The 55706-nt window shown below is 70.7% G+C and carries 54 protein-coding genes and 2 pseudogenes (1 of these 56 running past the window's edge); 29 read left to right on the forward strand and 27 right to left on the reverse strand.

Features of this window, described 5'->3' with window-relative positions; translation table 11 throughout:
• Positions 1-252: 252 nt before the first annotated feature.
• Both STSP_RS30205 and STSP_RS30210 read right to left on the reverse strand, forming a co-directional pair.
• Positions 253-759 (reverse strand): flavin reductase family protein, encoded by a 507-nt coding sequence (locus STSP_RS30205; protein WP_067284189.1) that lies wholly within the window; start codon positions 757-759, stop codon positions 253-255.
• A gap of 197 nt (positions 760-956) precedes the next feature.
• On the reverse strand, positions 957-1313 hold the full coding sequence (locus tag STSP_RS30210) for a TlpA family protein disulfide reductase (protein ID WP_107441438.1): 357 nt from the start codon (positions 1311-1313) through the stop codon (positions 957-959).
• 269 nt (positions 1314-1582) lie between these two features.
• Between STSP_RS30210 and STSP_RS30215 the strand changes: the two genes are divergently transcribed.
• Positions 1583-2311, forward strand: a complete 729-nt coding sequence (locus tag STSP_RS30215) for a lysophospholipid acyltransferase family protein (RefSeq protein ID WP_067284191.1) — start codon at positions 1583-1585, stop codon at positions 2309-2311.
• A gap of 110 nt (positions 2312-2421) precedes the next feature.
• Here the strand turns inward: STSP_RS30215 and STSP_RS30220 are convergent, their stop codons facing one another.
• The 4 genes from STSP_RS30220 to STSP_RS30235 form a co-directional block, all read right to left on the reverse strand.
• Positions 2422-3015, reverse strand: coding sequence for a transglutaminase domain-containing protein (locus STSP_RS30220; protein WP_067284192.1), 594 nt, complete (start codon positions 3013-3015; stop codon positions 2422-2424).
• Positions 3016-3098: 83 nt separating this feature from the next.
• Positions 3099-4169, reverse strand: a complete 1071-nt coding sequence (locus STSP_RS30225) for a threonine aldolase family protein (RefSeq protein WP_067284193.1) — start codon at positions 4167-4169, stop codon at positions 3099-3101.
• Positions 4166-4912, reverse strand: coding sequence for an SDR family NAD(P)-dependent oxidoreductase (locus STSP_RS30230; RefSeq protein WP_067284194.1), 747 nt, complete (start codon positions 4910-4912; stop codon positions 4166-4168). Before STSP_RS30230 ends, STSP_RS30225 begins: the two co-directional genes overlap by 4 nt.
• A gap of 38 nt (positions 4913-4950) precedes the next feature.
• Positions 4951-6348: a DUF6421 family protein gene (locus STSP_RS30235; RefSeq protein WP_067284195.1), complete on the reverse strand. Its 1398-nt coding sequence runs from the start codon at positions 6346-6348 to the stop codon at positions 4951-4953.
• Between the two features lie 338 nt (positions 6349-6686).
• Between STSP_RS30235 and STSP_RS40855 the strand changes: the two genes are divergently transcribed.
• Positions 6687-6812 (forward strand): hypothetical protein, encoded by a 126-nt coding sequence (locus STSP_RS40855; protein ID WP_269801062.1) that lies wholly within the window; start codon positions 6687-6689, stop codon positions 6810-6812.
• 117 nt (positions 6813-6929) lie between these two features.
• Positions 6930-7613 carry a glycerophosphodiester phosphodiesterase gene (locus tag STSP_RS30240; RefSeq protein ID WP_078067622.1) on the forward strand — a complete coding sequence of 228 codons (684 nt, stop codon included), beginning with the start codon at positions 6930-6932 and terminating at the stop codon, positions 7611-7613.
• A gap of 3 nt (positions 7614-7616) precedes the next feature.
• Here STSP_RS30240 and STSP_RS30245 read toward each other — a convergent pair whose 3' ends face one another.
• Positions 7617-8168, reverse strand: coding sequence for a GNAT family N-acetyltransferase (locus tag STSP_RS30245; protein ID WP_067284197.1), 552 nt, complete (start codon positions 8166-8168; stop codon positions 7617-7619).
• Between the two features lie 70 nt (positions 8169-8238).
• Between STSP_RS30245 and STSP_RS30250 the strand changes: the two genes are divergently transcribed.
• Positions 8239-8631, forward strand: coding sequence for a VOC family protein (locus STSP_RS30250; protein WP_067284198.1), 393 nt, complete (start codon positions 8239-8241; stop codon positions 8629-8631).
• 75 nt (positions 8632-8706) lie between these two features.
• On the opposite strand, the gene STSP_RS30255 is transcribed toward STSP_RS30250, so the two are convergent.
• Together STSP_RS30255 and STSP_RS30260 are read right to left on the reverse strand one after the other, a co-directional pair.
• Positions 8707-9237, reverse strand: coding sequence for a MarR family winged helix-turn-helix transcriptional regulator (locus STSP_RS30255; RefSeq protein ID WP_067284199.1), 531 nt, complete (start codon positions 9235-9237; stop codon positions 8707-8709).
• Complete coding sequence (locus STSP_RS30260; RefSeq protein WP_067284200.1) at positions 9234-10901, reverse strand: FUSC family protein; 1668 nt, start codon at positions 10899-10901, stop codon at positions 9234-9236. Before STSP_RS30260 ends, STSP_RS30255 begins: the two co-directional genes overlap by 4 nt.
• A 164-nt stretch (positions 10902-11065) precedes the next feature.
• Here STSP_RS30260 and STSP_RS30265 point away from each other — a divergent pair, with 164 nt between their 5' ends.
• From STSP_RS30265 to STSP_RS30285, 5 genes are all read left to right on the forward strand, one after another.
• Complete coding sequence (locus STSP_RS30265; protein ID WP_067284201.1) at positions 11066-11614, forward strand: DUF5134 domain-containing protein; 549 nt, start codon at positions 11066-11068, stop codon at positions 11612-11614.
• 95 nt (positions 11615-11709) lie between these two features.
• Positions 11710-12645, forward strand: coding sequence for a M56 family metallopeptidase (locus STSP_RS30270; protein ID WP_067284202.1), 936 nt, complete (start codon positions 11710-11712; stop codon positions 12643-12645).
• A 60-nt stretch (positions 12646-12705) separates the two neighbouring features.
• Positions 12706-13485 carry a phosphatase PAP2 family protein gene (locus STSP_RS30275; RefSeq protein ID WP_078067623.1) on the forward strand — a complete coding sequence of 260 codons (780 nt, stop codon included), beginning with the start codon at positions 12706-12708 and terminating at the stop codon, positions 13483-13485.
• Between the two features lie 33 nt (positions 13486-13518).
• On the forward strand, positions 13519-14214 hold the full coding sequence (locus tag STSP_RS30280; RefSeq protein ID WP_067284203.1) for an HAD family hydrolase: 696 nt from the start codon (positions 13519-13521) through the stop codon (positions 14212-14214).
• Between the two features lie 185 nt (positions 14215-14399).
• Positions 14400-15056, forward strand: coding sequence for a TetR/AcrR family transcriptional regulator (locus tag STSP_RS30285; RefSeq protein WP_067284204.1), 657 nt, complete (start codon positions 14400-14402; stop codon positions 15054-15056).
• A gap of 81 nt (positions 15057-15137) precedes the next feature.
• Here STSP_RS30285 and STSP_RS30290 read toward each other — a convergent pair whose 3' ends face one another.
• Positions 15138-16640, reverse strand: a complete 1503-nt coding sequence (locus STSP_RS30290; RefSeq protein WP_067284205.1) for an LVIVD repeat-containing protein — start codon at positions 16638-16640, stop codon at positions 15138-15140.
• A gap of 198 nt (positions 16641-16838) precedes the next feature.
• Here STSP_RS30290 and STSP_RS30295 point away from each other — a divergent pair, with 198 nt between their 5' ends.
• The 8 genes from STSP_RS30295 (at position 16839) to STSP_RS30330 (ending at position 26179) form a co-directional block, all read left to right on the forward strand.
• Positions 16839-17504 (forward strand): DUF305 domain-containing protein, encoded by a 666-nt coding sequence (locus STSP_RS30295; protein WP_078067624.1) that lies wholly within the window; start codon positions 16839-16841, stop codon positions 17502-17504.
• Positions 17505-17622: 118 nt separating this feature from the next.
• Positions 17623-18972 (forward strand): FAD-dependent oxidoreductase, encoded by a 1350-nt coding sequence (locus tag STSP_RS30300; RefSeq protein WP_067284207.1) that lies wholly within the window; start codon positions 17623-17625, stop codon positions 18970-18972.
• Between the two features lie 215 nt (positions 18973-19187).
• Positions 19188-20573 (forward strand): nucleobase:cation symporter-2 family protein, encoded by a 1386-nt coding sequence (locus tag STSP_RS30305; RefSeq protein WP_067284208.1) that lies wholly within the window; start codon positions 19188-19190, stop codon positions 20571-20573.
• Between the two features lie 157 nt (positions 20574-20730).
• On the forward strand, positions 20731-21927 hold the full coding sequence (locus tag STSP_RS30310; RefSeq protein ID WP_067284209.1) for a damage-control phosphatase ARMT1 family protein: 1197 nt from the start codon (positions 20731-20733) through the stop codon (positions 21925-21927).
• A gap of 225 nt (positions 21928-22152) precedes the next feature.
• Positions 22153-23238, forward strand: coding sequence for a WD40/YVTN/BNR-like repeat-containing protein (locus STSP_RS30315; RefSeq protein ID WP_067284210.1), 1086 nt, complete (start codon positions 22153-22155; stop codon positions 23236-23238).
• A 151-nt stretch (positions 23239-23389) separates the two neighbouring features.
• Positions 23390-24067 carry a uracil-DNA glycosylase gene (locus tag STSP_RS30320; RefSeq protein WP_067284211.1) on the forward strand — a complete coding sequence of 226 codons (678 nt, stop codon included), beginning with the start codon at positions 23390-23392 and terminating at the stop codon, positions 24065-24067.
• The gene (locus tag STSP_RS30325) at positions 24064-25095 is read left to right on the forward strand and encodes an N-acetylglucosamine kinase (RefSeq protein ID WP_078067625.1); all 1032 of its coding nucleotides are present in this window, start codon (positions 24064-24066) and stop codon (positions 25093-25095) included. The genes STSP_RS30320 and STSP_RS30325 overlap by 4 nt, the downstream gene beginning before the upstream one ends.
• Positions 25096-25258: 163 nt before the next feature.
• Positions 25259-26179, forward strand: coding sequence for a sirohydrochlorin chelatase (locus tag STSP_RS30330; protein WP_107441439.1), 921 nt, complete (start codon positions 25259-25261; stop codon positions 26177-26179).
• Between the two features lie 113 nt (positions 26180-26292).
• Here the strand turns inward: STSP_RS30330 and STSP_RS30335 are convergent, their stop codons facing one another.
• The 4 genes from STSP_RS30335 to STSP_RS30350 all read right to left on the reverse strand — a co-directional run bounded on the left by STSP_RS30335 (position 26293) and on the right by STSP_RS30350 (position 30108).
• Positions 26293-27336 carry a lactonase family protein gene (locus STSP_RS30335; RefSeq protein ID WP_067284213.1) on the reverse strand — a complete coding sequence of 348 codons (1044 nt, stop codon included), beginning with the start codon at positions 27334-27336 and terminating at the stop codon, positions 26293-26295.
• Positions 27337-27740: 404 nt separating this feature from the next.
• Positions 27741-29252, reverse strand: coding sequence for an FUSC family protein (locus STSP_RS30340; RefSeq protein ID WP_067284214.1), 1512 nt, complete (start codon positions 29250-29252; stop codon positions 27741-27743).
• A gap of 149 nt (positions 29253-29401) precedes the next feature.
• On the reverse strand, positions 29402-29926 hold the full coding sequence (locus STSP_RS30345; RefSeq protein WP_198547461.1) for a hypothetical protein: 525 nt from the start codon (positions 29924-29926) through the stop codon (positions 29402-29404).
• Positions 29926-30108 (reverse strand): hypothetical protein, encoded by a 183-nt coding sequence (locus tag STSP_RS30350; RefSeq protein WP_067284215.1) that lies wholly within the window; start codon positions 30106-30108, stop codon positions 29926-29928. Before STSP_RS30350 ends, STSP_RS30345 begins: the two co-directional genes overlap by 1 nt.
• A gap of 106 nt (positions 30109-30214) precedes the next feature.
• On the opposite strand from STSP_RS30350, the gene STSP_RS30355 reads away from it, so the two are divergent.
• Positions 30215-30427: a hypothetical protein gene (locus tag STSP_RS30355; RefSeq protein WP_067284216.1), complete on the forward strand. Its 213-nt coding sequence runs from the start codon at positions 30215-30217 to the stop codon at positions 30425-30427.
• A 78-nt stretch (positions 30428-30505) separates the two neighbouring features.
• On the opposite strand, the gene STSP_RS30360 is transcribed toward STSP_RS30355, so the two are convergent.
• The 5 genes and pseudogenes from STSP_RS30360 to STSP_RS30380 form a co-directional block, all read right to left on the reverse strand.
• On the reverse strand, positions 30506-31171 hold the full coding sequence (locus tag STSP_RS30360) for a DUF305 domain-containing protein (protein ID WP_067284217.1): 666 nt from the start codon (positions 31169-31171) through the stop codon (positions 30506-30508).
• A gap of 93 nt (positions 31172-31264) precedes the next feature.
• Positions 31265-31759 (reverse strand): DUF6153 family protein, encoded by a 495-nt coding sequence (locus STSP_RS30365; RefSeq protein WP_067284218.1) that lies wholly within the window; start codon positions 31757-31759, stop codon positions 31265-31267.
• 279 nt (positions 31760-32038) lie between these two features.
• Positions 32039-34360 carry a heavy metal translocating P-type ATPase gene (locus STSP_RS30370; protein ID WP_067284219.1) on the reverse strand — a complete coding sequence of 774 codons (2322 nt, stop codon included), beginning with the start codon at positions 34358-34360 and terminating at the stop codon, positions 32039-32041.
• Positions 34361-34472: 112 nt separating this feature from the next.
• The gene (locus STSP_RS30375) at positions 34473-34697 is read right to left on the reverse strand and encodes a heavy-metal-associated domain-containing protein (RefSeq protein WP_067284220.1); all 225 of its coding nucleotides are present in this window, start codon (positions 34695-34697) and stop codon (positions 34473-34475) included.
• Between the two features lie 191 nt (positions 34698-34888).
• A pseudogene (locus tag STSP_RS30380) lies at positions 34889-35919 on the reverse strand (saccharopine dehydrogenase family protein).
• Between the two features lie 90 nt (positions 35920-36009).
• Between STSP_RS30380 and STSP_RS30385 the strand changes: the two are divergent.
• Both STSP_RS30385 and STSP_RS30390 read left to right on the forward strand, forming a co-directional pair.
• Positions 36010-37014 (forward strand): helix-turn-helix domain-containing protein, encoded by a 1005-nt coding sequence (locus tag STSP_RS30385; RefSeq protein ID WP_067284221.1) that lies wholly within the window; start codon positions 36010-36012, stop codon positions 37012-37014.
• A gap of 108 nt (positions 37015-37122) precedes the next feature.
• A complete protein-coding gene (locus STSP_RS30390; RefSeq protein ID WP_067284222.1) occupies positions 37123-37989 on the forward strand; it encodes an alpha/beta fold hydrolase in 867 nt (288 codons plus the stop codon).
• Between the two features lie 173 nt (positions 37990-38162).
• Here STSP_RS30390 and STSP_RS30395 read toward each other — a convergent pair whose 3' ends face one another.
• On the reverse strand, positions 38163-38480 hold the full coding sequence (locus tag STSP_RS30395; RefSeq protein WP_067284223.1) for an ArsR/SmtB family transcription factor: 318 nt from the start codon (positions 38478-38480) through the stop codon (positions 38163-38165).
• A 104-nt stretch (positions 38481-38584) separates the two neighbouring features.
• Between STSP_RS30395 and STSP_RS30400 the strand changes: the two genes are divergently transcribed.
• The 3 genes from STSP_RS30400 to STSP_RS30410 all read left to right on the forward strand — a co-directional run bounded on the left by STSP_RS30400 (position 38585) and on the right by STSP_RS30410 (position 41194).
• Entirely contained in the window at positions 38585-39697 is a 1113-nt protein-coding gene (locus STSP_RS30400) for a Gfo/Idh/MocA family protein (protein WP_067284224.1), read from the forward strand.
• 239 nt (positions 39698-39936) lie between these two features.
• Positions 39937-40419, forward strand: coding sequence for an Lrp/AsnC family transcriptional regulator (locus tag STSP_RS30405; RefSeq protein WP_067284225.1), 483 nt, complete (start codon positions 39937-39939; stop codon positions 40417-40419).
• A gap of 79 nt (positions 40420-40498) precedes the next feature.
• Positions 40499-41194 carry an HAD family hydrolase gene (locus tag STSP_RS30410; protein WP_067284263.1) on the forward strand — a complete coding sequence of 232 codons (696 nt, stop codon included), beginning with the start codon at positions 40499-40501 and terminating at the stop codon, positions 41192-41194.
• Positions 41195-41221: 27 nt separating this feature from the next.
• On the opposite strand, the gene STSP_RS30415 is transcribed toward STSP_RS30410, so the two are convergent.
• The gene (locus STSP_RS30415) at positions 41222-41995 is read right to left on the reverse strand and encodes a LysR substrate-binding domain-containing protein (protein WP_078067627.1); all 774 of its coding nucleotides are present in this window, start codon (positions 41993-41995) and stop codon (positions 41222-41224) included.
• Between the two features lie 72 nt (positions 41996-42067).
• Here STSP_RS30415 and STSP_RS30420 point away from each other — a divergent pair, with 72 nt between their 5' ends.
• Positions 42068-42472: a DUF5997 family protein gene (locus STSP_RS30420; protein ID WP_067284227.1), complete on the forward strand. Its 405-nt coding sequence runs from the start codon at positions 42068-42070 to the stop codon at positions 42470-42472.
• Between the two features lie 645 nt (positions 42473-43117).
• Here the strand turns inward: STSP_RS30420 and STSP_RS30425 are convergent.
• Positions 43118-43669, reverse strand: a pseudogene (locus STSP_RS30425) (zinc-binding dehydrogenase); the annotation flags it as partial.
• 22 nt (positions 43670-43691) lie between these two features.
• Here STSP_RS30425 and STSP_RS30430 point away from each other — a divergent pair.
• Positions 43692-44276 (forward strand): TetR/AcrR family transcriptional regulator, encoded by a 585-nt coding sequence (locus tag STSP_RS30430; protein WP_067284228.1) that lies wholly within the window; start codon positions 43692-43694, stop codon positions 44274-44276.
• Between the two features lie 132 nt (positions 44277-44408).
• On the opposite strand, the gene STSP_RS30435 is transcribed toward STSP_RS30430, so the two are convergent.
• Positions 44409-44831 carry a secondary thiamine-phosphate synthase enzyme YjbQ gene (locus STSP_RS30435; RefSeq protein ID WP_067284229.1) on the reverse strand — a complete coding sequence of 141 codons (423 nt, stop codon included), beginning with the start codon at positions 44829-44831 and terminating at the stop codon, positions 44409-44411.
• 96 nt (positions 44832-44927) lie between these two features.
• Between STSP_RS30435 and STSP_RS30440 the strand changes: the two genes are divergently transcribed.
• On the forward strand, positions 44928-46052 hold the full coding sequence (locus STSP_RS30440; protein WP_232789851.1) for an NAD(P)-binding domain-containing protein: 1125 nt from the start codon (positions 44928-44930) through the stop codon (positions 46050-46052).
• Positions 46053-46182: 130 nt separating this feature from the next.
• Here STSP_RS30440 and mltG read toward each other — a convergent pair whose 3' ends face one another.
• Together mltG and STSP_RS30450 are read right to left on the reverse strand one after the other, a co-directional pair.
• Positions 46183-47025 carry an endolytic transglycosylase MltG gene (gene mltG, locus STSP_RS30445; protein WP_067284230.1) on the reverse strand — a complete coding sequence of 281 codons (843 nt, stop codon included), beginning with the start codon at positions 47023-47025 and terminating at the stop codon, positions 46183-46185.
• A 43-nt stretch (positions 47026-47068) separates the two neighbouring features.
• On the reverse strand, positions 47069-48868 hold the full coding sequence (locus STSP_RS30450; protein WP_067284231.1) for an ABC transporter ATP-binding protein: 1800 nt from the start codon (positions 48866-48868) through the stop codon (positions 47069-47071).
• A 156-nt stretch (positions 48869-49024) separates the two neighbouring features.
• Here STSP_RS30450 and STSP_RS30455 point away from each other — a divergent pair, with 156 nt between their 5' ends.
• Positions 49025-49483: a MarR family winged helix-turn-helix transcriptional regulator gene (locus STSP_RS30455; protein ID WP_067284232.1), complete on the forward strand. Its 459-nt coding sequence runs from the start codon at positions 49025-49027 to the stop codon at positions 49481-49483.
• Between the two features lie 209 nt (positions 49484-49692).
• On the opposite strand, the gene STSP_RS30460 is transcribed toward STSP_RS30455, so the two are convergent.
• Together STSP_RS30460 and STSP_RS30465 are read right to left on the reverse strand one after the other, a co-directional pair.
• Positions 49693-51156: a cation:dicarboxylate symporter family transporter gene (locus STSP_RS30460; protein WP_067284233.1), complete on the reverse strand. Its 1464-nt coding sequence runs from the start codon at positions 51154-51156 to the stop codon at positions 49693-49695.
• Between the two features lie 227 nt (positions 51157-51383).
• On the reverse strand, positions 51384-52139 hold the full coding sequence (locus tag STSP_RS30465; RefSeq protein ID WP_067284234.1) for a hypothetical protein: 756 nt from the start codon (positions 52137-52139) through the stop codon (positions 51384-51386).
• Between the two features lie 206 nt (positions 52140-52345).
• On the opposite strand from STSP_RS30465, the gene STSP_RS30470 reads away from it, so the two are divergent.
• Together STSP_RS30470 and STSP_RS30475 are read left to right on the forward strand one after the other, a co-directional pair.
• On the forward strand, positions 52346-54223 hold the full coding sequence (locus STSP_RS30470; protein WP_067284235.1) for an ABC transporter transmembrane domain-containing protein: 1878 nt from the start codon (positions 52346-52348) through the stop codon (positions 54221-54223).
• Positions 54220-55706 carry the 5' portion of an ABC transporter ATP-binding protein gene (locus STSP_RS30475; RefSeq protein ID WP_067284236.1) on the forward strand. The gene runs 295 nt beyond the window's last position, so the window shows 1487 of its 1782 coding nt (coding positions 1-1487); its start codon is at positions 54220-54222; its stop codon lies beyond the right edge, outside the window. The genes STSP_RS30470 and STSP_RS30475 overlap by 4 nt, the downstream gene beginning before the upstream one ends.

A 55706-nucleotide genomic window follows, 5' to 3' on the forward strand; every position in this document is an offset into this window, starting at 1 on the left:
AAGTGCCGGTCGCCGGTGGCGTCGGGCACGTACTTCACACAGACAACGATCCTCAAGCTCACGCCGGCTCTCCTACTGCATCGACATAACTGGGCTGCCTTGTTGCAGGCAGCATAGGCGCCTGAAGCGGCAGATTCCGCTCGTGGCGGCCCGCGCTCCGAACGAAATATTACTCGTCAGTACACTCGGTACCTGCCCACTAAGCAAGCGCTTTGAACTGTGACCTTCGCAACGCTGTGTAACCGCGATCTCTCAGTCGCGCAGCGCGTTGAAGCGCCCCTGGTGGTACAGGAGCGGGCGTCCCGCGCCCGAGGGGTCGCCGACCACCGCCTCGGCCAGGACAATGCGGTGATCACCGGCCGGCACCCGGGCGACGACCCGGCAGACGAGCCAGGCGAGGACGCCCTCGAGTACGGGCACGCCATGTGGTCCCTCGTACCAGCGGGTGGGCGCGCCGAAGCGCTCGGCGCCGCTGCGGGCGAAGGTGGCGGCCAACTCCTGCTGATGCTCGCCGAGTATGTGCACGCCGACGTGCTCGGACTCGGCGAGCACCGGCCAGCTGGAGGAACCGAGGCCGACGCCGAACGAGATGACCGGGGGCTCCGCGGAGACGGAGGTGAGCGAGGTGGCGGTGAAGCCGACGGGGCGGCAGCCCTGCGCGGTGATCACCGCCACTCCGGCGGCATGCTGCCGGAAGACGGAGCGCAGCAGGTCCGGGGATGCGAGCTGGGGATTGCCGAGGCCGGGAGTGGCCGTCATGGAGCGGTCCTTCTGTCGGTGGTGCGAGCGGGTCGGCGACTGTTCAGCGGCCGGGACAGCGGGCGCTCGCATTGCGGGCGAGATCCACATCGACGCGCTCGTGAAGAAGGAGTTCCGGGGGCATGAGAGTCAGGCTGATGATAGATGGCCGTTGCAGTCAAGCCTGTTCCGGTATCTGGGAGCCTGCTCACCATGCGTCAGACGGCCTCCCCGAGCGCTGCGATCACGTCGGCCTTGCGCGGCTGACCGGTCGCCCGGCGCACGATGTGCCCCTCCGCGTCGAGGACCAGCACCGTGGGCGTTCGGACGATGTCCAACTCCCGTACGAGGTCCAGATGGTCCTCGGCGTCGATGTCGAGGTGCCGGACGCCGGGGACGAGTCCGGCGACGTCGGAAAGCACGCGGCGCGTGGCCCGGCAGGGCTGGCAGAAGGCGCTGGAGAACTGAACGAGCGTCGCCCGCTCGCCCAACTCGCCGCCCAGCTCCGCCGTCCCGAGCCGGCGGCCTCCGTCCCGTCCGCGCACTCTCGTCCTCCTGCTCCGCTCGTCGGTCATGCCCTGTGCACGTCGTCGGTGCAGCAACGCCCTGTTCGTCTTCCCGTTGTCAGCGTCCGCCGGGTGTCAAAGATTCCCGGTTCAGCGGCCTTTGCGTATCCGTTCGTTTACTCCAACGTGACGAGGATCTCGCGCTTCAGGGGAGCCAGGACTGGCTACTCGTTCGTTCTTGGGGCACGATCGGCGCAAAGCCGAAAACCTACGGCTGCGTAACTTAATCGCCGGGAGCAGCCCCCTCCCCAGGCAGAGACGAAGGGTCCTCCCCACGCATGGCAGAGCTTGTCTACCGTCCGGTCATCGGTGCCGCACTCACGCTGTTCAAGGCCCTGGACCTGAAGATCGACTGCCAGGGGTCGGAGAACATTCCGCGCTCGGGCGGTGCGGTGCTGGTCAGCAACCACATCGGGTACCTGGACTTCGTCTTCAACGGCCTGGCGGCGCGGCCGCAGCAGCGTCTGGTGCGCTTCATGGCGAAGGAGTCGGTGTTCCGGCACAAGGTGTCCGGACCGCTGATGCGCGCGATGAAGCACATCCCCGTGGACCGCAAGCAGGGTGAGCACGCGTACGCACACGCGCTCGACTCGCTGCGGTCGGGCGAGATCATCGGGGTGTTCCCCGAGGCGACCATCTCGCAGTCGTTCACGCTGAAGAGCTTCAAGTCCGGTGCCGCACGCCTGGCCCAGGAGGCCGGGGTGCCGATCATCCCGATGGCCGTGTGGGGTACGCAGCGCCTGTGGACCAAGGGCCGCCCGCGCAACTTCAAGCGCGACCACATCCCGATCACTATCCGGGTCGGCGAGGCGGTGGAGGCCCCCCGCGACCAGTACGCGGGCGCGATCACGCGGCGGCTGCGCGACCGGGTCCAGGAGCTCCTCGAGGCCGCGCAGCGCGCCTACCCCGTGCGCCCGAAGGGCCCGGACGACACCTGGTGGCTGCCGGCCCACCTCGGCGGTACGGCTCCGACGCCCGCCGAGGTGAAGGCCGCCGAGGCGCACTGACCGGCGCCTGAGAATGCCGGGGCGTGGAGAGTGAGCCGCGCTCCGGGGCTGAACTTCTCGAGCAGCTCGGCCGGTTCAGCCCCCGCCGCGACATCGCCTGCCGTGCCCCCTCAAAGTGCGGTGGGGAGGGTCTTCCACAGGTGCTCACGGTCGGAGGCGCCCTGGAGGGCGCGCAGCACGGCTGGGTGAGGTTCGGCGTACAGCACGGGATAGTCCGTCTCATGGGACTTCGGGTCGGGAGCGAAAGCGAGGCGCTCACCGTCGAGTGAGAACTGGGCGTCGACCCCCGGCTTGTTGCCGCGTGGATCCTGACGGTGCCATGCACCGCGGAACCGCACGGCGACCAGTCCGTGCACACAGTGCGCACTGCCGTCGTCGTGCAGCAACCGCTGGTAGCAGAGTGCGGTGGGGATGTCCTCGGCCCGCAGGAGCGCGGCCAGCGCGTGGGCCTTGGCGTAGCAGATTCCGGTGCGCTGCCCCAGGACGTCCGAGGCACGCCAGGTGACGCGGATGTCGCCACTGTCGGCGGAGTGCGGGATCGCGTCGCGCACGAACTCGAACGCAGCTTGCGCATAGGCATACGAGTCTGCCGCGCCCTCGGCGATGCGCGCGGCCGTCTCGCGCACCAGCGCATGATGGTGGTCGATAGCGTCATCAGCGGCCAAATAGGCCGATAGGTCGGGGTTCTCCTGGATCAGCTCCATGCCCGTAGAGCATAGGAATACGGTCGACCGAGAGTCAATTACTTTTCGGTCGACCGCATATCTATGCACAACGTGGGCGCCGTCTAACGCGCCATCTCCTCCTTCAGCGCCGCCACGAACCCGTCGACGTCGTCCTCGGTCGTGTCGAAGGAGCACATCCAGCGGACGTCGCCCGCGGCCTCGTCCCAGAAGTAGAAGCGGTAGCGCTTCTGCAGCCGCGCGCTGACGTCGTGCGGAAGCCGTGCGAAGACCGCGTTCGCCTGCACCGGATAGAGGATCTCCACGCCGTGCACGGCACGGACGCCCTCGGCGAGGCGCTGCGCCATCTCGTTGGCGTGGCGGGCGTTGCGCAGCCACAGGTCCTTGGCGAGCAGTGCCTCCAACTGCACCGACACGAAACGCATCTTCGAGGCGAGCTGCATCGACAGCTTGCGCAGATGCTTCATGTGGCTGACCGCGTCCTGGTTGATGACGACGACCGCCTCGCCGAACAGCGCGCCGTTCTTGGTGCCGCCGAGGGACAGGATGTCGACGCCGACCGCGTTCGTGAACGCCCTCATGGGGACGTTCAGCGACGCGGCGGCGTTGGCTATCCGCGACCCGTCGAGGTGCACTTTCATGCCGTGGGCGTGCGCGTGCTCGCAGATCGCGCGGATCTCGTCGACCGTGTAGACGGTGCCGAGTTCGGTGTTCTGCGTGATAGAGACGACCTGCGGCATGGCGCGGTGCTCGTCGTCCCAGCCGTACGCCTGCCGGTCGATCAGCTCGGGCGTGAGCTTGCCGTCGGGCGTGGGCACGGTGAGCAGCTTCAGGCCGCCGACACGCTCGGGCGCTCCGCACTCGTCGACGTTGATGTGCGCGCTCTCGGCGCAGATCACCGCGCCCCAGCGGTCGGTAACCGCCTGGAGCGCCACGACGTTCGCGCCGGTGCCGTTGAAGACCGGGAAGGCCTCGGCGGTCGCACCGAAGTGTCCCCGGATGACCTGCTGAAGATGCGCCGTGTAGTCGTCCTCGCCGTAGGAGATCTGGTGACCGCCGTTGGCGAGGGCGATCGCGGCGAGGACCTCGGGGTGGGCGCCCGCGTAGTTGTCGCTGGCGAAACCGCGGATTTCGGGGTCGTGGTGGCGCCGGGCGTCGGTCTTCGGAGGGTTCACGGCTTCTCGGTGAGCCACAGACGCTGTCCGTTCACTTCCTGGGCGGGCCTCTCCCAGAGCCCGGTGATGGCCTCGGCCAGCTCCTTGACGTCTGTGAAGCCCGCGAACTTCGCGTTGGGTTTCTCGGCGCGCATGGCGTCGTGCACCAGCGCCTTCACCACCAGGATCGCAGCCGCCGACGTGGGCCCCTCGGGGCCCCCGGCCTTGCGGAAGAAGTCCGCCATGGCCAGTGTCCACGCCTCGGCGGCGGCCTTGGCCGCGGCGTAGGCGGCGTTGCCCGCGGTGGGCATGCTCGCGCCCGCGGCACTGATCAGGATGTACCGGCCGCGGTCGCTGCGCTGCAGTGCCTCGTGGAAGGCCAGGGACGTGTGCTGCACGGTGCGGATGAGCAGCAACTCGAGGAAATCCCAGTCGTCGAGGCTCGTCCTGGTGAACGTCTCGCTGCCGCGCCAGCCGCCGACGAGGTGCACGAGCCCGTCGACGCGGCCGAAGTCCTTCTCGATGCGGGTGGCCCAGTCGCGGGTGGCGCCCAGGTCGAGCAGGTCGACCGTGTCCCCGACCACGGAGGCGCCGCCGTGCGCGTAGCGTGCCGCGTCCACGGCCTCGGCCAGCCGCTCCGGGTCGTTGTCCGAGCCGACGACGGTGGCCCCCGCCTCGGCGAGCCGCAGCAGCGCCGCACGCCCGGCGGGTCCGCCCGCACCGGCCACCGCGATCACCGCACCGCTGAGAGCGCCGTTCCCCATGATCCTCGCCTCCTGAGCAGTGGTGTGGACGTGATCGCTCACGCGGCGACCCGCTCGGCGCTGTCCGCCGTGATGCCCTTGGTGGAGGCGATCACGTCCTTCAGCTTCTTGGAGAGCGCCTCATAGAACATGCTGAGCGGAAACTCGTCCGGAAGCACCTCATCGACGAGTTTGCGCGGCGGCTGCGTCAGGTCGAGGGCGTCGGGGCCCTTGGCCCAGCGGGATCCCGGGTGCGGGGCGAGGTAGCGGGAGACCAGCTCGTATCCGGCGAACCAGTGGACCAGCTTCGGCCGGTCGATGCCGTCGCGGTAGAGCTTCTCGATCTCCGCGCACAGCTGGTTGGTGACCTGTGGGGCACGGTCCCAGTCGATGCTCAGCTTGTTGTCCGTCCAGCGCACCACATCGTGCTTGTGCAGGTACGCGAAGAGCAGCTGGCCGCCGAGCCCGTCGTAGTTGCGTACGCGCTCACCCGTCACCGGGAAGCGGAACATGCGGTCGAACAGCACCGCGTACTGCACGTCGCGGCCCTGCGGGAAGCCGTCGGCCTCCAGCTTCACGGCCTCCTTGAAGGCGGTGAGGTCGCAGCGCAGCTCCTCCAGGCCGTACATCCAGAACGGCTGGCGCTGCTTGATCATGAACGGGTCGAAGGGCAGATCGCCGTGGCTGTGGGTGCGGTCGTGGACCATGTCCCAGAGGACGAACGCCTGCTGGCAGCGGTCTTGGTCGGCGACCATGTCACGGATATCGCCGGGCAGGTCGAGGCCGAGTATGTCGACGGCGGCGGCGGTGACGCGGCGGAAACGAGCCGCCTCTCGGTCGCAGAAGATGCCGCCCCAGCTGAACCGCTCGGGCGCCTCGCGTACGGCGATGGTCTCCGGGAAGAGCACCGCGGAGTTCGTGTCGTAGCCCGAGGTGAAGTCCTCGAAGGTGATGCCGCAGAACAGCGGGTTGTCGTAGCGCGTGCGCTCCAGCTCGGCGAGCCAGTCCGGCCACACCATGCGCAGCACGACCGCCTCGAGGTTGCGGTCCGGGTTGCCGTTCTGCGTGTACATCGGGAAGACGACTAGATGCTGCAGCCCGTCCTCGCGGTGCGCGGCCGGCTGGAAGGCGAGCAGCGAGTCGAGGAAGTCCGGGACCTGGAAGCCGCCCTCGGCCCAGCGGCGCAGATCCTTCACCAGGGCGTGGTGGTAGGCGGCGTCGTGCGGCAGCAGCGGGGCGAGCTGCTCGATGGCGGACACCACGCGGTCGACGGCGAGTTCGGCGACGCCCTTCGCGGGGGCGCCCTCGGCGCCGAAGTCGATCGAGCCGTCCTTGGCCTGCCACGGACGTATCTCTTCCACGGCATCCTTGAGCACGGGCCACGCCGGGTGCTCCACCACCCTGCCCATAGGAGGATCCTGCTCCTCCACGACCGCCTGCACAAGAATTTCCGTCATAACCCATCCTCCACGGGAGAACCTTGCGTAGGCACACCTTATGTTGAAGCGCTTGGCCCCACAAGGCGAGGGCGCCGGAGATCCTTCGGTATCACTGCCTCAACACCGACGTTTTTTCTGTCACGCCCGTACATGGGAGTCGATTTGTGACATATTCGACGGAACGATCTCTGTGCCGGTCATCGCGGAGGCCCGCCCTCGGGTGCGCAGCGCACCCGGCAGCCGTCAACCCTCGTCGGGGCGCGCCCACCCAGGGGTGAGGGGGCTCGCGGTGGCGGGGCGGCGGCCGGTAGGACAGGCCGCGTCTCTCCCCTCACACCGTTTGGAGCCCGGCAGTCATGAGCACCCGCACCGTCCTCGTCGCCGCCGCCATCACCGCCATCGTCCTGGGGATCGTCGGCACCAGAGCGAACGCTTCCACGGACCCGCGTCGGAGCGGTTCCATCGCGGAGGCGGGCCGTTAGGCTGCGATCTGGCCGCGCGGCGTTCCCCCACTGCGAGCTGCGATTCCGCATTGCGATGGAGCGGGGGCCCGGAGCCGCGCGGGAGCCGAGCCGCCGTCGACGGAAGCGGAGTCCACCTTGAACCTCCTCACCATCGGTCATCGCGGAGTCATGGGTGTCGAGCCCGAGAACACCCTGCGTTCCTTCATCGCCGCGGAACGCGCGGGCCTGGACGTGATCGAACTCGATCTGCATCTCAGCAAGGACGGCGCGCTCGTCGTGATGCACGACGCCGACGTGGACCGTACGACCGACGGCAAGGGCCCGATCGCCGAGAAGACCCTCGGCGAGCTGCGCGCCCTGGACGCGGGCGGCGGCGAGCGCATCCCGGTCTTCGAAGAGGTCCTCGATGCCGTCGAGGCGCCGCTGCAGGCCGAGATCAAGGACATCGCGGCGGCGCGGGCGCTCGCCGAGGTCATGCACCGGCGCGATCTCGTGTCCCGGGTCGAGGTCCTGTCGTTCCACGACGAGGCGATCGCCGAGATCTCCCGTCTCGTCCCGGGCGTACGGACGGCGCTCGTCGCCAGCCGCTACGGCACCGAGGTCGTGGACCGGGCGACGGCGGTCGGCGCCGCCGCCCTCGTACTCAACATCCGCCGCCTCACGCTGGAGATCGTGGAGCGTGCCCGCAAGGCGGACCACAGGATCATCGGCTGGGTCGTGAACACCCAGGAGCACCTGCGGCTGGTGCGCGCGCTCGAGCTGGACGGGGCGACCACCGACTACCCCGAGATCAAGCGCACGGGGCGGTTCACCGCGTGAGGGTCACCCGAGCGGCTTGACCAACAGTTCGAACTGTAGGTCGGAGCGCTGGGGGATGCCGAAGCGCTCGTCGCCGTACGGGAAGGGCGTCATCTCACCCGTACGGCGGTAGCCGCGCCGCTCGTACCAGGCGATGAGGTCCTCGCGCACCGTGATCACCGTCATCTGCATCTCGGTCGCGCCCCACTCCTCGCGCACGGTCCGCTCCGCCTCGGCGATGATCACCTTGCCCAGGCCGCCGCCCTGCAGGTCGGGCCGGACGGCGAACATCCCGAAGTAAGCGCTCGAACCCCGGTGCTCCAGCTGGCAGCAGGCGATGATCGCGCCGTCGCGCTCGACGGTCAGCAGCCGGCTGTCGGGAGACTTGATGACGGCCAGCACGCCTTCGGGATCGGTGCGCTGGCCTTCGAGAATGTCCGCCTCGGTGGTCCAGCCGACCCGGCTGGAGTCCCCGCGGTACGCCGACTCGATGAGCGCGACGAGCGCGTCCACGTCGGCGTCGGTGGCTTCCCTGAAGGCGAGGTCGCCGGTGTCGGGGCGCGGGGCGGTCTCCATGGGGCGGTTCTCCGATCTCTGGTGCGGCTCGGGCCTCGATGAGCCTAACGCGAGGCTAAGGTGCGGCTGCATGGTGCATGTACTGAGCAGCAGGATCCTGCTGCGGCCGACGGATCCCGATCGTTCACGGGTTTTCTACGGCGAGAAGCTGGGCCTGGGGGTCTACCGCGAGTTCGGCACGGGGCCCGAGCGCGGCACGGTCTACTTCCTCGGCGGCGGATTCCTCGAGGTCTCGGGCCGCTCCGAGATCCCGCCGCCGCCGGGTATGGAGTTGTGGCTCCAGGTCGCGGACGCTGCTGGCGCCCACGACGAGCTCAGGCAGCGCGGCGTGGAGGTGCTGCGGCCGCCGCAGAAGGAGCCCTGGGGGCTGATCGAGATGTGGATCGCCGACCCCGACGGCATCCGGATCTGCATCGTCGAAGTGCCCGCGGATCACCCGATCCGCTACCGTCCGGGCATCTGACCGTTCGGGACCGCTCGGCTCCCGGACCAGCGGCTTCACGTCCAGTGGCTTCCGGCGTGGCGCCGGGCCTCAGGCTCAGGGGCGGGGGCCGCCCAGCGTTCCCTCCAGGCGGCGGAGCAGCCCTCCCAGGCGGTTGCTCAGCTCCCGCTGGTCGGCGGGGTCGAGGCCGGAGAGGACGTCCTTCTCGTAGCCGAGCTGCACGGGCAGGACGGAGTCGACCAGGTCGCGACCCGCGTCCGTGAGCGTCACATGGGCGACGCGGCGGTCGCGGGCGTCACCGTGCCGCTCGACGAGACCGCGCTCCTGCAGCTGCTTGAGGCGCTTGGTGACGGCGGCACCGGAGGAGAAGGTCTCGCGGGCGAGCCCGCCCGGCGTCAGATCGCGGCCCGTGCGGCGCAGGGCGCCGAGCAGGTCGAACTCGGGGCGGGTGAGTCCGGCCCGGCGCAGCGGCGCGTCCTCGGCCTGCTGCAGCAGCGCCGCACAGCGGTTGATGCGGCCGATGATCTCCATGGGTCCGGTGTCGGCGCCGGGGTGGACCGCCTGCCACTGCCGCACCACGACGGCGACGGTGTCGTCGGCCTCCGTCCGGCCGTTCGCTGTCGTCATGTCCGTGCACCTTCCGATGCGTGCAGGCCCTGCCGTCGTACCAACGCGGCGAGCGTGCGATGTCCCGCCTGCTCGGCGAGGACCACCTGCTCCATGGGCAGCGCGCGCTGCCACCATTCTCCTGCGGCGGCGTCGGCCGCGTCGCGCAGGGCGACGACGGCGGCGACGAGCCCGCGGCGGGCCGCCTCCAGGGCGCCGGGTGCGGGGTGCGGGTCGGCCAGGGTGCGCTGGGCGTGTTCGCGGGCGCGGTCGGCGGCCACCAGGGCCCGCTCGATACGGTCGCCGGCGCGCCGGTTGGTGACCGCGATGGCGGCGATCATGCCGAACAGGGCCCCGACCAGCGTGTCCACGACGCGGTCGGAGACCAGCTCGCCCGTCTGCTGCACCTGCCCGAACTCCGTGATGAGCAGCGCCATGGGCGTCACAAAGGCGCTGCCCAGCCAGTAGTTGCGGCCCATCAGCCACTCGACGATCCAGCCGACGACCAGGAAGCAGACGACAAGAGCCGCAGGTCCAAGGTGCGCGACCGGCACGATCAGCGCGAACAGCAGCACTCCGACGAGATTGCCGACGACGCGCTGCACGCCTCGCTTCCAGGTCAGCGTGACATTGGCCTGGTACAGCGAGGCGGCGGTGACGATGGCCCAGTAGGGGCGGCCGATGCCGAGCGCCAGGGACACGTATCCGGCGACAGCGCAGCCGATGGCGCAGCGCAGGGCGATGGGCAGCAGCGGCGAGCCGGGGCCGATGCGGTGCCACAGCGAGGGCTTCGCGCCGGCGGCTTCGGCGTCGACGCCGAGCAGTTCGTCCGCGGCGCCGACCATGACGGGCGGGCGGGGTACGGATCCGCTGCCGCGCAGGCTCTTGGCCCAGGCGCGCAGCTGTCCCGCGTCGGTGGCCGTGGGAGCGGCCAGGGCGACCTCGGCGCGGACGACGAGGAGTTCGAGGGCGCGCCGCGCCGCGGTGCGCTCGCCGGTGGCCATGAGGGACTCCCAGGCCGCGTGAACGGCGGCGGCGCCGGCGCTCCGCGCGCGTTCCTGGCCGGGGCCGGTGCCCTTCGTGTCGGCATAGGCGGCCGCGGCGTTCAGCGCGTGGGCGGTGGCGCGGCGCTCGGGACCGTGCGGCCGGACCAGGGCGGGGGCCATGCCGATCAGCCAGGAGACGACACCGGCACCGAGAGCGAGCGCAACGTGACCGGGCACCTGCCCCAGCGTCTGCGGCGCGAACAGCGCCGCGGAGGAGACGAACGTGAAGATCACGTTGCCGGGCGGGCCGAGCCGCGTGGCGTCGCAGAGGATCTTCTGCACGGCGGCGAGCACCGCGCCGACCGTGACCAGCACCACCGCGGAACTCGTGAGCGAGGCGGTGACCAGGGCGACGGCGAGGCCCCCGCCCATGCCGACGACGACCCAGAAGAGGGCACGCGCGCGTACCGCGTAGGGGCGGTCGTGCGCGTAGAGAGCACAGAACGATCCGGCCATCGTGTACATCGCGAGGTCGAGCCGGTCGAGCGCCAGCAGGGTCAGGACCGGTATCGCCGCCGAGATCGCGACGCTCCAGGACCGCTTGAACCAGATGTCGGGCGACGTGCCCAGGCGCAGGACGCCGGTAAGCGGCAGCCGGTGGATGCGCCGTAGCGGGGGGTGGGAGGTTGCGGTGCTCATGGAGACGAGCTTAGCAAGTGTTTTACTAGAAAAATATTTGGAAGTGATCCGAGGGACAATCCGTGTATGTCCGAGTGCTCCCTGGATACACCTGTGCGCTCGCATGCGCCCCCACTGCCTCAGGGCATCTACTCGCCGACATCGCCGAGCGGGGGAGGTACGCCGTGCACGGACCGGCAACGTCCGGCTGGCTGCTCGTCGCGCTGTGTGCGGCGGCCGGGGCGTACTGTCTGCTCCGCATGCGCAGCGGCGTCGAGGATCAGCGCCGCGCGGCCGGCGGCGAGGCGCTCATGGGCTTCGGTATGGCGCTGATGAGCGTGCCCGCCGCCGTACTGACCCCGCCGCCCTGGACGTGGCTCCTCTACGCGGCCGTGTTCGGCGCCGCGGCGCTGCACGCCCTGTGGGAGGCGCGGATGAGCCCGCACCATCTGCATCACCTCGTGGGTGCGTTCGCGATGGCCTACATGGCAGCGGTGATGGCGGCGGCGCCCGAGGGGCACGCCGGTCATGGCGGGGCGGGCGTTCCGCTGCTCACGGGCGCGCTACTGCTCTACTTCGCCGTGTACGTGCTGTGGGCGGGCGCCCGGCTCGTTCCTGCGGCGGCCGCCGGCCACGGAGGTCGTGGTGCCGCGTGGGGCGACCGGCCGGAGCTGGCCCGGGCGTGCCGGCTGTCGATGGGGATCGCCATGGTGGCGATGCTGCTGACGCTCTGAACGAAACCGGTGAGGCCCGTCTCCGCCCGTGGCATACGTCACTTGCGGCGACCGTCCATTACCTCGGGCACCGCCCCCTGCATAGGCTGGCCCCCATGATGGTCCCCGCGGCACTGCTGCTGCTCGGCACCCTGACCGCCGTCATCGCCCCGAGGCTGCTCGCCCGGTCCGACTGGGCGGAGCGCGAACCGGTGGTCGCCCTGTGGGTGTGGCAGTGCGTCGTGGCGGCCGTCCTTCTCTGCTGCGCCCTGTCGATGACGCTCAGTGCCGCTGCCGCCTGGCAGGCGGTGCGCGGCCATGTGTTCGCCCCGGCGCCGAACTCGGTCGTGGCCGCGTACACGCTGGGCGTCTCGGAGCCCTGGGCCGCGGCGACCGCCGTGCTGCTGGCCGGCGGTGGCGTGTGGACCGCGGCCATGCTGACCCGCGAGATCGCCCGCGCCCGGGCCCGGCGCAGGAAGCGGCGGGCCGAACTGCTCGTGCGTGCACCGCTGCTGCCCGGCGAGGAGCCGGGCAGCGACCGGCTCGTGGTGCTGGAGGGTGAGCGCCCCGACGCCTGGTGGCTACCGGGTGCGGCACCCCAGCTGGTCATCACCACGGCGGCGTTGCGCCGGTTGAAGGGGCGCCAGCTGGATGCCGTCCTCGCCCACGAGCAGGGACATGCGCAGGCCCGGCACGACTGGCTGCTGCACTGCTCTGCCGCGCTGGCCAACGGCTTTCCGCAGGTGCCGGTCTTCGCGGCCTTCCGGTACGAGATGCACCGGCTGGTCGAACTGGCGGCCGACGACGTCGCCTCGCGCCGCTTCGGGCGCCTGACCATCGCGCTGGCCCTGGTCGAACTCAACGAGGACCGGGGCGTTTTCGGCCCGTGCCCCACTCCGCAGGCCCATGTACCACAGCGGGTGCACCGGTTGCTCGCTCCCCCGGCACGGCTCACCGCGGGACGTCGGCTGCAGCTGACCGCGGCCGCCGCGCTGGTGCCCGTCGTGCCGCTGCTGGTGGCGTTCGTGCCCGGCCTGCACGCCCTGAGATGACACGGGCCACATGCCGCCCGCGGTTGGCCCTCGGGCCCTGCCGTCGGCGAGTATCACTCCATGCACCCAGCACCGTCTCAGGCCCCGGCCCGCACACACCGCACACCGGACACCCGCTCCGCACGCGCTGCATTGGCCCTTGCCCTTCCCTCCGTGCTGCTCGTCCTGCTCGTCGTGTTCCAGTGGGGGCCCCTCATGGAGCTCGACGGCGACATCTCCCGGACCACGCACCGCTGGGCGGTGTCCGAACCGGAGTTCACGCACGTCAACCGCATCCTGACCGACTGGGTGTGGGACCCCTGGACGATGCGGGTGCTGTGCGCCGCCCTCGCTGTGTGGCTGGTCTGGCGGCACCGCGCGTGGTGGCTCGCCCTATGGGTCGCGGCCACATGTGCCGTCGGCACGGTTGTGCAGCAGTCGCTCAAAGCCGCCGTCGGCCGCGAACGGCCCGTGTGGCCCGACCCCGTGGACTCCGCCCACTACGCAGCCTTCCCCTCGGGCCATGCCATGACGGCGACGGTCGTGTGCGGGCTGCTGCTGTGGCTGCTGCGGCTGTACGGCGCCGGGCGCGCCCTCTGGCACGCGGCGGTCGTGCTCGCCGTGGTGTCGGTCGTCGGGGTCGGGCTGACCCGTGTGTGGCTGGGCGTGCACTGGCCGTCGGACGTGCTGGGCGGCTGGCTGCTCGGGGCCTTCATGGTCACGCTCGCGGTCACGTCCTACCCGAAGTTCATGTCGGGCAGGAGCGGCCAGCCGTATGGGAATGTCCGGGCAGAAGCGGAGGGCGCACCGGAAGCGCCCGATGGCCGTGGTCTGGAGATGCGCGGCTCGGGCCGTCCTTGACCGGATGAGGCAGGGGCGCGAAAGATCGGCCCCATGACGATCAAAGGCGTGCTGTTCGACTTCTCCGGGACCCTCTTCCGTATCGAGTCCAGCGAATCATGGTTGCGTGCCGTGCTCGACGAGGCGGGGATGACGCTCTCGGAGCCGGAGTTGCTCGCCAAGGCCGCGGCTCTGGAGGCCGCGGGCGCCCTGGCCGGAGGGTCGTTTCCGCAGCACGTGCCCGACCACCTCGCCGAGGCATGGGCCACCCGCGACAGGACAGGCGAACTGCACCGGGCCGCCTACACCGGGCTCTCCCGTCAGGTGCCGCTCCCGGACCCGGCCCTGCACGACGCGCTCTACGACCGCCACATGACCCCCGCCGCATGGGCGCCCTATCCCGACGCCGAGGAGGTCCTCGAGGCTCTCCAGGCCCGCGGGATCGCCCTGGGAGTCGTCAGCAACATCGGCTGGGATCTCCGGCCGATCTTCCGGGAACACGGCCTGGACCCGTATGTCGGCGCGTACGTCCTGTCGTACGAGCACGGCATCCAGAAGCCGGATCCGCGGCTGTTCGCGACCGCCTGCGACGCGCTTGGTGTGACCCCGCAGGAGACACTCATGGTGGGCGACGACCGGCGCGCGGACGGTGGCGCTGCCGCTCTCGGCTGCGCGGTGCACTTCGTGGAGCATCTGCCGGCGGCGGAGCGGCCCGACGGGCTGCGGCCTGTGCTGGACCTGGTCGGCTGACACCTCGCACAGGGGATTCCGGTCCGGTCTCGAGCCATACCGACCCGCCCGAAAGCGCCACTGTCCGCATGGACGATCCCCCGCGTCGCCCATGCGGACAGCCACATGCCGAAAGGCCCTGGTGAGGGCTTCTTTCGGACTCTCTGAGTATATTGGCTCGGAGCCAGTCAACGCAGGAGTACAGGATGTCCCCGCGCAGCGCATCGGTCAATGAAGAATTGCGCCGGCGATCCCGGGAGCGGCTGCTGCAGGCGACGGTCGAGCTGGTCAGCGAGCGCGGATACGAGGCGACGACGCTGGGCGACATCGCGGACCGGGCCGGGTCGGCGCGGGGCCTGGTGTCGTACTACTTCCCCGGGAAGCGCCAGCTGCTGCAGTCGGCCGTGCACCGGCTGATGCACCGCACGCTCCAGCAGGCGCTGGAGCGGGAGCCGCGGACCGAGGACGGCCGCGAGCTGCTGGCCCGGGCCATCGATGCGATTCTGGGCCTTGCCGAGGACCGGCCGCGGCTGATGCGGTCCCACATGGCGGGGATTCTGCAGGCGGAGGGCTTCATCCAGTGCCCGGAGCAGCAGCGGCTCGCCGAGCTGCTGCGCGACACCGTCCAGCGGTACGGCACGACCGACGTGGATCACGACTATCCGGTGCTGCGCGCCCTGCTGATGGGTGCGGTCTTCGCGGAGTTGCTGCCCGGCGCGCCGATGCCCACGGCGACCCTGCGGGCGGAACTGTTCACGCGGTACGGGCTGGACTGGGAACTGGGTGTCCCGCCGGACGAGGAGCCGCCCGGCGGGACGCGTGCCCTGGGGTTGGCCGATCAACCCGTGACCGATACGCCGTGACCGGTCGGACCGATCAGTCGGACTCAGTCGGTCCGGCCGATCAGCCGGACTCCGTCGGTCCGATCGGTCAGTCGGCTTGGATCAGTCGAAGTAGTCGGGTTGTGTCTGGACGTTGAGTTCGCCGAGACGGACCTTCTTCGCCGGGTCGGTCCTCCTGTCGCTGATCTTCAGGACGTCGAGGCCCTTGGCGATGTCGTTCGAGTAGATGTAGCCGTTGTAGTAGTACGCCGACCAGGATCCGCCGGTGGTGATCGCGTCCGTGGTGAGCGGGCCGCGCTCGAAGTAGGCGATCTCCTTCGGCTTCGCGGAGTCGGTGAAGTCCCAGACCGAGACGCCGCCCTGGTACCACGCCTGGACCATCAGGTCCTTGCCCTTGACCGGGATGATCGAGCCGTTGTGGGCCACGCAGTTCTCGGTGTCGGCCTGGTGGCGCGGGATCTTGAAGTAGCTGCGGAAGACCAGCTTGCTGTCGTCGCCCTTGCCGACGATGTCGTAGATGCCGTCGGCGCCCCGGTTCGGGCCGATGGCCTCGCTGCAGGTGGCCCCGCTGCCGCCGCCCAGCTCGTCGGTGAAGACGACCTTGTCGGCGGTCTGGTTGAAGGTCGCCGAGTGCCAGAACGCGAAGTTGACGTTGTCCTGGACCTGGTCGATGACCTTCGGGTGTTCCGGGTCCTCGATGGAGAACAGGATGCCGTCACCCATGCACGCACCGGCCGCGAGGTCCTTCGAGGGCAGGACGGTGATGTCGTGGCAGCCCGTGGTCTTGGAGACGCCGGGGTTGGTGGGCCCGCCCGGATTGCCGCCGCCGTCGGGGCCCTCGCCCGGGAAGAGCACGGGGAAGTTCACGACCGCGGCCTTCTCGGGCGCGCTCCGCGGCACCTTGATGACGGAGATGCCGTCGTGCGGCGGCTGGCAGTCGGGGAACGTCGCGCTCGGCGAGTACGAGGAGACGTAGACGTAGACGTTCTTGCGCTCGGGCACCAGCGTGTGGGTGTGCGAGCCGCATGCGGTCTCGACGGCGGCGACGTACTTCGGGTTGGCCTTGTCGCTGATGTCGAAGACCTTCATGCCCTCCCAGGACGACTTCTCGGTCGCGGGCTGCGTGGTGCTGCTGCAGGAGTTGTCGCTGCGCGAGGAGTCGGTGGACAGGAAGAGCAGGTTCCCGGACACGGAGATGTCGTTCTGCGAGCCGGGGCACAGCACCTGGGAGACCGTCTTCGGGGCCTTCGGGTTGCTGATGTCGAAGATGCGGAAGCCGTCGTAGTTGCCGGCGAACGCGTACTTGCCCTGGAAGGCCAGGTCCGAGTTCGTGCCCGGCAGGGCGTCCTTGGGGATGTTGACGAGGTGTTCGATGTTGTCGGAGTGGACGATCTCGTCCTGCCCGGGTATCTCGCCGCTCGCGATGGCCGCCTTGGTGTCGGCGGCCTCGCTCTTCGACACCCTTTCAGGCGCGGCCGGGGCATCGCCGGGGTCGGGCGTCGCAGCCGCGGGTCCGGCCGTGAGCAGCGCGCCGAGGAGACCTGCCGCGGCTGCGGCAACTCCCAGGCGTCTGCGTCGGGTTCGGGGGTCGTTCAACAGGGTCACTGCTTCCTCCCTAGTTGCCGTTCACGGGTGAACGGTTCAGGCACCCCCGCAGTATCGTCTTCATCATGCACAGATCAACAGAGTGCAATGCACTCGTAACGAAATTTCTTGATCGCCAGTGCTCGGAAGCGTGCTAGGACGGACTTCGGTTTGCCAACTCACCGTGCGCCACAGGAGGTTGCCGTGTTTTTTCGCCGTATGTCGTCCTTGCGCACTGCCGTTGTCGCGGTCTCTCTGACGATGGCCGTCGTCGCGCTCGGCGGCTGCGACTCCGGCTCGTCCGACGAGGGCTCGGCGAAGGGCGCCGGGAAGCCCTCGGCCGGCCCCTCGGTCATCGCCCCCGGGAAGCCGGGCGAGGCCGCCGAGACGCTGTCCGCCGCGGACGCCGCGAAGAAGAACGGATCCGACGACGCCCCGAACTCGGCCGACTTCACCTACGTCCAGATGATGATCACGCACCACGAACAGGCCCTCGAGATGACCGCCCTCGCGCCCACACGCGCCGCATCGTCGCAGGTGAAAGGCCTCGCGAGCCGGATTGCCGCGGGCCAGGCGCCGGAGATCAACGCCATGAAGGGCTGGCTCAAGACCAACGGCGGCTCGGACCAGCCACAGGATCAGGGTCATGACCATGCCGCCATGCCGGGCATGGCCACCCAAGCGCAGATGAAGGAGTTGCGCGCGGCGAAGGGCAAGGAGTTCGACGAGCTCTTCCTCAAGCTGATGATCACGCACCACGACGGCGCGGTGGCGATGGCCACGGACCTGCTCGCGCAGGGCAACAACATCCAGATCGAAGAGATGGCAAATGATGTGATCGCACAGCAGACCAGCGAGATCAACCGGATGCGTGAACTGATCTGATCCGCACTCGCCGGAGTGCGGCGCACCTCCCCTCGGGCGTGCCGCGGTGCAATGCTGGAGGTACGCGCAGTCACCTCACCGATGAGGTGCCCCCTGCCCCTCGTGGAAGGAGCTCCGCGTGCTCCAGGTCGCTGTGGTCGGCTCGGGCCCGAGCGGGGTCTACACCGCGCAGAGCCTCATCCAGCAGAGCCAGGTGCCCGACGTCCGGGTGGACGTGCTGGACCGCCTGCCGTGTCCGTACGGCCTCGTGCGCTATGGCGTCGCCCCCGACCACGAGAAGATCAAGTCCCTGCAGAACAACCTGCGGACCGTTCTCGAGGACGACCGCGTGCGGTTCCTCGGCGGGCTCGAGGTGGGCCCGGCCGGGGTGACCCCCGCGCGGCTGCGGGAGCTCTATCACGCGGTGGTCTACTGCGTGGGCGCCGCGACGGACCGCAGGCTGGGCGTGCCGGGCGAGGAGCTGCCCGGGAGCTGGTCGGCTACGGAGTTCGTCTCCTGGTACAGCGCGCACCCGGACACCACGACCGACGGTTTCGTGGCGGGCGCGCAGTCTGCTGTCGTCATCGGTGTCGGGAACGTCGCCGTGGACGTCACCCGCATCCTGGCCCGCGGCGCCGACGAACTGCGGCCGACCGACATGCCCGAGGCCGCGCTGCGGGCACTGGGCGCCAGCCGCGTACGCGACATCGCGATGGTGGGACGGCGCGGCCCGTCCCAGGCCAAGTTCACGACCAAGGAGCTGCGCGAGCTCGGGGCCCTCCCGGACGCCAACGTCGTCGTGGACCCCGAGGAACTCGCGCTCGACCCGGCGTACACCGATCCCTCCGGGCTGCCCGCCGCGAACCGGCGCAACATCGAGGTGCTGCGCGGCTGGGCCGAACGGCCTCCGCAGGGGCGCGCCCGCCGGATCCACCTGCGCTTCTTCCTGCGCCCCGTGGAGCTCCTCGAGTCAGCGGGACGGGTCGGTGCGGTGCGTTTCGAGCGCACGCTGCCGGACGGGCTGGGCGGTGTGCGGGGCACGGGCCGGTACGAGGACATCGAGGCGCAGCTGGTTCTGCGCTCCGTCGGCTACCGCGGAGTGCCGTTGGACGGGCTGCCGTTCGACTCCGCGCGAGGCACCGTGCCGCATACGGCCGGACGTGTCCTGCGCGACGGCCAGGTGTCGCCCGGTGAGTACGTCGCCGGCTGGATCAAGCGTGGCCCGACCGGCGTCATCGGCACGAACCGCCCCTGCGCCAAGGAGACGGTGACCTCGTTGCTCGAGGACGCGCCCGCCCTTGCCGGACGGGGCGAGCTGCCCGATCCGCTGGACGCTCTGCGGGCCGGTGGCCTGCAGCCGGTCGAGTGGTCCGGATGGCGGGCCATCGAACGGGCGGAGGCCGAGCTCGGCGCCTCACTGGGACGCGGGCCCGTGAAGATTCCTGACTGGGAGTCACTGCTGGAGGCCGCGCGGGCGGTTGTGCGGTAGCGCGGGAGCCTCCCCGGCCGCTACCTGCTCGGGTCGTTCGCGGCATCGTTCACGCCTGTTTTCCTCTCCCGCCCGCCTGAAGGCCCTATCAGGTCGGGCGGCGCCTGGCTGTCCCGATACAGCTCGGCAACATGCGCGTAATCAACAAACTGTTGAAGCGGTCTAGGGTCACGTGCTATTCAATTCCCCCGCATCCTCCTGCCTTTGGAGTGCCCATGGCGTCCACAGCACCCGTGCATCCCGTCGACGAGGTCCCACCCGTCCGCCAACTCGCCGCCTTCGGGCTCCAGCACGTCCTCGCGATGTATGCGGGCGCAGTCGCCGTGCCGCTGATCGTGGGCGGTGCGATGAAACTGCCGCCTGCGGATCTGGCGTATCTGATCACCGCGGATCTGCTGCTGTGCGGCATAGCCACGCTCATCCAGTGCGTGGGCTTCTGGCGCTTCGGTGTGCGTCTGCCGATCATGCAGGGATGCACGTTCGCGGCCGTGTCGCCGATGGTGCTCATCGGCACCACGGGCGGCGGGCTGCCCGCGATCTACGGGTCCGTGATCGTCTGCGGCCTCGCGATCATCCTGCTCGCGCCCGTCTTCGGAAGGCTCCTGCGGTTCTTCCCGCCGCTGGTCACCGGCACGGTGATCCTGATCATCGGCGTCTCGCTGCTGCCCGTGGCGGGCAACTGGGCCGCGGGCGGCGTGGGCGCGAAGGACTTCGGCGAGCCGAAGAACCTGGCGCTCGCGGCCTTCGTGCTGGTCGTGGTCCTCGGTGTGCAGCGGTTCGCGCCCGCCTTCCTGAGCCGGATCGCGGTCCTGATCGGCATCGCCGTCGGTCTGGCGGTCGCGGTGCCCTTCGGCTTCACGGACTTCGGCGGGGTCGGGGACGCCGACTGGGTCGGGATCAGCACACCGTTCCACTTCGGCGCCCCCACTTTCGAGGCGTCGGCGATCGTCTCGATGCTGGTCGTCGGGCTCGTGACGATGACCGAGACCACCGGTGACTTCATCGCGGTCGGCGAGATGACCGACCGGAAGGTCCAGCCGCGCACGCTCGCCGACGGGCTGCGCGCCGACGGACTGTCGACGGTCCTCGGCGGTGTCTTCAACACCTTCCCGTACACGGCGTTCGCACAGAACGTGGGCCTCGTCGGCATGACGCGGGTACGCAGCCGCTGGGTGGTCGCCGCCGCGGGCGGCATCCTCGTCCTGCTCGGGCTGCTGCCCAAGCTGGGCGCGGTGGTCGCGGCGATTCCGGCGCCGGTGCTGGGCGGCGCGGGTCTGGTGATGTTCGGGACGGTCGCGGCGAGCGGTCTGCGCACGCTGGCCCAGGTGGACTTCAAGGGCAACCACAATCTGACCGTCGTGGCGGTGTCGGTCGCGGTGGGCATGCTGCCGGTCGGCGTCCCGGACATCTACGCGCAGTTCCCCCACTGGTTCCAGACGGTGATGGACAGCGGTATCAGCGCCGGGTGCGTCACGGCGATCGTGCTGAACCTGCTGTTCAACCACGTCGGCGGGAGTGTGCCGGAGAAGGCGTCTGCAGACGCGGGTAGCGGGTCGGGGACAGGTTCCGGGGGCGCCGGGCGAGAGCCGGTGGAGGCGTAGGTCCGCGCGGCCCTGGTCGTTCCGGCCCCATGGCCGGTCCCGCGGCCGGTCCCGCTCGCCGGAGTGGCGAGCGGCCGCGGGACGGGATTGCGGGCGGCGGATGGCAGAGACTGCTGTCAGCCGTTCCCACCCGTCCCGCAGAGGGAGTTCACGGAGCATGATCCAGCCCGCCCCCGTCCCCGACTCCTCTCCCGAGGCCCCGGTCATCGTCGGCGATGTCGCCGGTTCCTTCCCGTGGGGTGTTCTCCACGAACGGCACCCGGCGCTCATCGAACGCGTCCGGCGGGCCACGCCCTATCCGCCCGAGCTCCACAAGGCCCTCGACGACCTCCTGCGGGAGACCGGCGAGGGCGGGGTGATCAAGCCGCTGGACGACTCCGAACCCGGCGCCGCGCAGTGGAAGCTGTGGGGCGAGGGCCATGTCGGCCGCCGCTGGGCGGATGTGCCGTTCCTGTGGGCCGAGAGCTTCTTCTACCGCAAGCTGCTGGCCGCGCTGGGCTACTTCGTACCGGGTCCCTGGCAGGGGATCGATCCCTTCGCGCCGTTCAAGAACGCCGAGCTCACCAGCGCCGAGGTGGACGAGGAACTGTCCGCCCTCGACCGGATCCCACAGCTCACTGCCGACGAGCGGGACGTCACGCTGCTGCATGCTGCGCTGTGGGGCAACCGCGCCGATCTCGGATTCCGGATCTCGGCGGGCGAGAGCGGGCTCGGCGACCGTGTGACCGGACTCGTCGTGGACGACACACAGGCGTTCTGGCAGCTGCTGGGGTCCGGCTCGCCCGGCAGGGTCTGCCTGGTGGCCGACAACGCCGGACCCGAGCTGCTGCCGGATCTGGTACTCGCCGACCACCTGATCACCACGGGCCGGGCCTCGTCCGTGGCCCTGCACCTCAAGCCGTATCCCTACTACGTGTCCGACGCGACGACGACCGACGTGCTCGCATGCCTGGCACGCATGACGGCAGCGGCCGGATACGCGTCCGAGATCGGTCACCGGCTGCGGGAGGCGGTCACCGACGGCCGACTCGCCCTCCTCGCGCATCCGTTCTCGTGCGCGCCCCTTCCGTACGCCGAGATGCCCGCGGACCTCCGGCGGGACTTCGCCTTGGCCAAGGTGACGGTGATGAAGGGCGACCTCAACTACCGTCGGCTGGTCGGCGACCGGCACTGGCCGGCCACCACCCCTTTCGCCGACGTCACCGCCCACTTCCCCGGCCCGGTCGCCGCGCTGCGCACGCTGAAGTCGGACGTTGCCACGGGGCTGACGGCGGCCACACTGGCGCAACTCGACGGCAGCGGGGCGCCTTGGCGCACCAGCGGTACGCATGCGCTCGTCCAGGTGCGGGCGTGACCGGCTACGGGTCAGGTGCGGACTTGACCGGCTGCCGGTCAGGTGCGGGCGTGATCGGTGCGGGTACCGGCGTGACCGTCCGGCCGCCGCACCCGCTCCCGCCGGCCCGCCGCACCCGACATCCCGGTCCTGACCTGCGGAAACAGCGCGTGAGGGGATGACTGTCAGTGGTGAGGTGCAGACTGGCCCGTAGCTGAGACAACGACGTCCCGGAGGTGGTCTGGCATGACCGACGTGCTTCTCACCGTAGGCACACGCAAGGGTCTTTTCATCGGGCGGCGGCGCGGCGGCGCCTGGGAGTTCGACGACAGTCCGTACTTCAACGCGCAGGCGGTCTATTCGATCGCGATCGACACGCGTGGGCCGGTGCCGCGCCTGCTGGTCGGCGGGGACAGTTCCCACTGGGGCCCGTCTGTCTTCCACTCCGACGACCTTGGCGCGACCTGGACCGAGCCCACCCGGCCCGCCATCAAGTTCCCACCGGACACGGGGGCTTCACTGGAGCGGGTGTGGCAACTCCATCCGGCGGTCGCCGAGCCGGACGTGGTGTACGCGGGCACGGAACCGGCAGCGCTGTACCGCTCGGAGGACCGGGGCGAGACATTCGAGCTGGTCCGGCCGCTGTGGGAGCACCCCACGCGGTCGAAGTGGGCGCCGGGAGGAGGCGGCGAGGGGCTGCACACCGTGGTCACCGATCCGCGAGACGCGCGCGCCGTGACGGTCGCGGTCTCCGCGGCCGGCGTCTTCCGCACGCAGGACGGAGGCGAGAGCTGGGCGCCGTCCAACTCCGGTGTGTCCGCCGTGTTCCTTCCGGACCCCAACCCCGAGTTCGGCCAGTGCGTGCACAAGATCGCGCAGGACGCGGCCGACCCGGACCGGCTGTATCTGCAGAACCACTGGGGGGTGTACCGCAGCGACGACGCGGGCGCGCACTGGTCCGACATCGGCGAGGGCCTCCCGTCCACCTTCGGCTTCGCAGCGGTGGCCCACCCGCACCGCGCGGACACGGCGTACGTCTTCCCGATCAACGCCGACGTGGATCGCGTGCCCGCCGACCGTCGCTGTCGGGTCTACCGCACGGCCGACGCCGGCAAGAACTGGGAGCCGCTCTCCGCCGGGCTGCCCGAAGGCGACCACTACGGCGTGGTGCTGCGGGACGCCATGTGCACGGACGGCGCGGACCCGGCGGGCATCTACTTCGGCAATCGCAACGGGGAGGTGTACGCATCCGCCGACGACGGCGACAGCTGGCGGCAGTTGGCCTCACATCTGCCGGATGTGCTGTGCGTACGGGCAGCGGTCATCGGGTGATCACTCGTGCGGGTATGACACGGTGAACGGCGGAAGGTCACGCCGTGTACGGCGGGGTCCCGCCCGTGCCGGTGTGACCGGTCCTCGGCGTCGTGCCTGCTCGTAGCCTGCGCGTACGGCCTTGGTCGGGGCGCCAGTAGAGTGACGCCCCGTGGCATCACGACCCTTGCATGAAATCGTCGAGGCGGGCTGGGCGAAGGCGCTGGAACCCGTAGCCGGACGGATCGCCGCGATGGGCGACTTCCTGCGCGCGGAAATCGCCGCGGGGCGCACCTATCTGCCGGCCGGAGCGAACGTGCTGCGCGCCTTCCAGCAGCCCTTCGACGACGTACGCGTCCTGATCGTCGGGCAGGATCCCTACCCGACGCCGGGACACGCCGTGGGGCTGTCGTTCTCCGTTGCGGCGGAGGTGCGGCCGCTGCCGGGCAGCCTGATCAACATCTTCCGGGAGCTGGGGACCGATCTCGGGGTGCCGCAGCCGTCGAGCGGCGATCTGACGCCGTGGACACGCCAGGGTGTGCTGCTGCTCAACAGGGCGCTGACCACGGCGCCGCGCCGTCCCGGTGCGCACCGGGGCAAGGGATGGGAGGAGGTCACGGAGCAGGCGATCCGGGCGCTGGCGGCGCGCGGTCGGCCGCTGGTGTCGATCCTGTGGGGGCGCGACGCCCGCAATCTGCGGCCGCTGCTCGGGGATCTGCCGTCGGTGGAGTCCGCGCACCCCTCCCCCATGTCGGCGGACCGCGGTTTCTTCGGCTCGCGCCCCTTCAGCCGCGCGAACGAACTGCTGGTGCGGCAGGGCGCACAGCCGGTGGACTGGCGGCTGCCGTGACGGAGACCGGGTCGGCGGGTGTCGTCACGGACGGCGGGGACGGCGGGGCGCCGTCGGCCGTGCTGGGCGTCGACTCGGGCGGCTCGGGACTGCGGGCCGCGCTCGCGGTCCGCAGTGGCACCGGCACGGTCGCCCCTTCGAACGGCGAGTCGACGGCACCGGTACGCACGGGACCCGGCGGCATCGACCCCGGCCATCTGCTGGAGCTGCTGGTCCCCATGGCCAGGAAGCTGATGCGGGAGGCCGGTGTCGACGGCATCGGGGCCGTTGCCATCGGCGCCGCCGGGATGGCGACCCTCGGCGCCCGGCTGCGCGCCGAGCTGCCCTGCGCGCTGGCGAGGGAGCTCGGGGTACGGCGCCTCGCGCTCGCCGCCGACGCCGTTACCGCGTACGCCGGGGCCCTGGGCAGTCGGCCCGGCGCGATCGTCGCGGCCGGCACCGGCATGATCGCGCTCGGCACGGATCTCAAAGGCTGGCTCAGAGCAGACGGTTGGGGGCATCTGCTCGGCGATTGCGGCGGCGGGGCGTGGATCGGACGGGCCGGCCTCGAGGCGGCCATGCGCGCATACGACGGGCGGCGCGGTGGCTCGTCCGCCCTGCTGGCGCGTGCCGAGAAGGTCTTCGGCCCCGCGGCCGGGCTGCCCGGGCAGCTCTATCCCCGCACCGACCGGCCCGCGGTACTCGCGTCGTTCGCTCCGGAAGTCGCCGCGTGTGCGGCGGAGGATCCGGTGGCGGAGGGCATCCTGCGGGATGCGGCGCGCCATATCGCCGAGGCCGCCGCCGCGGTCTGCCCGGCGTCGGGCGAAAGCGAAGTCGCTCTCACGGGAGGCCTGTTCCATATGGGTGAGCCCCTGCTCGCACCCGTGCGCGCACACCTCGCCCGGCTGGTTCCGCAAGCGCGCCAGGTGTCTGCCGAGGCAGACCCGCTGCAGGGAGCCGTACGCATGGCCGTCGACCTCGCCCTGGACCGGCTGGCCCTGCCGCACGACGAGCACCTGCTGTGCGTCGTGCATCTCCCTGCGGCCTGAGGCTCGACGGGTCCTGAGCTCGACGCGTCGTAAGCCTCGCTCGTCCGCGGCGGTGCCCCGGCAACCGATCCTGACGCAACCCATAAGACAAATCAGGACGGATACCGCTCACCTGCACCCTCCCCGAACAGGGGAGCCCGAGAAGCCAGTAGCATGCGGCGCCATGAGCTCCCCCACTGGGCCCGCATCCGGCCTGCCTGTACGAATGCCGCGTCCCCGCCAGCCCGGGCGGCACCGCCGCCCTGAGCCCGTGGCGGCTCCCGAAGGCGCGCCCGCGCTCGTCCTCGCCGTGCCCGGCACTCCCAGTACCGCCACGCGCAGCCTCGCCGAAGAGGTCGTGAGCATCGCCCGCTCCGAGCTCCCCGGCCTGGACGCGCGGATCGGATACGTGGACGGGGACGACGCCGAGTACCCCAGGCTCCAGTCGGTCCTCGCGCACGCGGCCCAGGAGCGCACCGCCCGCTACGAGCAGGCCGTTGCCGCCGGTGCGGACGTGGCCGCGCCGGAGGGCCCGGTGGCGGTCGTCGTGCCGCTGCTCGCAGGACCCGACAGCGCGCTGCTGCGGAGCATCCGCCAGGCGGTGATGGACAGCCGTGCCGCCGCGGAGCTGACCGATGTGCTCGGCCCGCACCCGCTTCTCGCGGAGGCGCTGCACGTGCGCCTGTCCGAAGCCGGTCTGGCCCGTGCCGACCGTGCCCGCCTGTTCACCGTGGCGACCGCGGCGGACGGCATCATTCTCGCGTCCGTGGGCGGTACCGAGGCCGTGCAGGCCGCCGGGATCACCGGCATGCTGCTGGCCGCGCGCCTCGCGGTGCCGGTGATGGCCGCCGCCCTGGACGAGGAGGGCTCGATCGCGGCGACCGCGGAGCAGCTGCGCTCCTCGGGCTCCGCCCAGCTGGCGCTCGCGCCGTATCTGATCGGCCCGGAGATCGAGCCGGAGCTGCTCGAGGCGGCCGCCAAGGAGGCGGGCTGCCCGGCCGCGGAGGCGCTGGGTGCGTACCCCGCGATCGGCAAGCTCGTGCTCTCCAAGTACACGACGGCGCTGGGCATCGCCCCGCAGCCGACGAGCGCGCCGGTTCGCTGACCGTACGCGCGGAAGGCCCGCTCCCCATCGGGGGCGGGCCTTCGCCGTACCGCGTGTGCTGCGTGTACTGCGTGTACTGCGTGTGCTGCCGGTAGTTTCGGTCAGCGTCCCGGTCAGCCGAACACCACGCAGGAAGCGGCGGGCGCCTCGATCGAACCGGCCCGTCGCGGCAGGCCCGTCTCGGGGTCGAGGCGGAACCAGGTCACGTCGCCGGAGCGTTCGTTCGCGGCATACAGGTACCGCCCCGACGGGTCGAGGGCCAGGTCGCGGGGCCAGTGTCCGCCGCACGGCACGGTGGTCAGCAGCCGCGGGCGTTCGCCCGTACCGTCGAGCGCGAACACGGAGATGACGTCTTCGCCGCGGGTGGCCGTCCAGGCGAACCGGCCGTCGGCTGCGACGACGATCTCCGAAGGATAGGCATCGCCGTCGGGCGCACCCGGCAGCACGTGTGTCTCGCCGAGCGGCTGCAGCAGGCCTTCCGCCGCGTCCCAGCGGCAGGCGGTCACGGTCGGCGCCAGCTCGTTCAGTACGTACACCAGATCGGCGCCCGGGTGGAAGGCGAGGTGACGCGGCCCGGACCCGGGCCTCAGGGCCACCTCGCGCCGGATGTTCAACTCCCCATCGCCGTCGAGGGAGCAGATGCGCACGGAGTCGGTGCCGAGGTCCACGCTGACCGCCCAGCGGCCGGTCGGATCCGGCACGACCTGGTGGGCGTGCGGCGCCTGCTGGCGTTGGGGGTGCGGCCCCGATCCCTCGTGCCGCAGCAGGCTGGACGGGGCGGCGGCGAGGGCGCCGTCGGCCTTCACGGGCACGGCGGTGACGCTGCCCGAGCCGTAGTTGGCGGTCAGCACATGCCCTGCGTGCACGGCGAGATGCGTGGGGCCGTCGCCCTTCACCGGCACCGGAGGACCCATCAATTCCGGCCGTGTGCCGCTGACTTGGAAGGCGGCGACCGAGCCGTCGGCCGTCTCGCTGACCGCGTAGAGCACGGTCGAGTCCGGCGAGAGCGCGAGATACGAGGGGTCGGCGATGTCGTCGGCGGCGCTGAGCTCTGTCAGCGCGCCCGTGTCCTGGTCGTGGGCCGCGGCGATGAGTCCCCTGCCTCCGGCTGCGGTGAACGATCCGATGTACGCCCTGCCGGCGCGCCTGCCCCTCATTGCCACTGGTCCCCTCTCACTGCCGGTGCTGCTGGCCCTCACCGCGCCCCTGCCGGTGTGGCGCCGACGGTAGCAGTCGACGGCCATCGGTCTAGACCAAGCACCACCGAAACGACAGGGATGCCCACGCACGCACGCCGCCGGATGGCGCAGCCACAGGCGCGGCGTAACCCCGTCGGCGCACATGCGGGCGGTCGGCGGGCGCGCGCCGGGAAACCGGCCCCGCGGTGCGGCCGAGCCGCAGGGCGGAACGAGACCGAAGACGTGGGACGGTACGCGTACGGAAGCGAGCACCACCGCCCAGCACCGCCGCACAGGGGCGCGCTCTGGACCAGCGTCCCAAGCGCTCCCGGGGCGCAGGCACCGCCCAGCCCGGCCACCGACCAGCCCGGCGCTGTGCCGTTTCAGGCCCCGACGAGCGGCGACCGCGGTGAGCTGCGCAGCGGGGCCGCCAGCGCGGCCAGTGCACGCTCCAGGCCGTGCAGATGGACGAGCGCGGGGTCGGTCACGGGGTGGCGCGCCCCGGAGGCGTCGACGGCCGCGGATTCCCGCCGCACGGTGTGCGGCGAGGTGAGCGCCTCGACGGCGGCCTCGACGCGCAGGCAGGCGGCGGCGAGGCGGACGTCATGGGAAGCCTCGGGGTGAGCGGCCACGGAGGCGAGCCCGCGGACCTCGCGGGCGCAGTCGTCGAGCAGCGACAGCACCTGCCGGGCCCGGCTCTTACGGGCGCGCATCGGGCTCAGCGGGTGCACCAGCGGCGAGACCGAGAGCCGCACCTTGGCGAGCACCAGTTCCAGTTCAGCGACGCGCGCGGCGGGGTCGGCGGTCTCCGAGCCCGCGAGGCGCGCCGCCGCCTCGGCGGTGCACTCGTGTACGGACCGCAGGGCGCGCTGGATCCAGGCGTCGGTCGTGGCATGGGTGGTGACCGGCAGTACGAAGAGCACGGCGAGGGCCGCGCCGAGCGCCCCGACACCTGTTTCCGCGAGACGCAGGGCGAGCAGTCCGGGATCCAGCACCCCCAGCAGCCCGTAGAGCAGGCCGGCCAGCAGTGTCACCGCGAGCATCATCCAGGTGTACGAGACCGCGGCCGTGTAGAAGATGCCGAAGACGCTGACGGCGGCGAGGACCGCCGTGGGGACGGCGGCTCCCTGCAGGGGGACCGCGACGAGCAGGCCGAGGCCGATGCCGATCACCGTGCCGAGGACCCGGCGGAAGCCCCGGACCAGCGTCTCGCCCCGGGAAGCGGTGTTGACGAAGATCCACCATGTGGCGCCCACGGCCCAGTACCAGCGCTGATGGGACAGCACCTCGCCCGCCAGGAGGGCGAAGGCGGCGCCGGCGGTCGCCTGAACCGCCTGACGGGTCGTCGGCCGGGCGAGCCCAGTGCCGGCCGGCGGGGCGGGAACGACGGACGGCGGCAGCCGCCGCTCATAGCACCACAGGCCGAAGCGGACGGCCGAGGACGCGAGCAGCGACAGCGTGACGGCGGCATACAGCTCGGGCAGTTGGCCCGGCACCGTGTGCAGGAACTGCGTCACGAAGAAGGCCATGAACGCGAACACGCCGAGGCTGTTCCCCCGTGGTCCCCAGCGCCGGGCGTACACCCCCGCGCCCACGACGGCGAGAAAGGCCGCGTCGCGCGCCACCGGCTGGTCGTGCAGCCCCGCCGCCAGGGCGAATACCGGGAAGCCGACGGCGGGCATCAGCGCGGTCGTGACCGCCTGGCCCCGCACCGTCGCGTCGGTCACCGTGAAGAGAGCGAGCAGCGCGGCGAGCCCGCCCGTGATGGCCGCGGCAAGCGAGTGACCGGCCAGGCCGCAGAGGGCGACAGCCGACCCGATGCCGACGACGGCCCGAGCGGCACTGCGCAGCCGCAGCCGCCCCGGGTCCGGAGCCACGAACACCCTCTTCAGCACTCTTCCCGCCCGTCCTGTGTTCCGACATGAAGAAGGCGCTGCGGGGGTCCGCAGCGCCATCGACAGGTACATCACAGCATCCTCAGGCCTCATGGCTCAAGTGTCACGGGAATCGCTGAGCCATTGGCACAGTCATGGGCCGTTGACCTTCACCGGCAGGAGGCCAACGGACCACGAAGTCGCCACCCGTACCGGGTCATGCCCCGGGGCTTGTACACCGACAGCCCGGTGGCCACCAGCAGGACGAGCAGGGCGGCCCGGGCGTCGGCGACGAGCTGGATCCGGAGGCCGCCGAGATCGGCACCGGACAGGTCCGTTGTCACGGCCTCGTCCGCCACATGGCCGGCCACCTGCATATGGAGCAGAAGGAGGAGGGTGGCGAGCACGGTCAGTACGAGCTTCGCCAGGACCCAGTAGTGGCGGATCAGGCCCCACGTGGTACCCAGGGACTGGATCAGTCCGGTGAGCAGCGAGGCGAATGCGAGCGGGACGATCACGTACCAGCCGGTCAGTTCCATGGCCAGATAGGCACCTCGGGCCCTCTGGGCGTCCTGGCCGCTGGTCAGACCGGCGACGGCGAGCGCCAGGAACGCGGCGACCGAGCCGAGCCAGCCGACCGAGGACGCGACGTGCGCGGTGAGCGCGAGTTTGCGCACGCCGGGCGTCATGGTCATCAGTGGCCGCCGCCGGAGTGCACGCCGGGCCCGAACCCGCTGCCGGTGAGGTGCAGGACCACGACCAGCACGATCAGGGCTATCGCGACACCACCGGACACCTTCACCCAGCGCGGGGTGCCGGGCCAGGGCCCAGGCCCCTGTCCGGGGCGGGTGGCGGGCTCGGACGGCGAGTCAGGCATCCGGGTGCCTCCTGTCGAGGGTTCGAGGGTGTCCGTCGGCTGTCTTGTCGCGCCGACTTGTCACGCCGGCCAGAGGAACGAGACGATCGAGGATCACCGTCGCGCGGTGCGCGACGCGGTGCTGGACACCACAGCGGCCCTGGTGGCCGAGCAGGGACTGCGGTCGGTGACGATGTCGCGCATCGCCGAGGTCGTCACGGCGGACGAGCTGTCGAGCTACTGCCTTCACGCTCTCTCGGCGGCCGGCGGCCTGGCATCCAAGGCCGCTGTCGGGCGCCTTGTCACCGTCACGCTGGACGGTTTGCGCCCCTCCCGCTGACACCCACCGTGAACCCGACCGCGCGACCGCCCCGGACTCTCCGGTGCGAGCCGGTAGAGCCGGGGCGGTCGTTCTGGATCAGAGCCGCTCGAGGATGCTCTGCAGCTGCTTCACCTCGGCGGACTGGCCCTCGATGATGGCGGCGGCCATCTTCTTGGCGTCGGCGTTGCTGCCGTTCTTCTGCTCGTCCTCGGCCATGCTGATCGCGCCGTTGTGGTGGTCGATCATCATCTGGGCGAACATCTTGTCGAACTCCGTGCCCTTCGCGGCCTCGAGTTCCTTCATGTCCTCGTCGGACATCATGCCGTCCATGCCGGAGTCTCCGTGTCCGGAGTGGTCCATCCCGGGCATGGACTCCGTCTTGGTCGGCTTGCCCCAGGACGTCAGCCAGCCCTGCATCGTCTTGATCTCAGGGTCCTGGGCCTTCTCGATCTGTGCGATCAGTTCCTTGATCTCGGAGTCGGACGCACGGCCGTCGGCCAACTTGGCCATCTCCAGGGCCTGCTGGTGGTGCGGGATCATCATCTGCGCGAAGGCGACGTCGGCGTCGTTGAAGTCCGCGGCTGCTGCGCTGGTGCCGGGCTCGGCGGTCGCCGATGCCGATGCCTCGCTGCCGTGGTCCATGCCGCTCATGTCGTCGTCGTTGCCGCAGGCGGCGAGCAGCAGGGCTCCGGCCGCCACGACTCCCACGGCTGTGAAGCGGCGGGCAGGCTTGCGGTAGTGAGCGCGGGTGCGCTGAGTCATGGTCGATTCACCTCGTATGTCGGTTCTCTGGCTGTTTTGGCGTACGCGTCATCGCGGGGCGGCACGTGGTGCGCGCCCGCGAGGCGGTTCGGCCTATAGCCGCAGGACCGACAGCTGGGTGAGATCGGGGCCGCGTAGTGGGGGGTTGGGCCGCTGCACGGCGGTCGCCCGAGCGAGAAGGTTCGCCAGCCAGTCGGGCCGACTGGCGAGCGCCGCCTTCAGCAGGGCGGCGATCACATACGCGCTGAGCAGCACCGCCAGGCACAGCGAGAGCATGTCCATCGCCATGGCGGGATGGCCGGAGAAGTCCCCGGACGACGCGTGCGACGGATCCATGGTGTGACTCGACCCCATGGAAGCCGGACTGCGCACCGGATGGTGATCCGCAGGGGCAGCACCGTCGTGAGCCGCAGGAGCCGCGCCGTCGTGAGCCGCAGGTGCCGCATACGAGTGGGACGCGGTGGCCATGCCGTGGCTTGACGATCCGTCCGGGTGCCCGAGGGTGTGCATGGCGAAGACGCCGAACGCGAGCACGGCGACGAGCAGCAGGTGCCCGAGGGCTCCTCCTGCGCGTACGTACCGGCTCATATGCACACCTTCCGGTCTCCGTCCCGGACCACCCGGGCCACCTTCCGACATCCGACAGTACCTAACCGGAGTTGAAGCCGCGCCACGGCACCCGATCGCGACCAGGGAAGTCCGGTACGGCGGATCGGTGCTCTTCGTCACCTTCGAGCGCCCGGACCCAGCCCCACCAGACACCCCGTCCAGATGCCCCACCTGGTATAGCTGCGGGCTCCGCGGCGGCGACCGACGGACGGCGCCACCGGCACCGTCCGTCGGCGTACGCGTCCTGGCGTACGCCTCCTACGTGAAGGACCGCAGCCGCAGACTGTTGGTCACGACGAAGACCGAGGAGAAGGCCATCGCGGCACCCGCGATCATCGGGTTGAGCATGCCGGCGGCGGCCAGCGGCAGTGCGGCGACGTTGTAACCGAAGGCCCAGAACAGGTTGCCCTTGATGGTGGCGAGCGTCCTGCGGGAGAGGCGGATGGCGTCCGCGGCCACCCGCAGGTCACCGCGGACGAGCGTCAGGTCGCCCGCCTCGATCGCCGCGTCCGTGCCCGTTCCCATCGCCAGGCCCAGGTCCGCGGTGGCGAGGGCGGCCGCGTCGTTGACGCCGTCGCCGACCATCGCGACCGCCCGGCCCTCGCGCTGCAGCCGCTTGATCACGTCCACCTTGTCCTCGGGCAGGACTTCGGCGATCACCTCGTCGATACCGACGGTCCGCGCGACGGATTCCGCGACGACCTGGTTGTCGCCGGTCAGCAGGACGGGCTTCAGCCCGAGCCTGCGCAGTTCGGCGACCGCCTCGGCGCTGGTCTCCTTGACCGCGTCGGCGACGGTGAGGACGCCGCGTGCCTTGCCGTCCCAGGCGACCGCGACCGCCGTACGCCCCTCGCCCTCCGCCGCGATCTTGGCCTCGGCGAGCTCCGGCGGAAGCTCGATACTCCACTCCTTCAGGAGCTTCTCGCGCCCGACGAGCACCGCGTGACCCTCGACGACGCCTTGGACGCCGAGACCGGCGACGTTCTCGAAGTTCTCCGGGACGGGGAGGCTTCCGGTCCTCCCCCACTCTCGGCTTCGCTCGAGCGGGGGGACCCCCATGACGGCGCCTGCGGCGATGGCCTGGGCGATCGGGTGCTCGGAGGCGTGCTCAAGGGCGCCCACCAGCCGCAGCAATTCGCCCTCGTCCTCGCCCGGCACGGCGATGACGTCCTGGAGTCGCATGCGGCCCGTGGTCACGGTCCCGGTCTTGTCCAGGACGACGGTGTCCACGCGCCGGGTGGACTCGAGGACCTCGGGCCCCTTGATGAGGATGCCGAGCTGGGCGCCGCGCCCGGTGCCGACCATGAGGGCGGTCGGGGTGGCGAGACCGAGCGCGCAGGGGCAGGCGATGATCAGCACCGCGACGGCCGCGGTGAAGGCGGCAGCGGTGTCGCCGGTGACGAACAGCCAGGTCACAAGCGTGCCGAGGGCGATGACGAGGACCACGGGGACGAACACCGCGGAGATGCGGTCGGCGAGGCGCTGCACATCGGCCTTGCCGTTCTGGGCGTCCTCGACGAGCTTCGCCATCCGGGCGAGCTGGGTGTCGGCACCGATCCGGTTCGCCTCGACGACCAGCCTGCCGCCGGCGTTCACCGTGGCACCGGTGACGGCATCGCCGGGCGTCACGTCCACCGGCACGGACTCGCCGGTCAGCATCGAGGCGTCGACCGCGGAGCTGCCCTCGACCACGGTCCCGTCGGTCGCGATCTTCTCCCCGGGGCGTACGACGAAGCGGTCACCGACGGCCAACTGAGCGACAGGGATGCGTACTTCCCTGCCGCCCCGCAGGACAGAGACGTCCTTGGCGCCGAGCTCCAGCAGCGCCCTCAGGGCCGCGCCGGCCTTCCGCTTGGACCTCGCCTCCAGGTAGCGCCCGGCGAGGATGAACGTGGTCACGCCGGCCGCGGCCTCCAGGTAGATGGAGGACGAGCCGTCCGTACGGGAGATGGTGAACTCGAAGGCGTGCCGCATGCCCGGCATTCCGGCGTGCCCGAAGAACAGCGCCCACACCGACCAGCCGAGCGCGGCGAGCGTGCCGATGGACACCAGGGTGTCCATGGTGGCGGCGCCATGACGGGCGTTCGTCCAGGCGGCCTGGTGGAACGGGAAGGCGCCCCAGACGACGACGGGAGCGGCCAGGGTCAGCGACAGCCACTGCCAGTTGTCGAACTGCAGGGCAGGGACCATCGCCATCAGCACGACGGGCACGGAGAGCGCCAGCGACACCAGCAGACGCTGCCGCAGCGAGAGCAGCTCACCGTCCGCGGCGGCCGGAGCGGCCTGGGCCTCGCCTGCGTCCGCAGCATGCGGCGCGGGAGGAGGCGGCTCCTCAGCGGTGTAGCCGGTCTTCTCGACGGTGGCGATGAGGTCGGCGACCTCGACCCCGTCCGCGTACGAGACCTTCGCTTTCTCCGTGGCGAAGTTGACGGTCGCCGTGACGCCGTCCATGCGGTTGAGCTTCTTCTCGATGCGGGCGGCGCACGAGGCGCAGGTCATGCCGCCGATGGAGAGCTCGACCTCGGAGGTGGGCGCGGGTGCCGTACCGGGCAGGGCCTGCTCGGTAGCCGTGCTGGTCATGGGCGTATCTCCTGGGGAGGGCCGGGGCGTACGGCGTCCGTATCAGCGGAGCGGCACGTCCAGGCGTGGGGAGGGGATCGCGTGGTCGTCGGGGTGGCGTCCGGCGGTGTTGTCAGGCCCGGCCGACGAGCTCGTAGCCGGCCTCGTCGACCGCGGCGCGCACGGCCTCCTCGTCGAGGACAGCGGCGGATGTGACGGTAACCTCGCCGGAGGCGGCGACGGCCTTGACCGCGGTGACGCCGTCCAGTGCGGAGAGCTCCTCGGTGACAGCGCCCTCACAGTGGCCGCAGGTCATACCGGACACCTTGTAGACGGTGGTGACGTTCTCGGAGGTCATGGCTTCTTCCTCAGGTGCGTGCGTAGTGCGGGGCGGGCTGGCTGTGGCCCGCCGCCCCTGCCGATACGCCCAACACTATACCCCCCCTGGGTATTCCACCGGCCGACACCCGGCCCTTTTTTCAGCTGAGCAGAGCGGCCCGGCTCAATGACCGCAAGGTCGACCTGCGCCGCTCGTGGGCCGTCTGCCCGCTACGGGCGCAGTTCCAGGGAGATGTGCGAGGACAGTGCGCGGAGGAAGTCGGGCGCGTCGAAGATCGCGCCGGCTGAGGCGACACCGACCGTCCTGGTCCCCCCGTGAGGATGCGGTCAACCGCTTCCACCACGAGCGGCGCGGTGATGGCATAGATGTCCTGGCCCTTCGCCACAGCGCGCTGCTCGCTGCCACCGGAGCGCACGACGACATCGACGAGGAAGGTCTGCGCGGACCGCCCGCGCTCGTCGGCCGGGGCCGGCGGCGGTGTGTCCGGGGCGGAAAGGTCTTTGGCCGCCTCGACCGTCATATAGGTGCGCACTTCGGGGATGGACAGATGGCTGGGAACGGTGACGACATCGGCCATCGTGAACTCCCCGATGACGGCCCGGGTGCCCATCGGGTCGGGGAAGGGCCACTGAAGGGTCGGCGGCTCGTCATGGCGGTACTCCAGCCGTCCGTTCGTGTAACGGACGCGTTGGCCGCCCCGCCGCTGCCGGGAGACCGCGCCCGCGGCACGCGTCCCGGAGGTGGGGTGCCAACTGCTCAGCCCGTACGCGATGTGCGCCTCGTCGGCCGTCGTCCAGTCGCCCATCGCGGCCGTGGTCAGCAGGTCGCCGAGGCCGCCGTAGAAGGCCATCGCAGGGACGATCACCGCTCCTGCGGCGCGGGCGCGGTCCGCGAAGTGCGCGAACGTATCGACGTTGGCCTCGATCTCGGCCGCCACATCCACATACGGGATCCCGGCGCGCAGTGCCGCCTCGATCACGGGGGCGGCCGTCGTGGCGAACGGCCCGGCGCAGTTGATCACCGCCGCCGCACCGGCCAGTGCGCGGTCGAGCGAGGCCGGGTCACCGACCGACGCCGGGCGGGCATCCAGTCCAGGATGAGACTCCGCCAGCACCTTCAGCTTGTCGGCGTCGCGCCCGGAGAGAATCGGGACGAACCCGCGCTCCCGCAGCTCCGCCACCACGAACCGCCCGGTGTGCCCGTACGCCCCGAACACCGCCACCTCGAGCCCCGATCCCATGGGTTCCTCCCCCGCACTCGAATGATCTGTTGCGATCTGTCGTGGACATCCTGTCGATGGCGGGCGCCCTACACGAGTGTCCGGAACGCCATGACCCACACAATTCCGGACGTGACCACTGTCGCGCTGGCCGTCACCGACGGGATGCTGCACTTCGAACTGTCCATCGCCTATGAGGTCTTCGCCGCCGCCCCGGCCGACGTGGCAGGCCCCTGGTACGACCTCGTCGTCTGCGGGCCGGGCGCCGTGCGGGCCGGCCGTTTCGGGCTGGAGCCCGACCACGGCCTCGACCAGCTCCCGGGCGCCGACACCGTGATCGTCCCGGGCTGGGCCGACGTCGATGAGGACCCACCCGCCGACCTGGTCGACGCGGTGCGCGCGGCCCACGAGACAGGCGCACGCGTGGCCTCCCTCTGCACGGGCGCGTTCGTGCTGGCCGCCGCAGGCCTGCTCGACGGGCGGCGTGCGACCACGCACTGGGCACACACCCGAGTCCTGGCCGCCCGCTACCCCGAGGTGGAGGTGGACCCGGACGTCCTCTACGTGGACAACGGCAGCGTGCTCACCTCCGCCGGCAAAGCCGCCGCCATGGACCTGTGTCTGCACCTCGTCCGCCTCGACCACGGCTCGTCGGTCACCAACGCCGTCGCCCGCCGCCTGGTCGTGCCGCCGCACCGGGACGGCGGCCAGGCCCAGTTCGTCACCACCCCGGCGCCCGCCCCGGACCACCACCCGCTCGCCGAACTCTTCCCCTGGGTGATCGAACGGCTGGACCAGCCGCTGACCGTGGAGGACCTGGCCCGCCAGGCACGGATGAGCTCGCGCAACCTGGGCCGCCATTTCAGGTCGGTGACCGGTACCACCCCGCTGCAATGGCTGCTCACTCAGCGGATCCGCCACGCCCAGGAGTTGCTGGAGACCTCCGACGACAGCGTCGACACCATCGCGGCGGCCACCGGCATGGGCACCGCCACAACGCTGCGCCGGCATTTCAACCGCACGGTCGGAGTGCCTCCCGACGCCTACCGCCGCACCTTCCGCTCGCGGACCCGCCCCGGCCCGAACGACAGCGGGCGATACCACCAGCGCCCCTGAGCCATGAGGCCGTGAGGCCGTGAGGAGGAGCCGTTCGGCGGCTCACCTGCGGTCAGTCACCACCGCGGGGCCGTCGCCCCAACGCTCCATGTGAGCCAGACTCCCTCCATGCGAGCCAGACGTGCAGGCGTGGACGAAACGGTGCTGACCGAAGACGGCGTTCGGCTGTGGGCCACCCGGGCCGGTGCGGGCGATCCTGTGGTCTTCTGCCACGGCGGCCCGGGGCTGTGGGACACCTTGGAGGAGGTCTCCGGACTGCTGGCGCAGCGGGTCTCGGTGCACCGCTGGGACCAGCGCGGGTGCGGCCGGTCGCAGCGGTGCGGGCCGTACTCGGTCGCCCGGTCCGTGGCCGACCTGGACGCCGTCCGCCGGCGCTTCGGGCTGAGCCGAATGGCGCTGCTGGGCCACTCGTGGGGCGCCCAGCTGACGCTGCGGTACGCCCTGGAACACCCCGAGCGTGTGAGCAGGTTGGTCTACGTCTCAGGCACCGGAATCGACCGGGGCGCGAGCTGGCACGAGGTCTACGAGCGGAACCTGCGCGCCAACATCCGTAGCGGACTGGGGCGTTGGGAGGCGTTGAAAGCCCGGAAGCGGACGGATGCGGAGGACCGGGAATTCTGCGTGCTGCAGTGGTCGGCGGACTTCGCCGAGCGGGAGCGGGCACTCGAGCACGCCGAGCGGATGGCCACGCCTTGGCTCGGGGTGAACTTCGAGTGCAACGCGGCCATCAACGCCGAGAACAAGCGCACCTGGGGGACGCCAGATCTGCGGGCGGCATGCGAGAAGCTGGACGTGCCGGTGCTGATCGTGAACGGGGCCGAGGACATCCGGCCGGGCTGGGCGGTCGATTCGCTGGAGCAGGCCCTGCCCCGGGTGTCCCGGACGGTGTTGAGCGGCGCCGGGCACCTGCCGTGGGTCGAGGACCCGGAGGGCTTCCGGGCCGCGGTCAGCGGCTTCCTGGCCGATCTTCAGTAGCAGTCGGGACAGCGCCGGCGTGGCGGCCACCCCGCTCGTTGCTCGCATCGAGGCGGCCGCCCTGCGCCACCGCAGGGGCCTGGAGCTCGAAACTGCGCAGCACTCGCACTTGGGGCGAGCCCCGAGAGCAGACGGTCGAAAGCGGGGTGCAGGTGGAGCATCCGAGTCGGGGCTCAGTCCAGGTCGGTGCGGAGGGCCAGGTCGAGAAGGCCGGGGAAGCGCTCGTCGAACTCGGGACGGCGAAGGCGGTTGTAGCGGCGCTGGCCTCTGTCGCGCTGTTCGAGGAGGCCGACCTGGCGCAGCACGGCGAAGTGGTGACTGAGTGCCGCCTTGCGCACGGGCACGTCGAAGCTGCCGCACGGGCGCTCCCAGTCCTCGGCTGCGGCGAGCTCACGGACCAGGGTGAGGCGCACCGGGTCGGCGAGGGCAGCCAGGGCGGTGGCGAGCGGAACCTCGCGAGGGTGGATGTGTTCGGGTGCGGAAGCCGCCATCGGGTGCTCCTGGCAAGGGATTGCGGATTGTTCGACGAACTTCGTACACTCCTGATTGTTCGTCGCTTGTCGAACAGTCTATCGCGCCGTGAAGGAGCTCAACCGTGTCCTCGTCCCAGGCGTCATTCCAGCAGGCCCCCATCGGGGTGGGCATCGTCGGTCTCTCCGCCAGGCGCGGCTGGGCCTCCCGAGCCCACCTCCCCGCGCTACAACGGCTGGACGGCTTCGAGCTGCGCGCGCTGTCCGCCAGCAGCCCGGAGTCCGCGCGGCAGGCCGCGGAGAAGTACGCAGTCGCGCGGTCCTACGGAACGGCCGATGAGCTGGCGGCGGCCGACGAGGTCGACCTGGTGGTGGTCACCGTGAAGGTGCCGAACCACCGGGAGATCATCCAATCCGCCCTGGCCGCAGGGAAGGCGGTGCTCTCCGAGTGGCCGCTGGGCAACGGGCTCGCCGAGGCCGAGGAGCTGGCTGCCACCGCCGCCGAACGCGGACTGCGCACCTTCACCGGGCTGCAGGCGCGGTCCGCCCCCGCCGTGCGCTATCTGCGCGACCTGGTCGCTGACGGCTATGTCGGCGAGGTGCTCTCGACCAGCGTGGTGGCGTCCGGCGGGAGCTGGGGAGCGTTGTTCCCGGAGGGCGGCGCATACCTGCTGGACCGCGCCAACGGCGCGACCATGCTGACCATCCCGTTCGGGCACACCCTGGATGGACTGACCATGGTGCTCGGCAATGTCGAGGAGGTCACCACGGTCACCGCTACTCGACACCGCGAGGTCCAGGACCCGCAGACCGGCCGGGTTTTCCGGCCGAATGTGGCCGACCAGGTGGTGCTCGGCGGAGTGCTCTCCTCCGGCGCGGTGGTCTCCGTGCACTACCGAGGCGGCCTGTCCCGGGGCACCAACTTCCACTGGGAGATCAACGGAACGGACGGGGACCTGGTCGTCACCGGCGACACCGGGCACCTGCAGATGGGCGAGTTCAGCATCGACGGGGCGCACGGATCCGATGCCAAGCTCAGCCGACTCGCTGTTCCCGAGCGGTACTTCGATCCTGCGCTCAACGAGCTGCGCGGTACTCCGGCGTACAACGTCGGCGCCGCCTATGCACAGATCCAGCGCGACCTGACGGACGGCAGCTCCGACGTGCCCGACTTCGCGCACGCCGCCCGGCACCACCGGCTGCTGGACCGGATCGAGCGGGCGGCCGAGCGCGTCTGACCGTACGTCCACCGAAGCGTCGGCGGCTACCGCAGCGTCGCGTTCACCAGCGGCGTCCGCGCGGGACGTCGGCTCCGGCAGCGGTGAGCTGGCCCGGCTGCCGGGGCACCGCGCGACAGCCGGGGTCGATGCGGCCTCATCCGTCACGCCGGCGTCCTCCGGCTGTCGACAAGGTGTCCCCGGCCGCCATTGGTACCGTCATACGCGCTGGTCACCGACCGGGAGGAGACCCACGGGCCATGGCCGTGGACGAGCTGGACACCCGCATTCTGCGGCTGCTGCTGGAGCAGCCGCGTACGAGCGCTCGCGAATACGCGCGGATCCTCGGCGTGGCACGGGGCACGCTCCAGGCCCGCCTCGACCGGCTGGAGCGGGACGGGGTGATCACTGGCACCGGCCCCTCGCTCTCCCCCGCCGCGCTCGGCCACCCGGTGCTCGCCTTCGTGCACATCGAGGTCACCCAGGGCCATCTCGACGAGGTGGGCGACGCACTGGCCGGCGTACCGGAGATCATCGAGGCGTTCTCGATCACGGGCGGCGGCGACCTGCTCACCCGGGTCGTCGCGCGGGACAACGCGCACCTGGAGGACGTGATCCAGCAGCTGATCCAGCTGCCGGGCGTGGTGCGCACACGCACGGAGGTGGCGCTGCGCGAGCGGGTGCCGCATCGCCTGCTGCCGCTCGTGGAGTCGATCGGCCGGTCGCCTCGCGCGGCACGTTGACCGCGCCCGTACGTCTCAGTGGCCAGCACCCTCTCAGTCGCCCGTACCCTCGCGCTCACGCCCTGGCATGCTGAACGGCATGAGCAAGGACGCCACCACCTCGGTCATATTCGATCTCGACGGAACGCTCGTAGACAGCGAGCCGAACTATTTCGAAGCCGGGCGGCATGTTCTTGGAGAGCACGGCATCACGGACTTCACCTGGGAGGACCACCAGCAGTACGTGGGCATAGGCACACAGGAGACGATCGCCCTGTGGAAGGAGCGGTTCGGGCTCACGGCACCGCTCGACGAGCTGCTGGCACAGAAGAACCGCCGCTATCTGGAACTGGCCCGGATCTCCACGCCCGTCTACCCGGAGATGCGGAAGTTCGTGGAGCGGCTGCACGTCGCGGGTGTCCAGATGGCCGTGGCCTCGGGATCCTCTCGCGAGGCCATCGAGGCGATCCTGTCCGGCGCCGGACTGGCCACGCTGCTGCCCGTCGTCGTATCGGCGGACGAGGTGGCACACGGCAAACCCGCACCGGACGTCTTCCTGGAGGCCGCCCGCCGGATCGGTGCCGAACCGGCGGGCTGCGTCGTGGTGGAGGACGCCGCGCCCGGGGCCGCCGCGGCGCATGCGGCGGGCATGCGGTGCATCGCGATCCCCTACGTCGCGGCACAGGCGGGCGATGCCCTGTTCGCCACGGCAGGACTGCTCTTCCGCGGCGGACAGGACGAGTTCACCGCGCAGGCCGCGATCGAGTGGCTTGCGCTCACTCCGACGACGCCGTGAACGTGCCCGCGCCAGAAGTGCCGGACGCTACGACCGGCGGCGAGGTTTGCCGCGCTTGGCGCCTTTCGGGCCGCCGGAACCGCTCCGGGGGCTCTTGCCCCCGGACTTGCCGGCTGCGGGGTTCCGCCGCGCCCCGCCGGAATCGGGTCGCTGCCGCTTCGGCTGGGCCGGGGTCGCGGCCGGGGTCGTGCGGCGGCCTCGCGTGCTGTTGACGGTCCGCCCGCGGACGATCCCGATGAAGTCCTCCACCAGGTCGGTGGTCGCGTCCTCGGGCCACGACAGCGCGACGCGCGACTCGGGGGCGTCCGTGACCGGCCGGTACGTGAGGTCCTTGCGGTGGTGCAGACGGGCGAGTGACTGCGGCACGACGAGCAGTCCCACTCCTGCCGCCACCAGCTCGATGGCGTCCGCCGTCGTGGCGGGGCGCTCGATCGCGGGCCGTCCCGGCAGACGCTCCCAGTCGAGCACGTCGTCGAGGGGGTGCAGCACGATGTCGTCGGCCAGATCCTCGGCGGACACCTCGTCGACCGCCGCCACGACATGGTCCTTCGGGACCACGACCACCGTCGTCTCGGTGTAGAGCGGGATCGCGCTGAGGACCGTCCGGTCGACCGGCAGCCGCACGAAACCGGCGTCAGCGCCGCCGCGCAGCAACACATCGGATGCTTCGGCGGCGGACACCCCGATGAGGTTCAGCGGGACCTCGGGCAGCCGCTCGTTCCAGATCCGCACCCACTTGCCGGGCGTCACCCCGGGGACATACGCGAGCCGGAACGAGGGGGATTCTTCCGAGCCTGTCACTCCGCCAGGTTACCGGTCGCCGGTCACCGGTCGTGGTCGGAGGTCGCGCAGGCGCTCGATACCCTGGACACCATGAAGTCGCACCAGACCACCCAGACGATGAAGCCCGCGACCGCGGCGAAGAAGCTGGGTGTGTACCTCGAGGCCACCCCCGCCGAGTTCCGGGAGGGTGTCGTCTCGCGCGCCGAGCTGAACGCGCTGCAGGCCGATCCGCCCGAGTGGCTGCGCGAGCTGCGGCGCAACGGCCCGCACCCCCGGCCGGTGGTCGCGGCGAAGCTGGGCATCTCCATCTCGGGTCTCGCACGTGGCGGGATCACGGAACCCCTCACCACCGAGCAGATCGACGCCTTGAAGAGGGACCGTCCCGACTGGCTGGAGAAGGAGCGCGCCACCCAGGCCGAGGTCCGGAAGGAGGCGGCGCGCATCAAGGAGCAGAAGGCCGAGCGCGACGACCAGTCCGGCCGACCGGGTTCCTGACCCGCAGGCCGGTCGGTGCCGCGGAACCCCCAGGCCGACAGGCCGGGCAACGCCTACGCCCGCCAGGAACGATAGGCGGACCTGACTTGCAGGGCCACTGCACCATCGGCAGGTCCTCCCGCACGGCCAGCCTGGCTGACCGGCTGCTGTCGCAGGCCGCCGCTCACCACGGGCGGCGGCCCGGCGTCACGGCGTGTTCGGGAACAGAGCGCGGGTGCGGGCGGGGTCGGGTGAGACGAAGACACCGTCTGCCGTGACCATGGCGACCGACGGGTCCTCCTCGGTGCTGATCGAGCCTGTCACGAAGACCTTCCGCTCCTCGGTGCCGGTGACGTGGGCAATGACCCGCAGGGAATACGTCCACGACCGGGATCTCCGCCCGTACGCGCCGTCGGCCGGTCAACTGCACGGTGAAGCGGCGGACTTCGTCCGTCAGACGTTCCAGGGCTTCGACCGGGGCATCGGTGCGTACGGTGGCGTCCACCAGGGCACGCAGTTCGTGCCCCAGCGCGGTGATCGCCGCGCGCTGGTGGTCCAGTTCCTCTCCTGTCGGTCGTTCAGGGGCGGGGTTGGCCGCGGGGGATTCGGTCGGTGCGCTCATCGGGTTTCTCGGTGGGGGCGTGGTGGGTCGTGGCCGCGACGCGGTCATCCGCCGTTGCGGACGAAGACGGGCTTGAGGTGCTTCTCGGGCAGTGCGTCCGGCAGCTGTTCCCAGTCGAGGACGTCGGAGACGACCCGGGCGGGGTCGACCTTGCCGGAGCGGGCGAGTTCGAGGGCGTCGGGGATGTGCCCCCCGACGTTGTCGCGGGCGATGCGCAGGGTGACGCTGGTGAGGTACATGTCGAGCAGCGGCAGCTCGCCCGGCCGGAAGTGGTTGCCCGCCGACTCGCAGACGCCCTCCGGGGCAAGGCACCTGACGGCCAGGGCGAGCTGGTCGACACGGCCTGTGGCCTCGACCGCGATGTCGAAGCCGTGCCGGACGGGCTCGACCGTCTCTGCTGAGGGGGCTCCGAACTTCTCGGCGAGCGCGCGGTGTTCCGGGTCGGGGTCGACGTACAGCACCTCGGAGGCGCCGAGCGCACGGGCGATGTCGCAGACATACAGGCCAATGCTGCCGCGGGCGACGACCAGGACGCGGGCTCCGGGCCTGGCCTTCACCGTCATAACGACAGGCCACGCTAGACTATGACGATCGTTATAGCCAGAGGAGAGTGCACGGGTGGCCAAGAGCAGTACGCCGTCCCGCGAGCGGATCGTCGCCGGCGCTGCCGACATGATCAGCCGGCGGGGCCTGAGCGCCACGAGCATCCGGGAGATGGCCAAGCACGCCAAGGCGCCACTGGGCTCCACCTATCACTATTTCCCCGAGGGCAAGCAGCAGCTGGCCACGGAGGCCGTCCGCTACTCGGGCGAGTGGGTGGCCCGCAGCCTGCGAAAGGAGCTCGAGGCGGGACCGGCCGCCGGGCTCGCGGCGTTCCTCGCCCTGTGGCGCAGGATCGTCTTCGAGAGCGACTTCCACGCCGGCTGCCCCGTCCTGGCGGTGGCCATCGAGGAGCCGCCAGCCGACGAGGTCCCGCCAGCCCTGGCAGCCGCGGCCGACGTCTTCGAGCAGTGGGAGAACCTGCTCGCCGACTCGCTGCGGGCACACGGCGCCCGAGCCGAGCAGGCCGCCCAGGTCGCCACGCTCATCGTCGCGGCCGTCGAGGGCACCGTAGCCCTGTGCCGCGCCAAGCGCAGCACCGAACCCCTGGACCGCACCGCTGCGCAGCTTCAGTACCTCATCGCCGCCACCATCAAGAACTGAACCGGCAGCCGGGCCGCGCATGCCCTCACGAGCAGAGCGCGGCCCGCACGGCCTTCACCTTCTCCTCGGTGAACACCCCACTGTCCAGGAGGGAGAGGATCGACAGCACGCCACCGCTGGAGCCCCAATGCGTCAGCCAAGGAAGCTCAGCCGCACCTGACGGTTGGGATTATCCCTGTTCGTATCGACCAGGCACACGGACTGCCAGGTGCCCAGCTCCAGGCTGCCGCCGATCACTGGCAACGTGGCGTGGGGCGGGACGAGGGCGGGAAGCACATGGTCACGGCCGTGACCGGCGCTGCCGTGGCGGTGCTGCCAGCGGTCGTCCGCGGGCAGCAGGGTGTGCAGTGCGGCCAGCAGGTCATCGTCGCTGCCGGCACCCGTCTCGATCACCGCGATGCCGGCGGTTGCATGCGGCACGAACACATTGAGGAGGCCGTCGCGTCCGCCCGCGGCATCCCTCAGGAAGCTCTCGCAGTCGCGGGTGAGGTCGATGACGGTCTCCCGGGAACCGGTGGCGACGTTCAGGACACGCGTGGTGAAGGCATCGGACATGTCTTCATCCTCGCTCAACGAAGCGGCCGCTCGCTGTGTGGCTCACATCCAGGAACCGTCGGGAAGATCCCGGACTCCGCCCGAGTTGGTAGAAGCGTGAACGACATCGAGTCGCGCGACGCGGCACAACAGGTGGACGAGGACGTGGCACAACAGGTGGACGTGGTCGTCATAGGCGCCGGACAAGCGGGTCTGTCCAGCGCCTATCACCTGCGCCGCACCGGTTTCGAGCCGGACCGTGACTTCGTGGTCCTCGATCACTCACCGCGTCCCGGCGGCGCCTGGCAGTTCCGGTGGCCGACCCTCACCTACGGCAAGGTGCACGGGATGCATGCGCTGCCGGGCATGGAACTGACGGGCGCGGACCCCTCGCGACCTTCGTCGGAGGTCATCGGCGCCTACTTCGACACCTACGAGCGGACCTTCGACCTCCGGGTACGGCGGCCGGTGGACGTACACGCGGTGCGCGAAGGAGAAGCCGGGCGGGTGCTCGTCGAGACCTCGGCGGGGAACTGGTCGACGCGGGCGGTGATCAACGCGACCGGCACCTGGGGCCGGCCGTTCTGGCCGCGCTACCCCGGCCAGGAGACCTTCCGCGGACGGCAGTTGCACACCGCGCAGTACCGCGGTCCTCAGGAGTTCACCGGGCAGCGGGTGATCGTGGTCGGCGGTGGAGCGTCGGGCACTCAGCACCTTATGGAGATCGCGCCCCATGCGGCTGCGACCAGCTGGGTCACCCGCCGCCCTCCCATCTTCCGCGAGGAACCCTTCGACGAGAACGTGGGGAGGGCGGCCGTCGCCCTTGTCGAGGAACGCGTACGGCAGGGGCTTCCGCCCGGGAGTGTCGTCTCGGTGACCGGCCTGCCGCTGAGCGACGCGATCCGGAAGGCCCGCGCGGACGGCGTCCTGGACCGGCTGCCGATGTTCGACCGGATCACCCCGGACGGCGTGGAGTGGGACGACGGGCGCCACATCGACGCCGACGTGATTCTGTGGGCAACCGGGTTCCGTGCCGCGATCGACCATCTGGCACCGCTGCGGCTCCGCGAGCCGGGTGGCGGTATCCGTATGGAGGGCACTCGCGTGGCCGCCGACCCGCGGCTCCATCTCGTGGGATACGGGCCTTCGGCCAGCACCATCGGCGCCAACAGGGCTGGTCGAGCCGCGGTCAGGGACATCCGAAGGCTGCTGGCCCAGGAGGCGGTCGACGTCGCGGCCTGAAGCCTGACGCGCGCCGGCCGGGTCCTGGTCATGAGAGCCGGTCTGGTTGTGAAAGCCGGTCCCGGTCATGAGAGCCGGTCCCGGTCCTGCCCGGATCGCGGGCCGGACCGGGAATCCCGTCGGCCCTCGCTCAGCTGTTCTGCGTCGAACTCCGCCTCTGGTGGAGTCGGTTGAACTCCTCCACGTTCCTCTGCTGTTCCTCGAAGCTGGCGGTGAAGCGGGTGTCGCCCGGCTTGACCGTCACGAAGTACAGCCAGTCCCCCGCCGGCGGGCTGATCGCCGCCAGCATCGCGTCCTCGCCGGGGTTGGCGATCGGCGTGGGAGGCAGCCCCATACGCATATAGGTGTTGTAGGGGCTGTCGATCTGGGTGTCGTTCTCGCTGGTCCGCAGTGTGTTGCGGTTCATCGCGTAGTTGATGGTGGAGTCCATCTGCAGCGGCATGCCGTTGTTCAGCCGGTTGTAGATGACCCGGGCCACCTTGCCCATGTCGTCCTTCGTCTCGGCCTCGGCCTGGACGATGCTGGCGATGGTGATGGTCTGGTAGAGGCTCATCGGGTTGCGCTGCGGCCCGGCGGTCAGCTGCTCTCCGTTGAACCTCTCGGTGGCCGTCTTGACCATGTACGACAGCACGGACTCAGGGGTCGACTTGCTGTTCAGGGGGTACGTGGCGGGGAAAAGGTACCCCTCCGGATTTCCCCGTGCGTCGGGGGGAAGCTTCAGTTTGGCCTTGGGAATCGACTTCTTGGTGGTGCCTGCGGGCACGCCGAGGGCTTTGTCGATGGCGGCGTACACCTGGCTGGTGCGCCATCCCTCGGGGATCGTCAGCGACGCGGGCTTGGTCTTGCCGATGTCCGCGCGCAGCAGCGGAACCGCCACGGCGGCGGCCACCACGCAGGCTCCGGTCGCAATGAGGACGATCCGGCCCCGGCGTGTCAGTCGGGTCCTTCTCCGTCGCGGAGTGTTGGTCTGCATGCGGGCACGTTAACCCTCACATCACAACAAACCCGGCATATCTTCATCTTGTCGGCTCAAGTTGGGCGTCTCGGCGGACGAGGGCGGCGTAACGCCCGTCCTGCTCGAGCAGTTCGTCGTGTGTGCCGCTCTCCGCTACGCGCCCGGAGTCGAGCACGACGATCTGGTCGGCGGCCCGGATCGTGGACAGCCGGTGCGCGATGGTGATGGTGGTCCGGTCGGCGGACAGAGCGTCGATGGCCTCCTGCACGGCATGCTCGGTGCGGGTGTCGAGCGCGCTGGTCGCCTCGTCGAGGATCAGGACGGGTGGGTCTCGCAGGATGGTGCGGGCGATGGCCAGTCGCTGCTTCTCACCGCCGGAGAAGCGGTGGCCGCGTTCGCCGACGACTGTGTCGTACCCGTCGGGCAGCGAGGCGATGTGGTCGTGGATCTGGGCGGCCTTGGCCGCCGCGTACAGCTCCTCGTCCGTGGCGTCGGGCTTGGCGAACCGTAGATTCTCGGCGACCGACGCATGGAAGAGATAAGTCTCCTGCGAGACGACGCCGACTGCGCGCGCGAGCGTGTCGAAGTCCAGGTCGCGCACGTCGACGCCGTCCAGGGTCACCCGGCCGCCCGTGACGTCGTACAGCCGGGGCACCAGGTAGCTGAGGGTGCTCTTGCCCGCGCCTGTCTGGCCCACGACGGCCAGGCTGCCGCCTGCGGGGACCGTCACGTCGATGCCGTCCAGGACCGGCCCGCTCTTGTCGTCGTAGCGGAACTCGACATTCTCGAAGCGGATTTCACCGACGACCTTGTCGAGGTGGACCGGCTTCTCCGGCTCGGTGATGTCGACCGGCAGGTCGAGGTACTCGAAGATGCGCTGGAAGAGCGCGAGCGAGGTCTGTATCTGGACGCCGGTGGACAGCAGGCTCACGGTGGGGCGGAACATGCCCTGCTGGAGCGAGACGAAGGCGACGAGGGTGCCGATCGAGACGGAGGGACCGCCGAGTTGCGATGCGACGCCCGCGGCCCAGTAGATGACGGCCGGCATGGCGGCCATGACGATCGTGATGACGGCCATGCGCCACCGGCCCGCCATGTTCGACTTCACCTCGAGGTCGACCAGGTGCTCGGACTCGTCGGCGAAGGACCGGGTGAGGGAGTCGGCGCGACCCATGGTGCGGCCGAGGAGAATGCCGCTGACGGAGAGCGACTCCGTGACGGTGGCGGCCATCGCGGCCATCTGCTTCTGCCGCTTGGTGGCGATCTTCTTGCGCTCGCGGCCGACGCGCCGGCTGATCCACACGAACACCGGCAGCAGGAGCAGCGACACGACGGTCAGCCGCCAGTCGAGGGCGAGCATCGCGACGATGCTCGCGACGACGCTGGTGAGGTTGGAGACCAGCGACGTCGCGGTCGACGTGACCGTCGCCTGCATGCCGCCGATGTCGTTGGCGATGCGGGACTGGACCTCGCCGGTCCGGGTTCTGGTGAAGAAGGCGAGGGACATGCGCTGCAGCCGGCCGTAGACGGCGGTGCGCAGGTCGTGCATGACACGCTGGCCGACGGTGGTCGAGATGAGGGTCTGCAGTACTCCGAAGACGCTCGTGACGACGGCGCTGAGGATCATGCCGAGCGCGAGCAGGCTCAGCAGGCCCGTGCGGCCTTGCGGGATCGCGGTGTCGAGGATCTCCTTCAGCAGAAAGGGCGTGGTGATCGAGACCAGCGATGAAGCGCAGACGAGCAGCCCGACGACGGCGAGGCGGCCGCGGTAGGGCCGGAAGAGCCGGAGGATGCGGCGCACCTGCCGCGGCTGATCCGGGTCGGGCGTCGGGGATGTCCAGGTGGGTTCGTCGGGATGCATGGGCTCCTACGGGTGTGCGACTGAATACGAGCGTGCGGGCACGGGTGTGCGGCTGCTGCGGAAGCCGACCGGACAGGCCGACAGCAGCGAACGAAGGGAGCGTAGCTCATTGTTACCTATACTCACAATGAACGAGGTCCTGATATCGTTCCCGGTATGAGCACCCCCGACGCCGACGGCCTGCTCGCGGAGCAGCTTCTGCGGCTGACCCGCCGTGTGCACCGCATCCAGAAGCGCCACCTGGAGCAGTGCGGGCTGGGCATCACGCCTGCGCAGTCCCGGTTGTTGCGCACCCTCGTGCACTACAGCTCCCCGCCTCGTATGGCCGATCTGGCCGAGCGTCTGGAGGTGGTGCCGCGCGCCGTGACGACGCTGGTGGACGGCCTGGAGGCAAGCGGACAGGCGCGCCGCGTCCCGGATCCCACCAACCGGCGGGTGATACGGATCGAGCTCACGGACGCCGGTCGCCGAGCGCTGCGGGAGCTGCGCAGCGCGCGCCGGGCTGCCGCCGAGGACATCCTTGCCCCGCTGTCGGGTGAACAGCGGGAGATGCTCGCGGGCCTGCTGTCCGCGCTGATCGACGGGGCACCTCACGCGGAGGCACGCGGCTGCTGATCTCTCGGCGTCCGTCATCGCGCCCCCGTCGGCGTCCGTCAACGCGCCCCGGGCGGAGCGGTGCGCCACGACGGCGGCGCCGGCTGCGTACTCGCCGTGTCCGGCAAGGGCACGGCAAAGGGCCCGGCACAGTGGCCGGGCCCTCGCCTGTTTCACTGATCGCCGCGCCCCGCTTCGGCGGGTCTCTCGACTGGTCTCGGCGGGGTCTCTCAACCCGCCTTGGGCGCGGCATCCTTGGCCGTGGCCTCCACGGACGGCGGTCCCGCCTGGTCGGGCACAGCGGTCGCCGCGCCCTCCGCCACGACCGGCGAGGCGGCCTGGTCCGCCGCGTCCTGAGCCTCATCCGCCTCGTCGGCGTCGTCCGTCGCCTCCGGCGCGGAGCCGACCTCACCGTTCAGCACCTTCTTGGCCCGCTCCTGGTCGAGGGCCCCCTCCCACCGGGACACCGCGAAGACGGCCACGCAGTTGCCGAGCAGGTTGGTGACGACGCGCATCGAGTCCATGATGCGGTCCACGCCCAGCAGCAGGGCGACGGCTCCGGCAGGAATGGCCCCCAGCGAGGAGGCGGTCGCAGCCAGGGCGAGGAAGGCCGAACCAGGGATGCCCGCCATGCCCTTGCTGGTGAGCATGAGCACCAGGATCACGGTGATCTGCTGGCTCAGGCTGAGGTCCACGCCCACGGCCTGGGCGATGAACAGCGTGCCGATGGACAGGTAGAGCGAGGCGCCGTCGAGGTTGAAGGAGTACCCCGTGGGCAGCACCAGGCCCACGGCGTCGTCGCGGGCGCCGGCCTTGCGCAGCTTCTGCATCACGCGCGGCATGACGGACTCGGTGGAGGCGGTCCCCAGCGCGAGGAGCATCTCCTCACGGATGTAGCGCAGGAACTTCCAGAGGCTGAGCCCGGTGGTCACCCGGAGGGCGATGGCGAGGAGTGCGATGAAGAACGCCGCAGCCGCGTAGCACAGGATGATCAGCTTGGCGTACGTCTCGATCACGCCGAGCCCGTACTGGCCGATCAGGACGGCCATCGCACCGAACACCGCGATGGGCGCCAGCCGCATCACGAAGCCGACGATCGCGAAGATGATCTCCTGGGCCTGCTCGATGGCGGGCAGGACCTGCGGCACCTTGGTGTGGCCGAGGTGCAGCAGCGCGGCGCCCACCAGGCAGGCCAGGAGGAGCACCTGGAGCAGGGAATTCTCGGCGAAGGCGCCGATGAAACTGGTGGGGAGCGCGTTCAGGATGAACTCGGTCGTCGAGGGCAGTGAACCGCCGCCCGTCTTCGCGTCGACCGCCGAGCTGTCCAGCGTGGACGGGTCGACGTTCATCCCCGAGCCGGGCTGGACGACGTTGGCGGCGAGGAGCCCGATGAGCAGGGCGAGCGTGCTCGCGACCTCGAACCAGATCAGGGCCTTGAGCCCGATCCGGCCGAACGCCTTCAGGTCACCGGCCTTGGCGATACCGACGACGACCACGCAGAACACCAGGGGCGAGATGATCGTCTTGATCAGCCGGGTGAAACCGTCGCCGAGCGGCTGGAGATCCGTGGCCACGCCGGGCCACAGCTTTCCGACGACGATTCCGAGCACAAGTGCGCAGGCGACCTGCGCGAACAGAGAGGTGCGCAAGATGCGTGCGACGCGTCGCGGCGGGGACGGTACGGACGGCGACACGGGGACTCCTATCGGTTTCTGGGATGCGGAAACTTGCTTCCGCGGCGCGTCACTATTCCCGAGCAAGCACCTCCGTAAGGAACCTCCATGTCACATCGATGTAAATTCCGGCATCACCTCCGATTTGATGCTCTGTCAGCTGAGTTCTGGACAAGGAGGAGCCCCGGGCTTCTGGACGATGCCCGGGGCTAGCTGTGGGAGGGAGGACGGTTCGACGGACGCTGTGTCTATGCCTTCAGCTCGGTCTTGTCGCCCATCACGATGACCGGGTGCTGATCCGGATCCAGGATGCGCAGCAGGTACCTCATGCCTGACTTGGAGAGGCTGACGCAGGCGGACGTACCGCTGCCGTGGTCCATGTGCAGCCAGATGCTGCCGCCCTTCGACTGGCCTTCGGGGCGCGTCGGGTCGTTGGGCGAGGTGCCTTTGACGCGGTTGTAGTCGATGGCTATCACGTAGTCGAAGTCGTGCCAGTGCGACTTGGCCCAGTAGTGCGGGGCCTGGAAGGACGCCGACGCGGTGTAGGGCAGCTTCGCGCCGGGGTCCGGCAGGACGCCGCCCGCGTCGGTGAGCGTGAAGACGCCCACCGGGCTGCGCTTGTCGCCCTCGTGGTGGTCGGTGGTCCAGCCCTTCTTGCCGTTATGAGCGTCCCAGCTGCGGGTCCTGTCCCAGGTGCTGCCGTGTTTCGTGTACAGAACGACGGTCGAGTCCGCCGAGTCCTTGCCCTCCCCGTAAACGGCGACGACCTGGCGGGCCTTGGCGGGTATCTGCGACTGCAGCCTGTCCCCCACATCGGGGATGCGCTTCAGGTCCACGGCACGCGCGTCGGCACGCTGTGCTGATCCGGGGGTCGCGCTCTGGGTCGCGCTGTCCTTCTGCGCGCCCCCTGCGTCACCCGTGCCGCCACATGCCGTGAGGGACATGAGAAGGACACCACAGGCCGCTCCCGCAACCGCCGTTCGTACCGCACCAGCTCCACGCATGGGCTCCATGGTCGCACCGCGTACCCCACCGTTCTGCCTGCCCCAGCGTCCGGGCTCGTATGCAGGCCGATTCTTTGCCCTGCGGCGAAAAACCGTTTGCCTCGCGGCACGGCCGGACGCGAACCTTTCACGGTTTGCTCCGCACCCCGCGGCACCGAACTTCCGTTTCTCCGAACCCTTCACCCCCTTGCGAGCCCTGGGACGTCATGCAGATTCAAGACCTTCCGTTTTCCGACCCGGGTGTGCCTGACGCACGTTCGGGACCCCGGTTCCTGCTGTGGCTCGGCCGGAACCAGCTCGGCGGGCAGCTGAAGTCGCTGGCGTGGGGCCTGCTGCACTTCCTGTCCATCGCCGGACTGCCCTACACCGTCGGCTACGCCGTGCAGGCCGTGGTCGACCGCTCCGGAAGCCGGCTCGCGCTGGCGGGCGCGGTGATCGGGGTGTGCGGCATCGGCATCGCGCTGGGCGACACCATGCTCCACCGGACCGCGGTGACCAACTGGATCACCGCCGCCGCACGCGTCCAGCAGCTGCTGGCCCGCAAGACCGCGCAGCTCGGCGCCGCGCTCACCCGTCGGGTCGCCGCCGGCGAGGTCGTCGCCGTCTCCACGGGCGACGTCGAGAAGATCGGCTGGTTCGTCGAGGCGCTGTCGCGGTTCGCCGCGGCCGCCCTGACCGTCGTCCTGGTCTGCGTCGGCCTCGTCGTGTACCAGCCGGCCCTCGGCGTCGTCGTCGCGGTGGGCATGCCCGTGCTGGCGCTCGCCGTACTGCCGCTGCTCCCGCGTGCGACGCGCCGCGCCGACGTCCAGCGCGAGAAGGCCGGGCGCGCCACCGAGCTGGCCTCCGACACCGTCGCGGGCCTGCGGGTGCTCCGCGGTATCGGCGGCGAGGAGCTCTTCCTGGACCGCTACCGCCGCGCCTCACAGGAGGTGCGTCACGCCGCCGTCCGCAACGCCCGCATGTGGTCGCTCATCTCGGCCATTCAGGTACTTCTGCCGGGGCTGCTGCTGATCGCGGTCGTCTGGTACGGCGTGGGGCTGGCCCGCGAGGGCCGTATCACCGTCGGCGAGCTCGTCACCGTATACAGCGCGGTCGGGCTGCTGACCTATCCGCTGCGGCACTTCGAAGAGATCGCCATGGCGTACTCCTTCTCCCGTCCGTCGGCGAAGCGTGCGGCGCGCGTGCTGTCGCTGGAGCGGATCACGTCGGAGGCCGGATCTCGTGAGGGCGATGTCCCGTCCGGCGACCTGTACGACCCGGCGACCGGGCTGCTCGCACCCTCCGGCCGGCTCACCGCCGTGGTGTGCGGCGACCCGGACGCGGCCGGACGGCTCGCGCAGCGGCTCGGCGGGCACGCACCGGTCGACACCTCCGAGCTGCCGTCGGTGCTGCTCGGCGGGGTGCCTCTGGACGAGCTGCCGCTGGACACGGCCCGTACGGCGGTGCTCGTGCAGGACAAGGATCCGGTGCTGCTGTCGGGCACCCTGCGCGAACTGCTCGACGTGCCGGCCTCCGGCACCGTCACCGCCAGGGCCGCGCTGGCCGCCGCGCAGTGCGCGGACGTTCTGGACGCGCTCGTCCAGGGGGCGCTGGACGCGGCCGACCCGATGGACGCCCGCATCACCGAGCGCGGACGCTCCCTCTCCGGCGGGCAGCGCCAGCGGCTCGCACTGGCAAGGTCCCTGATCACCGACCCCGAGGCCCTGGTCCTGGACGAGCCGACCTCCGCGGTCGACTCGCACACCGAGGCACGGGTCGCGGACGGCATCAGGAAGCTGCGGGAGGGCCGCACCACGGTCGTCTTCACGTCGTCCCCGCTGCTCCTGGACCGCGCCGACCGTGTCGTGCTGGTCCATGAGGGCGAGGTCGCGGCCGTCGGTGCGCATCGTGAACTGCTCCTCAGCGAGCCCCGCTACCGGGCGGTGGTGACCCGGGAGACGGATGCCGAGGCCGCAGAGCGGGAGCGGGCGGACGGCCTGGACGCCCGGCGGCCACCTCTGCACCCGCAGGGCGAACAGGAACCGGCGCGCCTTGACGCGCTGCACGAGATGGACGAACTGCAAGAGATCGAGGAGACCGCATGATCGGCCTGGCGCCACCGGCGTACGACCCGGCGGCCCCGACGACGGCGAACACCCTGCCGGTCGGTGCCCCCGCGACCGTACGCGCCTACGTGGGCGAGCTGCTGCGACGGCATCGCCGGGCCTTCGTGCTGCTCGTCACCGTCAACGCGATCGCCGTGATCGCGTCGATGGCCGGCCCGTATCTTCTCGGCTCGCTCGTCGAGAAGGTCGCCGACGGGGCTCGAGAGCTTCACCTGGAGCGCACCGCCGCGCTCTTCGCCCTCGCGCTGGCCGTGAACGCGGTCTTCGTACGGGAGGTGCGGCTGCGCGGGGCAATGCTCGGGGAGCGGATGCTGGCCGACCTGCGCGAGGACTTCCTCGTACGGTCGGTGGGGCTGCCGCCGGGGGTGCTCGAGCGCGCCGGCACCGGCGACCTGCTCTCGCGCATCACCACGGACATCGACCGGCTCGCGAACGCCATGCGGGAGGCCGTGCCCCAGCTGGCGATCGGCGTGGTCTGGGCCGGACTGCTGCTCGGCGGGCTCGCCGTGACCGCTCCGCCGCTCGCCCCTGCCGTGCTGCTCGCGGTGCCGCTGCTGGTCGTCGGCTGCCGCTGGTACTTCAAGCGGGCGCCGTCGGCGTACCGTTCGGAGGCCGCCGGCTACGCCGCCGTGGCCGCGGCGCTCACCGAGACCGTCGACGCGGGGAACACCGTGGAGGCGCACCGGCTGGGCGCGCGCCGCGTCGCGCTGTCGGACCAGCGGGTCAAGGAGTGGACCTCCTGGGAGCGGTACACGCTGTACCTGCGGTCGGTCCTCTTCCCCGTCGTCAGCATCACGCATGTGACGGTGCTCTGCTCGGTGCTCATGGTCGGCGGTGTCTTCGTCCTCCAGGGGTGGATCGGTGTGGGGCAGCTGACGACGGGCGCGCTGATCGCACAGATGCTGGTGGACCCGGTGGGTCTGATCCTGCGGTGGTACGACGAGCTGCAGGTGGCCCAGGTGTCGCTGGCCCGGCTCGTCGGCGTGCGCGACATCGAACCGGAGGCGGGCGATCCATCCGTGGCGCCGGAGGGCCGGGACGTGCGCGCGGACAAGGTGCACTTCGGTTACCGCGAGGGCGTCGACGTGCTGCGCGAGGTGTCGCTCGCGGTCGAACCCGGCAGACGCGTCGCGCTGGTCGGCCCGTCCGGCGCCGGCAAGTCGACGCTGGGCCGGCTGCTCGCCGGGATCTACGGGCCGCGCACGGGCCGGGTCACGCTGGGCGGCGCCGAGCTGTCGCGGATGCCCGCAGAAGAGGTGCGCTCGCACGTGGCCCTGGTCAACCAGGAGCACCATGTGTTCGTGGGCTCACTGCGCGACAACCTGCTGCTGGCCCGCACGGACGCGCAGGACGCGGAACTGTGGGCGGCGCTCGGCGCGGTCGACGCGGACGGCTGGGCGCGTGCGCTCGACGACGGCCTGGACACCGAGGTCGGCTCGGGCAGTGTGGCCCTGACCCCGGC

The sequence above is a fragment of the Streptomyces jeddahensis genome (assembly GCF_001642995.1).
Classification (GTDB): domain Bacteria; phylum Actinomycetota; class Actinomycetes; order Streptomycetales; family Streptomycetaceae; genus Streptomyces; species Streptomyces jeddahensis.

What these genes read in the sequence shown, in the direction of transcription:
- STSP_RS30220 (WP_067284192.1), bottom strand. Translation starts at nt 3,015, where the DNA reads ATGGAGCTGATCCAGGAGAACCCCGACCTATCGGCCTATTTGGCCGCT.
- STSP_RS30350 (WP_067284215.1), bottom strand. Translation starts at nt 30,108, where the DNA reads ATGCCTGACTCGCCGTCCGAGCCCGCCACCCGCCCCGGACAGGGGCCT.
- STSP_RS30330 (WP_107441439.1), top strand. Translation starts at nt 25,259, where the DNA reads ATGAGCTCCCCCACTGGGCCCGCATCCGGCCTGCCTGTACGAATGCCG.
- STSP_RS30410 (WP_067284263.1), top strand. Translation starts at nt 40,499, where the DNA reads ATGAGCAAGGACGCCACCACCTCGGTCATATTCGATCTCGACGGAACG.
- STSP_RS30250 (WP_067284198.1), top strand. Translation starts at nt 8,239, where the DNA reads ATGGTGCATGTACTGAGCAGCAGGATCCTGCTGCGGCCGACGGATCCC.
- STSP_RS30390 (WP_067284222.1), top strand. Translation starts at nt 37,123, where the DNA reads ATGCGAGCCAGACGTGCAGGCGTGGACGAAACGGTGCTGACCGAAGAC.
- STSP_RS30385 (WP_067284221.1), top strand. Translation starts at nt 36,010, where the DNA reads ATGACCCACACAATTCCGGACGTGACCACTGTCGCGCTGGCCGTCACC.
- STSP_RS30245 (WP_067284197.1), bottom strand. Translation starts at nt 8,168, where the DNA reads ATGGAGACCGCCCCGCGCCCCGACACCGGCGACCTCGCCTTCAGGGAA.
- STSP_RS30230 (WP_067284194.1), bottom strand. Translation starts at nt 4,912, where the DNA reads ATGGGGAACGGCGCTCTCAGCGGTGCGGTGATCGCGGTGGCCGGTGCG.
- STSP_RS30280 (WP_067284203.1), top strand. Translation starts at nt 13,519, where the DNA reads ATGACGATCAAAGGCGTGCTGTTCGACTTCTCCGGGACCCTCTTCCGT.
- STSP_RS30275 (WP_078067623.1), top strand. Translation starts at nt 12,706, where the DNA reads ATGCACCCAGCACCGTCTCAGGCCCCGGCCCGCACACACCGCACACCG.
- STSP_RS30345 (WP_198547461.1), bottom strand. Translation starts at nt 29,926, where the DNA reads ATGACCATGACGCCCGGCGTGCGCAAACTCGCGCTCACCGCGCACGTC.
- STSP_RS30435 (WP_067284229.1), bottom strand. Translation starts at nt 44,831, where the DNA reads ATGTCCGATGCCTTCACCACGCGTGTCCTGAACGTCGCCACCGGTTCC.
- STSP_RS30375 (WP_067284220.1), bottom strand. Translation starts at nt 34,697, where the DNA reads ATGACCTCCGAGAACGTCACCACCGTCTACAAGGTGTCCGGTATGACC.
- STSP_RS30360 (WP_067284217.1), bottom strand. Translation starts at nt 31,171, where the DNA reads ATGACTCAGCGCACCCGCGCTCACTACCGCAAGCCTGCCCGCCGCTTC.
- STSP_RS30295 (WP_078067624.1), top strand. Translation starts at nt 16,839, where the DNA reads ATGTCGTCCTTGCGCACTGCCGTTGTCGCGGTCTCTCTGACGATGGCC.
- STSP_RS30470 (WP_067284235.1), top strand. Translation starts at nt 52,346, where the DNA reads ATGCAGATTCAAGACCTTCCGTTTTCCGACCCGGGTGTGCCTGACGCA.
- STSP_RS30395 (WP_067284223.1), bottom strand. Translation starts at nt 38,480, where the DNA reads ATGGCGGCTTCCGCACCCGAACACATCCACCCTCGCGAGGTTCCGCTC.
- STSP_RS30450 (WP_067284231.1), bottom strand. Translation starts at nt 48,868, where the DNA reads ATGCATCCCGACGAACCCACCTGGACATCCCCGACGCCCGACCCGGAT.
- STSP_RS30210 (WP_107441438.1), bottom strand. Translation starts at nt 1,313, where the DNA reads ATGACCGACGAGCGGAGCAGGAGGACGAGAGTGCGCGGACGGGACGGA.
- STSP_RS40855 (WP_269801062.1), top strand. Translation starts at nt 6,687, where the DNA reads ATGAGCACCCGCACCGTCCTCGTCGCCGCCGCCATCACCGCCATCGTC.
- mltG (WP_067284230.1), bottom strand. Translation starts at nt 47,025, where the DNA reads ATGCAGACCAACACTCCGCGACGGAGAAGGACCCGACTGACACGCCGG.
- STSP_RS30335 (WP_067284213.1), bottom strand. Translation starts at nt 27,336, where the DNA reads ATGAGGGGCAGGCGCGCCGGCAGGGCGTACATCGGATCGTTCACCGCA.
- STSP_RS30205 (WP_067284189.1), bottom strand. Translation starts at nt 759, where the DNA reads ATGACGGCCACTCCCGGCCTCGGCAATCCCCAGCTCGCATCCCCGGAC.
- STSP_RS30310 (WP_067284209.1), top strand. Translation starts at nt 20,731, where the DNA reads ATGATCCAGCCCGCCCCCGTCCCCGACTCCTCTCCCGAGGCCCCGGTC.
- STSP_RS30420 (WP_067284227.1), top strand. Translation starts at nt 42,068, where the DNA reads ATGAAGTCGCACCAGACCACCCAGACGATGAAGCCCGCGACCGCGGCG.
- STSP_RS30405 (WP_067284225.1), top strand. Translation starts at nt 39,937, where the DNA reads ATGGCCGTGGACGAGCTGGACACCCGCATTCTGCGGCTGCTGCTGGAG.
- STSP_RS30370 (WP_067284219.1), bottom strand. Translation starts at nt 34,360, where the DNA reads ATGACCAGCACGGCTACCGAGCAGGCCCTGCCCGGTACGGCACCCGCG.
- STSP_RS30465 (WP_067284234.1), bottom strand. Translation starts at nt 52,139, where the DNA reads ATGCGTGGAGCTGGTGCGGTACGAACGGCGGTTGCGGGAGCGGCCTGT.
- STSP_RS30285 (WP_067284204.1), top strand. Translation starts at nt 14,400, where the DNA reads ATGTCCCCGCGCAGCGCATCGGTCAATGAAGAATTGCGCCGGCGATCC.
- STSP_RS30260 (WP_067284200.1), bottom strand. Translation starts at nt 10,901, where the DNA reads ATGAGCACCGCAACCTCCCACCCCCCGCTACGGCGCATCCACCGGCTG.
- STSP_RS30365 (WP_067284218.1), bottom strand. Translation starts at nt 31,759, where the DNA reads ATGAGCCGGTACGTACGCGCAGGAGGAGCCCTCGGGCACCTGCTGCTC.
- STSP_RS30270 (WP_067284202.1), top strand. Translation starts at nt 11,710, where the DNA reads ATGATGGTCCCCGCGGCACTGCTGCTGCTCGGCACCCTGACCGCCGTC.
- STSP_RS30315 (WP_067284210.1), top strand. Translation starts at nt 22,153, where the DNA reads ATGACCGACGTGCTTCTCACCGTAGGCACACGCAAGGGTCTTTTCATC.
- STSP_RS30215 (WP_067284191.1), top strand. Translation starts at nt 1,583, where the DNA reads ATGGCAGAGCTTGTCTACCGTCCGGTCATCGGTGCCGCACTCACGCTG.
- STSP_RS30305 (WP_067284208.1), top strand. Translation starts at nt 19,188, where the DNA reads ATGGCGTCCACAGCACCCGTGCATCCCGTCGACGAGGTCCCACCCGTC.
- STSP_RS30255 (WP_067284199.1), bottom strand. Translation starts at nt 9,237, where the DNA reads ATGACGACAGCGAACGGCCGGACGGAGGCCGACGACACCGTCGCCGTC.
- STSP_RS30455 (WP_067284232.1), top strand. Translation starts at nt 49,025, where the DNA reads ATGAGCACCCCCGACGCCGACGGCCTGCTCGCGGAGCAGCTTCTGCGG.
- STSP_RS30235 (WP_067284195.1), bottom strand. Translation starts at nt 6,348, where the DNA reads ATGACGGAAATTCTTGTGCAGGCGGTCGTGGAGGAGCAGGATCCTCCT.